Source organism: Achromobacter sp. SIMBA_011 (assembly GCF_046535435.1).
GTDB lineage: Bacteria > Pseudomonadota > Gammaproteobacteria > Burkholderiales > Burkholderiaceae_B > Achromobacter > Achromobacter dolens.
In genome coordinates this window covers 1420172-1476506 of sequence record NZ_JAWRWN010000001.1, presented here as the reverse complement: position 1 = coordinate 1476506, position 56335 = coordinate 1420172, and the positions used below count along the sequence as shown (strand labels likewise).

Here is a 56335-nt window from a genome sequence, read left to right as displayed (position 1 = left end):
CGCCGCCCTGCTCCGCCAGCGCGTAGCCGGAGCCCGACAGCAGCCGCGCGAAGCCCTCGCGCACCGTGTAGACGCCGTTCAGGCCGTCACTGTGCTGGCCCGCCAGCAGGGCCGGGTCGAAGGACAGCGGCACCCCGGACGCGGCGGCGAAGCGAGCCAGCGTGTCGCCCAGCGGGCCGGCGGGAATCGCATAGGGCTTGCCGCTCGCCGCGCTGACGGCATCGGCGGCGCGCGCCGCCGGCGAGACCGCCGAGGCCAATGCCAGCGCCACGCCCAGGCCTAGGACGCGCACCGCCGCGCGCGCGGACGACGAGGGCGTCCGCGCGCGGCGGACGGACAGGGAACGGGAGTGACGGCTGGCCATGAGGGATCCTTCGTGGGCGGGGCATCGCGGTCGCGCCGCGACGATTCACCCGGTACACCGGACGAAGGCGGAAAAAGTGTCAGGGATTCGACGATTATTTTGTAACGGGCGCGGCGGTTCAGCGCGCCGCCACGGTGACCCAGTACGGCGTGATGCGGTGGATCCGCACAGGCAGCGTCTTCTCCAGCAGGCGCAGGCCGGCGTCGGTATCGTTCACGGGGAAGGCGCCCGACACGCGCAGCTCGGCCACCGCCGGATCGCAGCGCAGGAAGCCACGGCGGTAGCGCGCCAGTTCCGCCACCAGGTCGGCCAGGCGCCAGTTGCGCGCGGCCAGCATGCCGTCCTCCCAGGACGCCAGCGCGGCGTCGGCGGCCGACTCGGGGCCGATCCGCTGCGCGTCGAACACGGTCTGCTGTCCCGCTTGCAACACGCGCCGCGCGTCGCTGGCGGCCGGCCGGATCGCCACCGCGCCGTCGAACACGGCGACGCGGATGCCGTTGCCCTCGTCCCGCACCATGAAGCGCGTGCCCAGCGCCTGCACCGAGCCCTGCGCGGTGCGCACGATGAACGGCCGATGGACCGGCGCCGGGTCCTTGCCGGTGGTTAGCAGGATCTCGCCCGCGCGCAGCCAGATCACGCGCTGCTCGGCGGTGTACTGGATGTCAACGGCGCTGGCGGTGTTCAGCAGCAGGCGGGTGCCATCGGCCAGTTGCATGCGGCGCTGCTCGCCTGCGGCGGTGCGCGCGTCGGCGCTCCATTCGCGCCACGGCAGTTCGCGCCAGGCCAGCCAGGCGGCCGGTCCCAATAGCGCCAGGCCCGCCACGGTGCGCAGCGCCTGGCGCCGTCCGGGCCGCTCCAGGCGCCGCAACGTGCGCGCCCCCAGCTCGGGCGGCACCTGTCCGAAGCTGCGCAGCATGTCCTCCAACCGGGCCCAGGCGGCGGCATGCGCGGCGCTGCGGCCGCGCCAGCGCTCGAAGGCGGCGCGGTCCGCGGCCGACAGGGTTTCCGACTGGAAGCGCACCAGCCAGCCGGCGGCCTCTTCCAGGACCGCCGTATCGGAGGTGGCGCTCACGCGGCGCCCCCCTGGTAGGCGATGAGGCAGGCCGTCAGCGCTTTCTGCATGTGGCGCTTGACCGTGGCCAGGGACGCGCGCTGCGCGCGGGCGATCTCGGCATAGGTCACGCCGTCGAATTGCGAGGCCAGGAAGATGGCGCGGGTTTTGGCGGGCAGCGTGCGCAAGGTCGCGTCGATGGCGTACAGCGTTTCCAGGATCAGCGCCCGCACTTCCGGCGACGGCACCTCGCGCGGCGGCAACTGCGCGGCCGCGCATTGGTAGGCGTCTTCCAGCGCGCGGCGGCGCCAATGGTCCACCACCAGGCCCTTCGCGATATGGGTGAGCAATGCGCGAGGCTCGTCGCCGCCGCCGGCGCGCACCCGCGCCGCCATCAGGCGCACGAAGGTGTCGTGCGCCAGGTCGGCGGCATCGAACGAGTTGCCGAGCTTCTTGCGCAGCCAGACGGACAACCAGCCGTGATGCTCTTGGTAGATCCGCGTAACGGCGTCGGTGGGCAGGGATTCGGTCGAGGACACGGCGCGGCTCGCGGTGAAATCTAAATGGGAATTGTTACTATTTTATCCCATTCCGCCGGCATCCTATCCGCCGGCGGCGCCGCGCAACTGTTCCGCCAGCAAGGCCAGCGCCGGCTTGTCCAGCGCCTGCGCCGCATAGCACAGGCCGACGCGGCGCGACAGCGCCAGGCCATCGAGGTCCTGGGCCGCGACGCCCGGCTGCTGCGCGATCAGCGAGCGCGGGGCGATGCAGGCGCCGACGCCGGCCGCGGCCAGTTCCAGCGCCAGGCGCAAGGACCCGGCCTGCGCGGCGGGCGCGCCGGCGGCCGCGCCGTAATACGGCAGCAGGCGTTGATGGCTCGGGTGATCGGGACAGACGATCCACTGCGGCGCGGCGGTCTCGGCGGCGTCGACCGGCAGCGCGATGGCGTAGAGGTCGTCCCACAGCGGCACGAACAGTTCGTCCTCGCAACGCTCGTCCTCGGTCGCCAGGCGGGCGTCGCCGACGCAGCCTTCCAGCAAATGCAGCAACAGATTGGGCACCGCCTGCCGCGCCCGCGCCACGAACGCGCGGACGTGCGCGCCCGCGATCTCGCCCTCGACGCCGATGCGCAGCTCGGCCAGGCGGGCATCCTGGCGGAACTGGCGCGCCATCGACTCGGTCTGCGCCACCAGGCGGCGCGCCTGCGGATACAGGATGCGGGCCTCGTCCGTGACCGCCACGCCGCGCGCCTGGCGCTCGAACAACTGCGCGCCCAACAGGCTCTCCAGGCTCTTGATGGTGCCCGACAGGGCCGGCTGGCTCAGGTGCAGCCGCTGCGCGGCGGCGGTGATGTTGCGTTCCTCGAAGACCGCGATGAAGGCATTGAGCTGGCGGCTATCCATAAGTTTTTCCGATTGATGCGAGAAGAATAAACCATTTTTCAAGCGTGAAAGCCGGTCCTAGAATCGTTTTCAGCCCCTCCGGCATATAAATAACCGATACCTGGAGTCTTCACCATGACTACCCCCCAACGCCCCCTCGTCGTCGTCACCGGCGCCAGTTCCGGCATCGGCCTGGCCACCGCCCGCCTGTTCTCGTCGCACGGCCACCCGCTGCTGCTGCTGGCGCGCCGCCTGGCGCCGATGCAGGCCCTGAACCTGCCCAATGCGCTGGCCCGCCAGGTCGACGTGACCGACCGCGCCGCGCTGGCCGCCGCCCTGCGCGAAGCCGAGGCCCAATATGGCCCGGCAGACGCCATCGTCAACAATGCCGGCGTCATGCTGCTGGGCGACATCACGCGCCAGGATCCGGCGCAGTGGGACCGCATGCTGGACGTGAACGTCAAGGGCCTGCTCAACGGCGTGCACGCCGTCGCCGCCGGCATGGTCGAGCGCGGCCACGGCACCATCATCAACATCAGCTCGGTGGCGGGCCGCAAGACCTTCCCCAACCACGTCGCCTACGTCGGCACCAAGTTCGCCGTGCACGGCCTGTCGGAAAACCTGCGCGAGGAACTGTCGCCGCACAATGTGCGCGTGGTCACCATCGCCCCCGGCGCGGTCGAGACCGAGCTGCTCAGCCACACCACCGACGAAGGCATCAAGAGCGGCTACCAGGACTGGAAGGCCGACATGGGCGGCAAGGTGCTGGCCGCCGAGGACGTGGCCAACGCGGTGTACTACGCCTACTCGCAACCGCCCGGCGTGTGCATCCGCGAAATCGTGCTGGCGGCGACCCGCCAGCAGGCCTGAGTCCGCGCTAGCGGGCCTTGAGATCGATCGCCCCGTCGGCGGCGGGCGCCAGCGTCACCGGCGCCGCGGCGGCCAGCGCCTGCAGCATGGCCTCGGGGGGATCCAGATCGAACGAAGCCGACAGGCGCAAGCGCCCCGCCCGGCTGTCGGCCAGACGCAACGGCGCGGCCAGATAGCGATTCATCTCACGCACCACCTCGGCCATCGGCGTGTCGCGGAAGACCAGGCGGCCTGTCTGCCAGGCCAGCAGCGCGTCGACGTCGGCGGGCGCCGGCACCCCGATCGCGCCGCTCGCAGGCACGCGGATGCGGTGCCCGTCGCGCAGCACCGCGAGGCCCAGGTTCCACCAATGGCCGCCCGTCACATCCGCCGTGCCCGCACGCACCAGCACCGTCACGTCGTCCTCATCGCGACGGACATCGAAGACGGCGCCGGCCGCGCGCACGTCGGCGCTGCCGGCGCGCACGATGAATGGCCGCTGCGCCTCGGCGTTCACGGTGAAGAGGATTTCCCCGCCCTGCAGTTCGACCTCGCGCCGCGCGCCGTAGAACTTGACCTCGGCCAGGGCGTTGCCATTGAGTTCGAGGACCGAGCCATCGGGCAGCGTGACCTGCTTGCGTTCGCCCCGATCGGCGCTAATGGTGGTCGCAAACGACGGCGCCTCGGCGGGCAGGCTCCACCACGCCAGCAGCGCCACGGCCGCCAGGACAACGCAGGCCAGCCCCGCGCGCGTCAGCAGTCGCCGTCCCGGGCCGCCCGCAGGCCAACGCCAGGCCAGGAATGCGGGCCGGCGCCGGCTGTCGGAATCTCGCGAAAAGGAATCTGTCATGGATGCGTGCCGCCCGCAAGGGGAGCGCGGGCCAGGAATGAACGGAAACAGCGTCGGGCACAACCGCCGGTAACCGTTCGATCGCCCACGCGGCCTTGCGTTCCCATCATATCGCCTGGACCGCGGCGGCCCCGGCGAGGTACCCGCCGGTCAATAATCCATCGGCACGTGGCTCTGCGCCGCGCGCAACTCCTGGATGTGCCGCTCGGCCTCTTCACGCTCGACCGCCGGCGGCAATGCGCGCCAGCTCACCATGTTGCCGGGCGCCTTGGCCGGCATCCAGCCCAGCACGCTGTACAGCGTGATCGCGGTGCCGCCCGTATCGAACCGCGTTTCGTAGTAGCCCTGCCGTTCCGGCGTCGTGTCGCCGGACACCCATTCCAACTGCGACATCCTGTCTCCCTCTTGATCCAGCCTGTATTGAAGCCGCGGCTCCCGCCAAACCCAAGGGTTTGCGCCTGATGGTAGCGCGCCGCCCTGCTCCCGATACGTGCACGATGCGCCCGCTTTTCAATTCTTGACAGAGGGGAATCCCTAAGATTTTTCGGCGGCGCGATTGCTAAGTCGGGAACTGAGGCGCTAGGATGCGGCAAAGGATTCTTACAAACCGGGTCCGGCGAGGCGGCCGCGCCCCGGGCCAGCCCGCCCTCGGTAGCGGGCTTCATAGGGCGACCGGTATGCCGACATCGAGCTTCATGCGCTATCCGAAAGATCGGTTGGCGGCCCTGGCCAGCGCGAGCGCACTGCGCGCCATCCGCGAGGGACTGCTCTGGACGATGCCGTGCCTGCTCGTGTCGGCGCTGTTCCTGGTGCTGTCGGTGGTGGCCGGCCAGCTCGGTCTGTCCGCGGCGCTGGTGCAGGAGCTGGCCGCCGTGCACAACCGGCTCAACATGGTCATGCCCATGCTGGTCAGCACCTCGGTTGGCTACATGCTGTCGATCCGCCACCGCGTGCCCAATCTGCCGGCCGCCTTCCTGTGCCTGTCGTACGTCGTGATCGCCGAGGGTCTGCTGGCGCCCTACCCGCATGCCGCCGCCACCCTGATCCTGAGCATCGCCATCCTGCTGCCGTTGGGCAGCGTGCCCCTGCTGGCCTGGCTGCACCGGCGCCGCTGGACGCGGCTGGCGCCCGACGGGCTCATCGGCGAGAACGTGCGGGGCACCCTCAACATGGTGATTCCAGGCCTGCTGACCGCCGGCGCGGTGGCGCTCGCGGTCAGCCTGCTGCTGCGCATTCCGGGCGTGGCGCAGTTCGACATTCCGGTCGACCTGGCCTCGCTCGACAGCCCCTTCACCACCGGTCCGATGACGGCGGCGCTGAACTCGATCTTCTGGTTCTTCGGCATCCACGGCTATCACGCGATGGCGCCCGTGATAGACGTGCTGGACCAGGCCACGGCGCTCAACGCCGCCAGCGCCGCGGCCGGCCACGAAGGCCTGTACGCGCTGAACGGCAGCCTGCTGGGCGCCTTCGTCTTCATCGGCGGCGCCGGCGCGACGCTGTCGCTCGTGGTCGCCATCCTGCTGTTCTCGCGCAGCGAATCGCTGCGGCTGCTGGCGCTGGCCAGCATTCCGGTGTCGCTGCTGAACGTCAACGAGATCCTGCTGTTCGGCCTGCCCCTGATTCTCAACCCGCGCCTGCTGATCCCGTTCGTGCTGGCGCCGGTGTGCAACGCGCTGGTGGCGCTGGCGGTGGTGCAACTGGGCTGGATTCCGGCCGCCTCGGTCTCGTTGCCGCTGACCTCGCCGGTCCTGCTCAATGCCTATCTCAGCGCCGGTGGCCACCTGGGCGGGGTGGCGCTGCAAGTGACGCTGATCGCATTGGGCGCCTGCCTCTATGCGCCGTTCGTGGTCGCGCTGGAACGCCAGCGCAAGGCCGACGCCACCGTCTACTTCAAGTCGCTCGACACCACCTTTCCGCGATTGCAGGAGGAATCGCTGCTGTTCGCGCACGATCCGGTGGTCTCGACCTACGCCAACCGCGCCCGCCGCAGCGCCGAGATCTCGCGGATCCGCGCCATCAGCGAATACGACTTCTATCTCGAATACCAGCCGCAGGTGTCGCTGCGCAGCGGCCGCTGCACGGGCTGCGAGGCGCTGCTGCGCGCCACCGGCCCGGAAGGCACGCAACAGGCGCCGCTGGAATTCCTGCGCTGGCTGGCGCAGGCCGACCTGATGCGCGAAGTGGATCTGTGGGTGGCCAAGCAGGCGGTGCTGCAATGTCTTGCGTGGCGCAAGGCCGGTTTCACCCTGCCCCTGACCGTCAACGTCACCAGCGGCACACTGACCTCGGCTTCGTATCTGGACAAGCTCGTCAAGGTGCTGGAGCAGGCCCAGGGCCAGGTATCGGTGGAACTGACCGAGGATGCGCTGGTGGAAGACGCGCAGGCGCTGCACACGGCGTTCGACCGCCTGCATGGCATCGGTTGCAAGGTCTATATCGATGACTTCGGCACCGGCTACTCGGCCCTCAGCTACCTGCACCAGTTCGAGATCGACGCGGTCAAGATCGACCGCAGTTTCGTGCTCGCCCAGAGCAGCGCGCGCGGCGCCCAGGTCATGAGCGGCCTGCTGCGCTTCTGCGAGGCGCTGGACCTGCAGATCATCGTCGAAGGCGTGGAGACCCAGGAGCAGCTCGCCGCCCTCGAATCCAGCGCCGAGATCATCGTGCAAGGCTGGTTCTACAGCAAGGCGCTGTCAGGCGAGCACCTGGTGGAATTCGCGCGGCGGCGCATGCCGGCCGCCGCGCACAGCGGCAGCGCCGCCGCTATTTGATGCCGATGAACGGCAGCGCCGCGCCCGGCACCTGCGTGGAGGGCAGCACGCCATCCCATTTCTCGACCGCGTTCAGGCTGACCAGGTTGGTGTTGGCGGCCAGCGCCTCGGCCTTGGCGCGGATCGACGCGGCCTCGGCTTCGCCGCGCATGCGGATGCCGTCGGCCTCGGCGGTGAACTGCTGGCGGCGCGCGTCGGCTTCGGCCTTGGCCTTGACCACCTGGATCTCGGCGTTGATCATCGCCGTTTCCTTCTGCTGGCGGGTGGTCTCGATCTGCACCTGCGCCAGCATGCGCTGTTCGATCGAGTGCTCGTAGGCCTGCGAGAAACCGACTTCCTCGATCTGCACGCCCACCACCTGCACCGGCGCGCCTTCCATGGTCTTGAGCACGGCGTTGTTCACGTCCAGGCCCAGCTTCTGGCGTTCCTGGATGGCGCGCACCGCGGTGTACTGGCCGAACACGTTCTTGACCGCGTCGGGCGTCTTGCGTTCGAGCACGCGCATCTGCAGGTTGCTGATGGTGCCGTACTCGGAATACAGCTCGGCCACGTGCTCGGGCGGCACGCGGTAGGTGACCGACACGCGCAGCGTGGCCGGTTGCTGGTCATAGCTATAGGCTTCGAGCTTCTCGAACACGAAAGTGTGGTCGCGCACCGACACCGTCATCACGTTGTCGATGAAGGGCGTCTTGAAATCCAGGCCCGGCTCGGACACGCGCACCAGCTTGCCGTTGCGCAGCACCACGCCGCGTTCGCCCTGGTCCACCTGGAACCACGAACCGAACGCCAGGCACAGGATCAGCACGAACAGCACGCCCGTGATGATGGCCACCTTCAGGCTGCGCGGTTTGACGGACTTGACGATCTGGAGGTCGGTCGGCTTCACTTTCAGTCCCTTTCTGATTTGTTGCGTTTACGATCCGAGAGCACGGCGGCGATGCCGCGCGCAAGTAAATAGGCGACCACGGCCGCCCCCACCAAGATCAGGAAATATCGCATCTGGCATTCCCCCCCGGAATAGAAGCGAGCGATTCTAGCCCGAGTCAGCGGCGTGAAAGGTTACGGTTGTTGCAATAGGAAAAACCGCTTGCCAATGGAGATGGCGCGCGTTCCAGCATTGCGGTACGCTGCATGGGCCTTAACTCCGGGTGCCCATCATGCGCCGCTCGATCGCCATTCTCGTGACCGCCTTGGCCTGTTCCACCCTCCTCGCCCCCGCCTGGTCGGCGCCGCCTGAAAACCGCGGCAAGCCCGATCACGCCGGCAACGGCAACGGCAATGGCAACAACAAGGGCAATGGCAACAGCGGCGGCAAGAACAAGGGCAACGGCAAGGATGCCGACACCAACGTCAGCGTCACCCTGAGCACCGCGGGCATCAGCATCTCGACCGCGCGCGGCTACGCGGTGCAGGCTGGCGCCACCGGCTATGGCTCCCTGCCGCCCGGCATCCGCAAGAACCTGGCGCGCGGCAAACCGCTGCCCCCGGGCATCGCCAAGAAGATGGTGCCCGGCCCGATGTTGGCCCGGCTGCCGGTGCATCCCGGTTACGAGTGGCGCGTGGCCGGCAATGACCTCATCCTGATCGCCATCGCCACCGGCATCGTCGCGGACGTGCTGGCGGGCGTGTTCGACTGAAGCGTATCGACTGGCCGCCTGGCTAGTCGTAGTAGGCCAGGCCCAGCCGCGCCAGGTCGTCCGGATAGTCGAAGTAGGCTTCGTCCAGCGCATGCAGGCGCGCCTGCTCGGCCTCGGTCATGGCGCCGTAGATATCGTTCAGTTCGATCACTTCGGGCGCGGCCTCGAAACGATCGACCAGGCCGCGCATCTCCGCCAGGATGGCGCGCGTGCGCGCCGCGCCGATCTTGCCCAGCGCCAGCAGCGCCAACTGGCAGGTCGGATCGCCCCAATTGCACAGGAACTGCATGAAGCCGCCGTTGTTGATGTCGGCTTCCATGCGCCACAGCGCAACCAGCTCCTGCTCACGCTGCGGCAGGCTTTCCAGCTTCCACTCCACCGCCCGCAACGCCGCCAGCGCGCCTTCGTAATGCGCGTCCCACAACAGGTCGCGCACGTTCAGCATGCCCGCGGCCGAAGGCGCCAGCAAGTCCGGCCACACCACGCCATGGTCGTCGTCCACCAGTTGCCACTGTTCGCGCTCGGCCGGGCTGGCCTTTTCCAGCCGGATATGCCGCCGGATCGGCTCGCGCAACGTGCGGCCGTCGGCCAGCGTCAGCAGGATGTGGGTCTCGGTCAGGGCGAGATGGCGGATGCGGTAGTCGGCGGACATGCGATGTCTCGAAGCGTAAGCAGAAATCCGGAACGCGCAGAAGATAACGGATCGCGCCTCGGCCGTCGAGGCGCGGCGCGCCCGTTTATCGTTCCTCGCATCAGGCCGCACACTGTTACGCCCGCGCATGGCCTATCTGCTACCGTAAAGCCTGCCCCGGGCCCGGCCCGCGCGCCGCGTCCGCCATGTCTTCACCGGGAGATCGACAATGCCGCGCCCCTCCGCGTCCACGCCCCTGATCGGCGTGATTCCGCCCTATGTCCTGGACCGCCTGGCACAGCACGCCGACGCGCGTGTCAGCATGCCGGCCGTCAAGACACTCATCATCGACCAGCAGCAGCGCGGATTGCGTGAAATGGCGGCGCGGCCGTCGCGGGCCCAGGTGGCGGCTCCTCGCGCTTCGGATGCCGGCGGCACGCCGCAACGCGCGGTGCACGACGCGGCCAACACCACCGCCCTGCCCGGCAAGCTGGTGCGCGCCGAAGGCGCCAAGGCCAGCGGCGACGCGGCGGTGGATGAAGCCTACGATCACCTGGGCGCGACCTACAGGCTGTTCCACGATGTCTACCAGCGCGACTCGATCGATGGCGCGGGCCTGCCGCTGGTGGGCAGCGTGCATTACGGCGAAGACTACGACAACGCCTTCTGGAATGGCTCGCAGATGGTGTTCGGCGACGGCGACGGCGAAGTGTTCAACCGCTTCACCGTGGCGGTCGACATCATCGGCCATGAACTGACGCACGGCGTCATCGACAGCGAAGCGGCGCTGGCCTACCAGGGCCAGTCGGGCGCGCTCAACGAATCGCTGTGCGACGTGTTCGGCGCGCTGGTCAAGCAATACGCCCTGGGCCAGGACGCGCGCGAAGCCGACTGGCTGGTGGGCCAGGGCCTGTTCCTGCCGAAAGTGCAGGCGCGCGCCCTGCGCTCGATGGCCGAGCCCGGCAGCGCCTACGACGATCCGGTGCTGGGCAAGGATCCGCAGCCGGCGCACATGAGCGGCTACGTCGATACGCCGCATGACAATGGCGGCGTGCACATCAACTCCGGCATTCCGAACCGCGCCTTCTACCTGGCCGCGACCGCCCTGAAGGGACCGGCCTGGGAAATAGCCGGCCGCATCTGGTACGACACGCTGCGCGACAAGCGCCTGCGCCACGACGCCGACTTCGCCGCGTTCGCGCGCCTGACGCTGGACGTGGCGCGCGGGGCGCACGGCGAGGCCGCGCACAAGGCCGTCGCCGGCGCCTGGGCGGCGGTGGGCATACAGCCATGATCGACCTGCCTCCGCTCGAATTCGCGCTGCGCGTCAGCCTGACGCGCGAAGGCGGGCTGGCCTACCTGCCCGGCTTGGCGCGCACCCGCAGCATCGACCTGACCTCCTGCCCGCCCGGGCTGCGGCAGGAGGTCGGCGAAGCCCTGCGGCGCACCGCCCCGCTGGCCACGCCTGACTGCGCCGCCCAGGGCGGCGACCAGCGGTACTTCCATGTGGAACTGGCGTTCCGCGATCCGGCCAGCGGCGATACGGCCAGCCTCACCTTCGACGTGCCGGAAGCGCAGGCGCCCGACATCCTGGTGCGTCTGTGGCGCGCCCAGGCCGGCGGCTAGAAAACGCCGCTTGCGGCGTGCGCCGGCGTCACTGCGCCGCGCGTTGCGGCGCCTGGGCCGGATGCGCGCGGAACGCGCCAATCTGGATCGCGCGGCCCGCCAGCAGTCCGCAGCCCGCCATCGCCAGGCACAATGCGGCGCACAGACCGAGCGCCGCCGACCAGCCCCCCAGCCGGTCGTGCAGGGCGCCGACCAGCGCCGGTCCGCTGGCCGCGAACAGGTAGCCCACGCACTGCGCCATGCCCGACAGCGCCGCCGCCTGCTGCGCGTGGCTGGCGCGCAGGCCCACGAACATCAGGCCCAGGATGATGCCGCCGCCCGTGCCCAGGCCGAGCAGCACGATCCACAACGTGGCCCAGCCCGGCGCCGCGATCAAGCCGACGAACGCCACCAGCGAGGACAGCGCCGAGCAGAACGCGGCCGCGCGCTGGTCCTTCATGCGGCGCACCACCGGCGCCAGGAACAGCGCGGGCCCGGCCGACATCAACTGCAGCAGCCCGTGCAGCGAGCCGGCGCGCTCGGCCGAGTAGCCCGCGTCGCGCAGGATCGCCGGCAGCCAGCTCACGCCCACGTAGAACACGAAGGAATTGATGCCCAGGTAAAGCGTCACCTGCCAGGCCAGCGCGGAATGCCACAACCGGCCGCCGTGCGGCGCGTGCGCGGTGGACGCGGCCGGCGGCGTATGGTTGGCCAGTTGCGGCAGCCACAGCAGCACCCCGGCCACCGGAATCGCCAGCAGGCACAGCGCCGAGAAGCGCCAACTGCCGCCCGCCAGGCTGGCCAGCGGCACCGCCAGGGCAGAGGCGGCGCCGGCCGCGATGCTCATGGTCAACACATAAGCCGAGGTCAGGCCCGCCACGCGCTGCGGGAAATCGCGCTTGAGCAGGCTGGGCAGCAGCACGTTGCCGACGGCGATGCCCGAGCCGATGACCGCCGTGCCGGCATACAGCGCCCAGGCCTGGCCCTGGCTGCGCAGCACGATGCCGACGCCGATCAGCAGCAGCGCGGCGAACAGCGTGCGCTCCAGGCCATGGCGACGCGCCATGCCGGCCGACACCAGCGAAACGATGGCGAACGCCAGCAGCGGCAGCGTGATCAGCATGCCCGCGGCGGTGTTGGACAGCCCGAGCTGCTCGCGGATCAGGCCGACCAGGGGCGGCATGCCCGTGACCGGCGCACGCAGCGCCATGGCGATGAAGAGGATGCCCACGATCAGCAGAACGGGGCGTCGGGAAGCGGGGGAGGAAGCGGAAGGAATCATGCCGTCAGCTTAGGCAAAGCCGTCTCTGCTGAATTTCGAGATAATGACAAAATATCCCTGAATCCAGCCAAGGCAGCGCCGCGCCATGTATCCGCCGCACGCCCACAGCCCCTATTTCGATCCCGACACGCCCACGCAATGGACCTACGCCATGCGCGTGGAGGCGGCCCGCAACGAACACGAATCGCCCACCCATCGCCACCGCATGGGCCAGTTGGTGCTGTCGCTGCAGGGCGGGGTGACCAGCTTCGTGCCGCAGGGCCTGTGGATGGTGCCGCCGCGCTGCGGCGTGTGGATCCCCGGCGGCGTGCCGCACCGCAACCGCGTCACCGACAACGGCCGGGTCTGCTTCCTGTTCGTGCCGGCGGACACGCCGGGCCTGCCGACGCAATGCTGCACGCTGGCGATCACGCCGCTGGTGCGGGAAATGGTGGCGCACCTGGCCGACCTGGCGCCGGCCGACACCGCCCTGCCCGCCAACCGCCGTCTGGCCGCCGTGCTGGTCGAGCAATTGACGCGGATGCCGACCGAGCAGTTGCACCTGCCGCTGTCCGACCATCCGCGCCTGCGCGAGATTGCCGCGTCGCTGCGGGCCAATCCCGCCGACCGCAGCACCGCGGCCGAATGGGGCCGGCGCCTGGCCATGAGCGAACGCACGCTGGCGCGCCTGGTGCGGCAGGAGGTCGGCATGAGCTTCGGCCGCTGGCGCCAGCAGATGCACATCGTCATGGCGCTGCAGCGGTTGTCGTCGGGCGTGTCGGTGCAGCGCACCGCCGAAGACCTGGGCTACGAATCGGTCAGCGCCTTCATCACCATGTTCCGCAAGGCGCTGGGACAGACGCCGGCGCGCTACTTCGCCGACAAGGCCTAGGGCCGCGGTTCCCGCGCAAGGGCGCGGCGGCGCGGCGGACCGGGCGCGCCGCTTCAGTCCTTGGGACCCGCCACCAGGAACAGCCGCGGGAACGGCAGCAGCACGGTGCCATCGGCCAACGCGGGATAGGCGCGCGCAATCTCGTCCCGATAGCGCGCCAGGAAGGCCGCCTGTTCGTCAGCGTCCAGCTTGTTCAGATAAGGCCGCAGCGCCGTGCCCTTGAACCATTCCACCACCGCCTGCGCGCCTGCCAGCGGGTGCATGTAGGTCGTGCGCCAGACGTCCAGTCGGCCGCAATGCGGCTTGAGCAGTTCGTAGTACCAGGCGGCGCTGTGACGCGGCGGATGCTTGACGCCGCCGATCTTGCCGGCCCAGGGGCCGTCGGCGGCGACCTGGCGCGCCAGCTTGTGGGCCGGCTCTTCCAGGTTGTCCGGCGTCTGCACCGCCAGGCTGCCGCCCGGCGCCAGCTTGCCCACCAGGCGCGGATAGAGGGTCGCGTGGTCCGGCACCCACTGCAGCGCGGCGTTGGCCAGGATCACGTCGTACTGGCGCGGCGGATTCCAGGTTTCGATGTCGGCCAGTTCGAACGCGATCGACGGCAGGCGCTTGCGCGCCGCCTGCACCATGTCGTCGGAGCTGTCCATGCCGGTCACGTCGGCCTGCGGGTAGCGGGCGGCCAGCACCTCGGTGGAGTTGCCGGGGCCGCAGCCCAGATCCACCGCGTGGCCGACCTGTTCGTTCGGCAGGGCGGCAACCAGGTCGCGCACCGGGCGGGTGCGTTCGTTTTCAAAGGCGGAATACTGTTTGGCGGACCAGGTCATGGCGGCTCCTTGCGTGGGTCTGGGTACGTTCCGCACTCTACGCCGCGTCATTCCATATGACAAATATATATAGGGCTACACATTCATATTTACTGGATATGCCGACACCCTGTCAGAATGCGACCACTCCCCATTCGGAACTTGATGAATGCCTCCGCAACTGGTCCTGTTGCCCGGCATGGACGGCACCGGCGATCTGTTTGATCCGCTGCTGTCCGCGCTGCCCCCCGCGCCGCCGCCCATGGTGCTGCGCTATCCCGCCCGCGAGCCGCTCGGTTACCCCGCGCTCGAACAGCGCGTGCGCCAGGCCCTGCCCGCGCAGGCGCCCTTCGTGCTGCTGGCCGAATCCTTCTCGGGACCGCTGGGCGCCGCCATCGCCGCCGCGCCGCCGCCAAACCTGCGCGGCCTGATCCTGTGCGCCTCGTTCGTGCGCGCGCCGCATCCCCGGCTGGGCCTGGCGCGGCCGCTGGCCAACTGGCTGCCGGTCACACTGCTGCCGCGCGCGGTCCTGCATCACCTGTTGCTGGGCGCCCATGGCACGCCGGCGCTGCGCGCCGCGCTGGACCGGGCCGTCGCGCAGGTGGCGCCCGCCGTCATGCGAGCCCGCCTCCAGGCCGTGATGGCCGCCGACCAACGCGCGGCATGTGCCGGCGTGCGCCTGCCGCTGCTATACCTGCAGGCGCGCCACGACCGCGTGGTGCCGCCCGCCGCCGCCACGCTGGTCAGGCAATTGGCGCCGCAGACCCTCCTGGTCGACATCGACGCGCCGCACTGCCTGTTGCAGGCCGCGCCCGAGGCCGCCGCCGCGGCCATCGCCGACTTCCTGCGCACGCTCGACCCCGCCCCCCCCGAGGGGGCTTTTTCATCTTGAGGCGGCTCGGCGATGAAAAAGGGCCCGCCATGGGCGGGCCCTCTGCTCTTGCCGGGTTACTCGGTCTTCAGCTCAGGCTGCGACGCCCCCGAGCGGGTCTTCCACAGCGAGAACAGCACGCCGCCGCCGATCAGGCCGAAGGTCACCGACAGCGACACCACGGCGGGAATCTTGCCGATGAAGCCGACCAGGAAGATCTTCGTGCCGATGAACACCAGTACCAGCGACAGCGCGTACTTCAGGTAGTGGAAGCGGTGGATCATCGCCGCCAGCGCGAAGTACAGCGCGCGCAGGCCCAGGATCGCGAAGATGTTGCTGGTGTACACGATGAACGGGTCGGTGGTGATGGCGAAGATCGCCGGCACCGAGTCCACCGCGAACAACAGGTCCACGAACTCGATCAGCACCAGGGCCAGGAACAGCGGCGTGGCCCAGCGCACCGTCTTGCCCGTGGCCGCATCCGGCTCGCGCACCCAGAAGGCGTTGCCGCGCAGGCCATCGGTCACGCGCATGCGGCGCTTGAGGAACTTCAGGATCGGGTTGGTGGCGATATCCGGCTCCTGGTCGGCGATCATCCACATCTTGATGCCGGTGAACACCAGGAACGCGCCGAACAGATACATCAACCAGCCGAAGTTGCTGACCAGCGCGGCGCCCAGGCCGATCATGATGGCGCGCAGCACGATCACTCCCAGGATGCCCCAGAACAGCACGCGGTGCTGGAACTGGCGCGGGATGGCGAAGAAACTGAAGATCAGCGCGATCACGAACACATTGTCCAGCGACAGCGATTTCTCGATCAGGAAGCCCGTGTAGTAGGCCATGCCGCTGGCCGGGCCCATCTGCCACCAGACCCAGCCGCCGAACAGCAACGCGGCCGAAATGTAACCCGCCGACAGCAGCAGGCTTTCGCGCACGCCGATCTCGCGGTCTTCCTTGTGCAGCACGCCCAGGTCGAAGACCAGCAGGGAGATGACGATGCCGATGAACAGCAGCCAGCTCCAGGCCGGCGTGCCGGCGAAGTCGGCTTGTAGAAATGAGAGCAAGGCTTCCATGATGTTCCCGCTTGTGTGTGAAGGCCCTCATGATCCGGATCCCGGGCCGATGGAGAAATCAGCCTGAAAGTGAGTTATGGTTCGAAAAAACCGAAGTGAACATCGCCATGCTCAATTACCGCCACCTGTATTACTTCTGGATGGTCGCCAAGGAAGGCGGCTTCTCGCGCGCCGCCGAGCGCCTCGACATGGCCATCCAGACCATCAGCGCCCAGGTGCGCGAACTGGAAAAGAACCTGGGCCACCAGTTGCTGCGTCCGGCCGGGCGTGGGGTGGCCCTGACCGACGCCGGCCAGGCCGCCTTCGCCCGCGCCGAGGAGATCTTCCAGATCGGCCAGGAACTGCCGCAGGAAGTCCGCGCCGCCGCCACCAAGCCGGTGATCCGCCTGTCGGTGGGCCTGTCGGACGGCATCTCCAAGCTCGCCGCCCACGCGCTGCTGGGGCCGGTGCTGGACACCCCGGACCTGCGCCTGACCTGCCACGAGGGCGAGGTCGAGGAACTGCTGGGCGAACTGGCGCGCCACCACCTGGACCTGGTGCTGGCTGGCCAGGGCGCGCCGGCCAACCCCAACCTGCGCCTGACCAGCGACCGGCTGGTGTCCTCGCCGGTCGATTGGTACGGCCCGGCGCGGCTGGTGCGCAAGGCCGACACGCAGGACTTCCCCCGCTGCCTGGAGCGCCTGCCGGTGTTGCTGCCGACCGGCCATTCGGTGCTGCGCCAGACGCTGGACCGGTGGTTCAATGAACAGGGCCTGCGGCCCAACGTGGTCGGCGAGTTCGAGGACAGCGCGCTGATGTCGGTGTTCGCCGCGCGCGGCCTGGGCGTGTTCCCGCTCAGCCGCCTGGGCGGCGACGACGTCGGCCTGCTGCGCGGCCTGCGGCCGCTGGCGCGCTGCGACAGCGTGCACGAGGAAATCCACGGCATCCGCAATCGGCGCGGGCAGCACCACCCGCTGGTGCAGCAGATACTGGCGCATGCCAAGACTTCGGTTTTTTCTTAATGATTGTCACAAAGACGCTGGTTTTTCAGAATCCGTTTCCGCTCTATCGTGGCGTTTCTTTCCTGAATCACCGGAGTACCGCAACAATGAAGAAAATCATCTGGATCGCTTTCGCCGTACTGGCCGCGCTATGGACCGGCCTGGTGGCGCTGACGCTACAGTTGGCGGACTGGGTGCTGGCGGCCATCGCCTCGACCCAGGTGCCGGGCGCCGCCGCGATCGGCTCGGCGCAATGGCAGGCGCCCGCGTGGGCGGCCCCCTGGGTCGACGCCGGCCTGATCCAGTCGCTGCAGTCGGGGCTGGTGTGGCTGGTGGACCTGCTGAACCAGGTCCTGCCCGCGGCCGGCAGCCTGGGCACCTGGATCGCGGTGCTGGGCTGGCTGTTCTGGGGCTTCATCATGGCAGCCCTGCTGGTGCTGGCGCTGATCCTGCACTGGCTGGCCGGCAAGCGCCCGCAGGGCGACGGCCCCGGCCGCCAGGTGGTGTAATAAGGCAGGCAACGCGGCGTCCCGGCGCGCTGCCTCCTCTTATAGGAGCGTACCGTGCCGTCCCGACTATTCCGCGCCGCCATCCTGCCCGCCGCCGTCCTGGCGGCGTCCACGCACGCGAACACACCGCCCCACGGCATCGAGGTGTGTACGCTGACCGGCACGTCGGGGCAGTACAGCGTGCGGGTTCGCAACACCGGGTCAGCCCCGTTGGCGCGGGCCGACGTGACCGGCGTGCGGCTGGACGGCGGCGGCCAGCCGCAGGGCAACATCAGCGTCAGCCTCACGGCCATTCCCCCCGGCCGCTACGAAACCGCGATCCTGGCGCGGCACGGCGAATCTGCCGCGCTGGTCAGCATCGCCACCTACCAGTCCGTCAACGGCCTCGAGACCCGGCAACAGGAACTGTTCGCCGGCAAGGTGGCTCACGTGTCGCCCGGTTCGGCCCTGCAATACACGCTGGCGCCGCTGGCGGTGCGCGGCTGGACCGTGGCCTACGGCGGCCCCAACGCGCCCACGCTGGCCCCCGGCAGCGCCGTGCTGCTGGTCTATCCCGCACGCAGCGGCAAGAAGATGGATACCCGGCCCGAAGCGGGCCGCACGCCCGCCGACGTGGTGCCGCTGGCGCCCTGCCCCGTGCCGCGCGGCAGGTAGGGACGCAGCGGGCGCCGACCGCCACGGCGTCCATGGCATGACGGCGCTACGTGCCGTTCAGCAGGTCGCGCTCGTTCAGCAGCGCGTAGACGATCTCGGGCCTGTTGTCGAAGCCGCGGCGGATGGCGGCCGGAATCGACGTGCGCGTCTTGCGGCACAGGCCGGGCTGCTCGTCGAGCTGGATGGCAATGCCGCGCGAGGTGCGCACTTCGTTGTCGCTGGGGATGATGCGCACCACGATGCCCAATTGCGCCTGCATGCGGCCCTGCATGGCGCGCAGGTCTTCCAGGCTGGCAATGTTCTCCAGCCGCGCCACCAGGCGCTTTTCCTCTTCCTTGGTGAGCCGCAGGATGCGCACGTCCGCCGCCGGATCGGCCAGCAGCCGGTCGCGGTCGCACATACAGGCGCCCGGCGGGCATTCTTGACGGATGGGGAACGGGAGGTTCATGGCGCGCGCGTCGCAAGCTATCCGATGATTCTACCCAGGAACCCGCGGCCGCCGCGACCCTCGACGCGTCCCCCGCAGGCACGGCGCGCGGCGCGACGGCTCGGGCATAATGCGCCGAGAAGAAATCCGGGAGGCGCTGCCTTGAAAATGTTCCTGCTTGCGGCCATGCTGGCCGGCGCCGGCGTCAGCGCCGACGCATTCGCGCGCGACCATGCCTACGACATCAAGCCGGGCCTGCGGGCGGTGGTAACCGTCGACGGGGCCACGCAGCAGCGCGTCAGCGTTCGCGTCGGCAAGGGCGCGCCGCAGGAAATCGCCCGCCTGGACGACGAAGCGGTCGACGTCTTCGAGACGCCCGACATCGACCACGACGGTTACCGCGACCTGGTCATCGGCCAGAGCGGCGGCGGCGGCCAGGTCCAGGCCCGGCTGTTCCTGTACCGGCCCAAGGAAGGCAGGTTCCGCGAGATCGCGCATCCCGCGCCGCTGGCCAGCCCGTGCCACCAGTTCGTCAACCCCGTGTTCGATGCCGCCAAGGCCGCCTTCTCGGTGGGCTGCCGCTACGGCGCCGACAGCAACGGCACCGAGGACTACGCGCTGCGCCCCGATGGCACCGCGCGCCCGGTGCGGTGGACCGCCCAGGCGCTGTTCGACCTGGAGGACAGCGCCTTCGAGCTGACATACGGATTCAATGAAGACGGCACGGTGGCGCGCATCCAGATCGACGGCGACGACTCGCCGCTGGATGGCGACAGCAGCGTGCCCTTCGACCGGCTCGACCTGTACGACGCCCCCGATGTAAAGGCGCTGTCGACGCGGACAGCCAAGGCCGGGGAGCGCCTCGACGTGATCGCGCTGCGTCCGCAGTGGCTGCAGGTGCGCGAGGCCGGCGCGAGCGCGGATGCGCCGCCGGCATGGGTGCGCTACGCCGACCTGAAGATCGACAAACACCGCTATGCCCCGGCGCCGCGCACGCCCACGAGCGGCCTGATGCTGTCCGTCTATGGCCACCTGGGCACCACGCTGTACGAGGCCGGCGGCCGCTTCACGCTGCACGTGACCAACCTCGGCCCCGAGTCGGCGCGACTGCAATCGCCACGCATCTGGCTGCTGTTCATCGACGCGCAGGATCGGCGCACGCTGCAGCCGCTCTACCAACGCCCGCCGGTGACGCTGGCCGCGCCCGCCGTTGCGGCCGCCGCCGCGCAGGCCTCCCCCGCCTATGCCGACAACGCCGACCGGCCTGCGGCGCCCACGGGCCCGCGCCACGTGGCCGACTGGGCCGACGACCCGGTGCTGTGGCGTCCGGACGGAAACGGCGGGTTCGAGTATCAGGTAAGCGCCGGCAACGGCCAGTACGTGCCCTTCTTCCCCGACCTGGCCCCCGGCCGCTACCGGCTGGTCGTGGCGCTGACGGACCCGGCCGCCGCAACCAGCCCGGTCTACTCGAACGCCATCGAAGTCGACCTGCCCTTCCCCAAACGGCAATGAGCGCGCCCCGCTGGCCCCGCCGCGCCCTTGTTGCCCTCGCCAGCCTGGGCGTGGCCGTGGCGCTGGCCGCCGCCGCCCTGGTCGCGGCGGGCCTGCAGGCCGACGCCCCGCAGGCCGACGTCGCGGTGGTGCTGGGCAACACGGTCGCGCCCGACGGTAAGCCCTCGCCGCGCCTGGCCGCCCGGCTCGACCGCGCCTACGACTGCTACGCCGCCGCGCGCTGCCGCGTGCTGTTCGTCAGCGGCGGCGTCGATCCGGCCGGCCATGACGAAGCGGCGGTGATGCGCGACTACCTGATCGCGCGCGGCGTGCCGGCCGACCGGGTGGTCGCGGACAGTCTCGGCAACGACTCCTGGGCCACCGCCCGCCACGCCAGCGCCTACATGCGCGAGCACGGCTACGCCAGCGCCACGGCCATCACACAGTACTTCCACGTACCGCGCACCATGCTGGCGCTTAGGCGCCATGGCGTGCCGCAGGTCGGCGGCGCCTCGCCCCGCTATGCCGAGGCGCGCGACCTGTATTCGATCCTGCGCGAGCTGCCGGCCATCGCCTGGTACGCACTGCGGCCGCTATAGTTTCCCTTCCTCTCTTTCCACAGACGCTACCGTGCTTATCTTCCACAATCCCGTCCACGGCAAACACGATGGCCGCCAGGAAATGTTCCGCGGCAGGCTGGTGCCCTGTCACGAGACCCCGGCCCGGCTCGAATACGTGCTGGACGCCCTGCGCGAGCGCGGCATCGGCACGCTGCGGGCGCCGGCCGCGCCCGACCTGGACCTGATCCGCCGCGTGCACAGCGCGCGCTACGTCGACTTCCTGCAACGCGCCTGGGCCGACTGGATCGCGCTGGACCCGGCCAACGCCGAGCTCGACATCCTGCCGTCGGTATGGCCGGTGCGCGGCTTCCGCCACGACATCGCGCCCAGCAATTTCGCCGCGCGCGTCGGCCTGTTCTCGTTCGACAGTGGCAGCCCCCTGACGGCGGGCACCTGGGAAGCCGCGGCCGCCGGCGCGGCCTGCGCCATCGACGCCGCGCGCGCGGTCGCGGGCGGCCACGGTCCGCGCGCCGCCATGGCGCTGACGCGCCCGCCCGGCCATCACGCCGGCGCCGACTTCTTCGGCGGCTACTGCTTCCTGAACAACGCCGCCCTGGCGGCGCAGGCGCTGCGCGAGGCCGGCGCCGAGCGCGTCGCGGTGCTGGACATCGACTACCACCACGGCAACGGCACGCAGAGCATCTTCTACGAGCGCGGCGACGTGCTGACCGTGTCGGTGCATGGCGACCCGACCACCGAATATCCCTTCTTCCTGGGCTATGCCGACGAACCCGGCCAGGGCGCCGGCCTGGGCGCCAACCTGAACCTGCCGCTGGCGGCGGGCACCGACTTCGCCGGCTGGACCGAGGCGCTGGAACAGGGCCTGGCCGCCATCGGCCGCTTCAAGCCGGACGCGCTGGTGATCGCGCTGGGCGTGGACACCTACGAAGGCGATCCGATCTCGAAGTTCAAGCTGCGCAGCGCCGACTACCTGCGGGTGGGCGCGCGGCTGGCCCGGCTGGGCCTGCCCGCGGTGTTCACCATGGAAGGCGGCTACGCGGTGGCCGAGGTCGGCGTCAACGTCGCCAACGTGCTGGAAGGCTACGCCGGCTGAGTGGACGCAGCCAGATGGCAGGATCGCCGGCGCTGACCCGCGCGACGCGGGCGGACAGCCCGGACCGGCGGTTCCGCGCCACGCCTGCCGCGCCCTCGGGCGCGGCGATCTTTTCCGGGATCAGGCGCCGCGCGTCCCGCGCCGCCACCACAGCGCCTCGCACAGCCACAGCAAAGGCCAGGCGAGCAACAGTCCGACCAGCAAGGTCGGCAGCCACGGCGCGGCCGCGGGCGGCGTACCACCTTGCAGCCAGGCCGGGCTGTAGAGCAGGAAACCGGAGACGAAGCCGCGCGACCAGATATCGCGAAAGCCCGCGCCACGGCCCAGCGCCGCGGCCAGCATGCATACGATGACAAAGAACGCGTCGCCCGCGGCGCGATACCAGGCCGGAATGACCTGCGGATCCAGCGGCCGATACATGGCGATGGCGATCAGCAACGCGCCCAGCACCAGGGCGCGCGCCCAATTGAACGAAGTCCCCGTGTCGCTGCCGCGTACTGGCGCCATCTTCCCGTCAGTCACGCGTTTCCAGCGCTTTGTTGATGCGCAGCGCCAGCAGCGTGCAGGCGGTGCCCGACAGCAGGTAGATGCTGACCGCCACCAGTCCGAAACGCGCCGACAGGCCCAGCGCCACCAGCGGCGCGAAGGCCGCGCCAACCAGCCAGGCCATGTCGGTGGTCAATGCGGCGCCGGTATAGCGAAAGCGCTTGGTGAAGTTGGCCGTGACGGTGCCCGACGCCTGGCCGTACGACAGCCCCAGCAGCGCGAAGCCGATCAGGATGAACGCGTCCTGCGCCTTGGGGCTGCCGCCCAGCAGCCATGGCGTGAACAGCGCGAACACGCCGATCAGCGCGGCCAGCAGGCCCAGCGTGGTGCGCCGGCCGATGCGGTCGGCGATCCAGCCCGAGGCGATGGTGCCCAGGATGCCCACGCCCGCGCCGATGATCTGCACGATCAGCACATCGGAGATCTGCTGCGTGGCGCTGACCGCGATCCACGACAGCGGGAACACCGTCACCAGGTGGAACAGCGCATAGCTGGCCAGCGCCGCGAACGCGCCCAGGAACAGGTTGTAACCCTGCTCGCGCACCATCTGCGTGGTGCTGATGGGTTCCAGTTCGCCTTCTTCGAGAAGTTGCGTGTATTCCTCGGTCAGCACCAGCCGCAGCCGCGCGAACAGCGCCACCACGTTGATGGCGAAGGCGACGAAGAACGGATAGCGCCAGCCCCAGTCGAGAAAGTCCGCCTCGGTCAGCGTCAGGTGCAGGAACAGGAACAGCGCGCTGGCGATCATGAAGCCGATAGGCGCGCCCAACTGGCCCAGCATCGCGTACCAGCCGCGGCGCTGGGGCGGCGCGTTCAGGGCCAGCAAGGACGGCAGCCCGTCCCAGGAGCCGCCGAAGGCCAGCCCCTGCAGGCAGCGGAACACCGCCAGCAGCACGATGGCGTGCGAGCCGATGACGTTGTAGCCCGGCAGGAAGGCCATGCCGACCGTGGCGGTGCCCAGCAGGAACAGCGCGATGGTGAGCTTGGTGCCGCGCCCCCAGCGCCGCTGGATCGCCATCGACACCGCCGTGCCGATGGGACGCGCAATGAACGCGAACGAGAAGATGACGAAGGCCCACAGCGTGCCTTCGAGCTGCGGTTCGAACGGGAAGAACACCCGTGGAAACACCAGCACGCAGGCGATGCCGAAGACGAAGAAGTCGAAGTATTCGGAGGCGCGTCCGATGACGACCCCCACGGCGATTTCGCCCGGCGCCACCTTGGCGTGGCTGGCCGCACCCCCTGGCGCGCCCGGACCGGGCAAGGCAGAGGCATGACCGGGATACTGCGTGGTGGTCGCCATGTGAGTGCTCGCTGAAAGGAGGTTTTGAAAAACGCCTTGTCTACGCTTTTTGCAACACACTCGTACACACATGCGCCAAGGCCCCGTGGACCGCGGCGCGATCTCGCCCGGCCCTGCCCCGCACGCCTTTCCGTGCATACTTTTGCTCTTTTTACCCTAGATTTTTCGCGGCTTCCAGCGTAGTGTTGCGTTTACCTCCCACGGTTACGTTTCGGGGTATGGCCATGCCGTCTTTCCCAAGGTTCCGCGGATTGTTGCTGTTAGCCGCCCTGCCATTGCTCTCCGGATGCAATGCGGTGTTGCTCTCGCCATCAGGCGACATCGCGGTGCAGCAGCGCAACCTGATCATCATCTCCACCGGCCTGATGCTGCTGATCATCGTGCCGGTGATCTTCCTGACCTTCCTGTTCGCGTGGCGCTATCGCGCCAGCAACCGCGACGCGCACTACGACCCCGACTGGAACCACTCCACCATGCTGGAGCTGCTGATCTGGGCCGCGCCGCTGCTGATCATCATCGCGCTGGGCGCGCTCACCTGGGTCAGCACCCACCAGCTCGATCCCTACCGCCCGCTGGCGCGCCTGTCCGAAGGCCGCGAAGTGCCGGCCGGCACCAAGCCGCTGGTGGTCGAAGTGGTGGCGCTGGACTGGAAGTGGCTGTTCCTCTACCCCGAACAGGGCGTGGCCGCGGTCAATGAAATGGCCGCGCCGGTCGACCGCCCGATCCAGTTCAAGATCACCTCGTCCACGGTGATGAACTCCTTCTTCATCCCGGCGCTGGCCGGCCAGATCTACGCCATGCCGGGCATGCAGACGACGCTGCACGCGGTCATCAACCACCCCGGCGAATACGAAGGCCTGTCGGCCAACTACAGCGGCGCGGGCTTTTCCGGCATGCGCTTCCGCTTCCACGGCCTGGACCAGCAGGGCTTCGACAAGTGGATCGCCGACGCCCGCGCCTCCGGCGCCACGCTCGGCCGCGACACCTACCTGAAACTGGAACAACCCAGCGAACGCAACCCGGTGCAGCGCTACGCCAGCGTCGCGCCCGGCCTGTTCGACGCCATCGTCAATCGCTGCGTGGAACCGAACCGCATGTGCATGAAGGACGCCATGGCGATCGACGCCGGCGGCGGCATGGGCATCCCCGGCGCGCGCAACATCGCCAGCCTGGACGAGGCCACGCGCGAACGCCTGGGCCTGGCCGATGCGCCGCCGCGCAAGTATGTCGGCGCCATGTGCACCTCGGCGGCGGAACTGGCGCTGTAGCGTCCGCGCCGCCGCCACGGCGCATCGCGTGAAATCAAGGTATTCCCCCTGGAAACCGAGCCCTGGAAACCGAGATGACTGATCAACCAGACCTCACCAAGCTGATCTTCGGTCGCCTGACCTGGGACGCCATCCCCTTCCACGAGCCGATCCTGCTGGCCACCTTCGCCATGGTGGCGATCGGCGGCATCGTGGTGCTGGGCGGCATCACCTACTACCGCAAGTGGGGCTACCTGTGGCGCGAGTGGTTCACCAGCATCGACCACAAGAAGATCGGCATCATGTACATGATCCTGGGCCTGGTGATGCTGCTGCGCGGCTTCGCCGACGCCATCATGATGCGGCTGCAGCAGGCCGTGGCCTTCGGCGATTCCACCGGCTACCTGCCACCGCACCACTACGACCAGATCTTCACGGCGCACGGCGTCATCATGATCTTCTTCGTGGCCATGCCGCTGGTCACGGGGTTGATGAACTACGTGGTGCCACTGCAGATCGGCGCGCGCGACGTGGCCTTTCCGTTCCTGAACAACTTCAGCTTCTGGATGACCACCGGCGGCGTGGTACTGGTGATGATGTCGCTGTTCGTGGGCGAGTTCGCCCGCACCGGCTGGCTGGCGTATCCGCCTTTATCGGGCATCGCGCAGAGTCCGGACGTGGGGGTCGACTACTACATATGGGCCTTGCAGATCGCGGGGGTCGGCACATTGCTGTCCGGGGTGAACCTGCTAGTCACCATCGTCAAGATGCGCGCGCCCGGCATGTCGCTGATGCGCATGCCGATCTTCACCTGGACCGCGCTGTGCACCAACGTGCTGATCGTGGCGGCGTTCCCGGTGCTGACCGCGGTGCTGGCGCTGCTGTCGATGGACCGCTACGTCGGCACCAACTTCTTCACGGCCGACTTCGGCGGCAACGCCATGATGTACGTGAACCTGATCTGGATCTGGGGCCACCCGGAGGTCTACATCCTGATCCTGCCGGCCTTCGGCATCTTCTCGGAGGTGGTCGCCACCTTCTGCCGCAAGCGCCTGTTCGGCTACGCATCAATGGTGTACGCCACGGTCGTGATCACGGTGCTGTCGTACCTGGTGTGGCTGCACCACTTCTTCACCATGGGGTCCGGGGCCAGCGTGAACTCGTTCTTCGGGATCACCACCATGATCATCTCGATCCCGACCGGCGCCAAGATCTTCAACTGGCTGTTCACCATGTACCGCGGCCGCATCCGCTTCGAGGTGCCGATGCTGTGGACGCTGGGCTTCATGGTCACCTTCGTGATCGGCGGCATGACGGGCGTGCTGCTGGCGGTGCCGCCGGCCGACTTCGCGCTGCACAACAGCCTGTTCCTGATCGCCCACTTCCACAACGTCATCATCGGCGGCGTGCTGTTCGGGCTGATGGCCGGCATCACCTACTGGTTCCCCAAGGCCTTCGGCTACAAGCTCGATCCGTTCTGGGGCAAGTGCTCGTTCTGGTTCTGGCTGGTGGGCTTCTACTTCGCCTTCATGCCGCTGTACGTGCTGGGCCTGATGGGCGTGACGCGCCGCGTCAACCATTTCGAGGACATGTCGCTGCAGATCTGGTTCCAGGTGGCCGCGTTCGGCGCCTTCCTGATCGCCATCGGCATCGCCTGCTTCCTGATCCAGTTGGTGGTGAGCTACCGGCGCCGCGAATCGCTGCGCGACTTCACCGGCGACCCGTGGGACGGCCGCACGCTGGAATGGTCCACCTCCTCGCCGCCGCCCAATTACAACTTCGCCTTCACGCCGCGCGTGCATGACCAGGATGCCTGGTGGCAGATGAAGCAGCACGGCTACCAGCGCCCGCAGGCCGGCTTCATCCCCATCCACATGCCCAAGAACACCTGGGCCGGCATCGTGCTGGCGGCCATCAGCGTGGTGATGGGCTTCGCGCTGATCTGGCACATGTGGCCGCTGGCGGTGCTGTCGTTCGCCGCGCTGATCGTCGTGTCCATCGTCCATACCTTCAACTACAAGCGCGAGTACTACGTGCCGGCCGACGAGGTCGTGCGCACGGAGGACGCCCGCACCCACCTGTTGGCGAAACATGTCTGATACCCTGGCTCCCCCCCTGCATGGCGGCGCCGCGCCGCCCGCCGAGCCCGTGTTCCACGTGGCCGGCGAACACCACCCGAAGAACGGCACGCTGCTGGGCTTCTGGGTGTACCTGATGAGCGACTGCCTCATCTTCGCCTGCCTGTTCGCCACCTACGGCGTGCTGGGGCGCAACTACGCCGCCGGCCCGTCCGGCGCCGACCTGTTCGACCTGCCGCTGGTGGCGGTCAACACCTCGCTGCTGCTGCTGTCGTCCATCACCTACGGCTTCGCCATGCTGGAGATGCGGCGCAACCGGGTCGGCGCCACGCAAGGCTGGCTGGCGGTCACCGGCCTGCTGGGGCTGGGCTTCCTGTCGCTGGAACTGTATGAGTTCGCGCATCTGATCCACATCGGCGCCGGGCCGCAGCGCAGCGCCTTCCTGTCGTCGTTCTTCACCCTGGTGGGCACGCACGGGCTGCACGTCACGTTCGGCATCGTCTGGCTGGTGACGATGATGGTGCAGGTGCGCATGCACGGCCTGATCCCCGAGAACCGCCGCCGGCTGATGTGCCTGTCGATGTTCTGGCACTTCCTGGACCTGATCTGGGTCGGCGTGTTCACCTTTGTCTACCTGATGGGAGTGCTGCCATGAACGCCCATGCCGACCACGCCGGCCACGGCCACGATCACGGCCATCACGACGATGACGACGGCGCCGCCCATGGCACCCTGAAAAGCTACGTCACCGGCTTCATCCTGGCGGCCATCCTGACCGCCATCCCGTTCTGGCTGGTGATGGACCGCGTGTTCGAAAGCTCGCGCACCACGGCGCTGATCATCCTGGCGTTCGCGGCGGTGCAGATCGTGGTGCACATCATCTATTTCCTGCACATGGATGCCAAGTCCGAAAGCGGCTGGAACATGTTGGCGTTAATATTCACGCTGGTGCTGGTCGTGATCACGCTCAGCGGATCCATCTGGATCATGTACCACTTGAACTCCAACATGATGCCCATGTCGATCCACGACATGCGGAATATGCCCTGACGTGATGGCGGCAACAAAAGACTCTACGCATTCCGGCGACCCCCCCCGCAATCCCCGCAGCGCAACCACCCTGGTCATCCTGGGCGTGGTTGCGGCCGCGCTGTTCGCGGGCCTGTGCGCCCTTGGCACCTGGCAGGTGCATCGCCTGGCCTGGAAGCAGAACCTGATCGCGCAGGTGGAGCAGCGGGCGCACGCGCCCGCCACGCCCGCCCCCGCGCGCGCCGACTGGCCGGCCCTGACCTCCGACAACGCCGAATACCGCCGCGTGTCGGCCAGCGGCGCCTACCAGTACGACAAGCAGACGCTGGTGCAGGCCGCCACCGAATTGGGCAGCGGCTACTGGGTCATGACGCCGCTGCAACTGGCTGATGGCGGCGGCACGGTGCTGGTCAACCGCGGCTTCGTGCTGCCCGAATGGCGCAAGCGCCAGGCGGCCGGCGGCCAGGCCGAGGCCGACGCCGGCCCGGTCAAGGTCGACGGCCTGCTGCGCATGGGCGAGCCGGGCAACGGCTTCCTGCGCAACAACGATCCGGCCGCCAACCTCTGGTATTCGCGTGACCTGCCCGCCATCGCCCAGGCGCGCGGGCTGGGCGAGGTGGCGCCCTACTTCATCGACGCCGACGCCGCCCCCGGCGCCGGCCGCGATCCGACGCAGGCGCCGGTCGGCGGCCTGACGACGCTGACCTTTCCCAACAACCACCTGGTCTACGCCATCACCTGGTACGCCCTGGCCGCGATGATCATCGTCGGCGCCGGCATCGTGGTGCGCGAGGAACGGCGGCTGCGCGCGCGCCGCTGACTGGCCCCTGTTGCGAAAGCGCCTCACCAGAGAGGGACGAGCCCCCGTCAATCAGTCCGACAATCGACGCAGATGACCGGAAATACGTGACGGTTGGCCGAGAATGCTTGAGTGCAATCTACACAGGCAATCGGGAACAGGGCGGGCCGCAAGCCCGCCGCTTCGTTCCCCTTGCCATCCCCACTCAAGGAGTTCTCCGGATGAAAAAATCGCTGCTCGCAGCCGCCATGCTGACCGCCTTTGCTGGCATTGCCCAGGCGGAAACGTCGGTCACGCTCTATGGTGTCATCGACACCGGCATCGGCTACAACAAGGTTTCTGGCACCGTCGACGCCGGCAACAACGCTGCCGGCCAGCCTCTGCGTAAAGACGTCGGCGCCAGCCGCATCGGCATGATCAACGGGGTCCAGGCCGGCTCGCGCTGGGGCCTGCGCGGCTCGGAAGACCTGGGCGACGGCCTGCGCGCCATGTTCACGGTCGAAAGCGGCTTCGACTCGGGCAACGGCACGGCGCAACAAGGCCGCCTGTTCAATCGCCAGGCCACCGTCGGCCTGGCCAACGACAGTTGGGGCTCGCTGGAGTTCGGCCGCCAGACCACCGTCGGCGGCACCTTCCTGGCTGAAATCGACCCCTTCTACACCAGCTTCACCCAGGCCAACATCGGCACGTCCTTCAGCGCCGCCAACACCATGCGCTGGGACAACATGGTCATGTACCGCAGCGCCTGGACTGACGGCTTCCAGTTCGCACTGGGCTACTCCTTCAACGCCGACAGCAGCGACGACAACCAGAGCGGCTTCGCCACCGCGGACAACGCGCGCGGCATCACCGCCGGCCTGCGCTACGTCCAAGGCCCGCTGAACGTCTCGCTGACCTATGACCAGCTCAACAGCTCGAACTCGGCGCGCAAGCTCGATGCCGAGGGCGCCCCTGTCATGGTCGACGGCGAGCGGGTGGAATTCGACCATTCGGTCAAGCCGCGCCAGTACGCCGTGGCGGCCTCGTACGACCTCGAAGTGCTGAAACTGGCCGCCGCCTACGGCCGCACCACCGACGGCTGGTTCGTCGGCCAGGACCTGGCGGCCAACCCGGCGCTCAACGACAAGCTCGGCACCATGCACTACGCGGGCGGCTTCAAGGCCAATTCGTACATGCTGGGCGCGACCCTCCCGCTGGGCGGCACGAGCAACCTGTTCAGCTCGTGGCAGCACGTCTCCCCGTCCAACGACAAGCTGACTGGCGACGACGCCACCATGAACATCTGGAGCGTGGGCTACACCTACGACCTGTCCAAGCGCACCATGGTTTACGCCTACGGTTCGTACGGCAAGAACTATGCCTTCATCGAAGGCATGAAGAGCAGCGCCGGCGGCATCGGCCTGCGCCACCTGTTCTAAGCATCCGCGCCAAGCCGGCCCTGCCGGCCTCATGCGCAAGACACCGCCACGGACCCGCTCCGTGGCGGTTTTTTTTGCCTTGGCCTATGGCGATACGCAGCGCCCTGGCCCGTTTGCCCGGCTTTGGGGGAAGAACGGACCCATGATTCCGATACAAATAGACAGAAAATCACGGTTTTTGGCAGGAAATAGGACTTTTTGACCTACACTAGGGTTTGGGAACCGCGTTGGGCGTCATGCTCAACGTGTTGTTCCCTTTATTTTTTCCCCTCTACAGCAAGGAGTTCCACGGATGAAAAAGACGCTGCTCGCAGCCGCAATGTTGACCACTTTTGCAGGCGTCGCTCAGGCAGAAACGTCAGTCACTCTCTATGGTGTCATCGACACCGGCATTGGCTACAACAAGATCAAGGGCAATGGCTATGACGGCAGCAAGCTCGGCATGATCAACGGCATCCAGGCCGGCTCCCGCTGGGGCCTGCGCGGATCCGAAGACCTGGGCGATGGCCTGCGCGCCGTGTTCACGCTGGAAAGCGGTTTCGATTCGGGCAACGGCACCCGCGGCCAGAGCGGTCGCCTGTTTGGTCGCCAGGCCACCCTCGGGCTGGCCAACGACGCCTGGGGCACCATCGAATTCGGCCGCCAGGCCACGGTCGGCTCGAACTACCTGGCCGACATCGACCCCTTCTACACCAGCTACACCCAATCGAACCTGGGCCTGGGTTTCAGCGCGGCCAACACCATGCGCTGGGACAACATGGTGATGTACCGCAGCCCCTCGATGAGCGGCTTCCAGTTCGCCGCGGGCTATTCGTTCAACGTCGACGATACCAACAGCGACGAGACCCATTTCCGCACCAACGACAACTCGCGCGGCATCACCGCCGGCCTGCGCTACGTTGAAGGTCCGGTCAACGTCACGCTGACCTACGACCAGCTCAACGGCTCGAACCGCGCCTCCATCGACCACGGCGCCACGCCGCGCCAGTACGCGATCGGCGCATCGTACGACCTGGAAGTGGTGAAGCTTGCCGCCGCCTATGGCCGCACCACCGACGGCTGGTTCGTCGGCCAGGACCTGCCGGCGGGCACGCCCTTCAGCGACGAGTTCGGCACCAACCGCTACGTGGACGGCTTCAAGGCCAACGCCTACATGCTGGGCGCGACGATGCCCGTGGGCGGCGCCAGCAGCCTGTTCGCATCATGGCAGCACGTCTCGCCGTCCAACGACCGCCTGACCGGCGGCGACGCCAACATGAACGTCTGGAGCGTGGGCTACACCTACGACCTGTCCAAGCGCACCAACCTGTACGCCTATGGTTCGTACGGCAAGGACTACGCGTTCATCGACGGCCTCAAGAGCACCGCCGCCGGCGTCGGCATCCGCCACGTGTTCTAAGGCAACGGGTCGCGCCGGCGCTGCCGGCGCCCCGGCGGCTCGCCGTAGGCGCGCCGGTACATGGCAATGAAGGCGCTGTCGCTGGCATAGCCCACGGCGTGCGCCACTTCCGTGACGGACGCGCCTTCGGCCAGCCGGGCCCGCGCCATCAGCAGGCGGCATTGCGTGCGCCAGCGCGTGAACGGCAGGCCGGTCTCCGCCAGGAATGCGCGCGCCAGGGTGCGGCCGCTGGCGCCCACCCGTCGGCCCCAGTCGTCGATTGACAACGCGCAGGCCGGGTTTGCCAGCAATTCGCGCGCGATCGGCGCCAGCCGCCGGTCGCGCGGCATGGGCAGGTGCAGCGGCGCCGCGGGCGCGGCGGCCAGTTCATCCAGCAATGCGCCCACCAGGCGCTGTCGCGGCCCATCCAGCGGCCGGTCGGATGGCCATTGCGTAACGCGCACGATCAGCTCGCGCAACAGCGGATTGACGTCGAGGATTTGCGGCTCGCGCGGCAGGCCGGGATAGACCGACACATCGAAATACAGGCTGCGATACGCAAATGTGCCCTGCATGGCCGTGCGATGCACGCAGCCGGCCGGCAGCCAGGCCGCCTGCAGCGGCGCCAGTTGCCCCACCCGGTCGGTGAGATACAGGGTCACCCCGCCTTCGGCCTGATACAGCAACTGCGCGCGCTGATGCGCATGCCAGTCGGACGCGTGCGCGCGGGTGTCGATCGCCATGCCCACCACGGGGCAGGCGACGAGGTCCGGATCTTCGACGGCGTCGGGGAGATAGGCGGGCATGTCCGATTGACGATGTTTTATGGCGAGATGTCGTGATTTTGCACACCCCCGCGCGCCTACGCTAGCGACTTTTCGCATCACGGTCGTCGCATGTCATCCCATCCTGCTTTCGCGCCCGCCCAAGGCGCCCTGCCCCCGCCCTGGCTCATCATCGCGCTGCTGGCCCTGCCGCAGATCGCCGAGACCATTCTCGCCCCCGCCCTGCCAGACCTGGCGCGCCATTGGCGCCTGGACGCCGCCGCCACGCAGCCGGTCATGGGCGTGTTCTTTATCGGTTTTGCCGCCGGGGTGTTGCTGTGGGGGCATCTGGCGGACATGTGGGGCCGCCGCCCCGCGATGCTGGCCGGCCTGGCCACCGGGCTGGCCGGTACGCTGGGCGCGTTGGCCGCGCCGCACTACGGCTGGCTGCTGGCCGGCCGCTTTGTCCAGGCGCTGGGTCTGGCAGCCTGCTCGGTGGTGACGCAGACTGCGCTGCGCGATTGCCTGAGCGGCCCGCGGCTGACGCGCTACTTCGTCACGCTGGGCACGGTGCTGGCGTGGTCGCCCGCCGTCGGGCCCCTGACGGGCCAATGGCTGGCCGACCGGCAAGGCTATGCCGGGGTGCTGGCGGCGCTCGCCGCGACGGTCACGTTGCTGCTGGGATCGGTCGCCTGGCGCTGGCACGAGACCCGGCCTGCCCCGGCAGGGCACACACCGCTGGCGGCGCTAGGCCGCGCCATGCTGGCCGACGGCGCGCTGCGCCTGGCGGTGCTGCGGGTCGCCGGCCTGAACCTGCTGGTGTTTTCCTTCTATGCCGCCGGGCCGTTCATGACGGGCCCGCTGCCCGGGCTGGGCTTTGGCTGGGTGGGCCTGGGCGTGGCGCTGGTCGGCAGCCTGGGCGCCGCCGCCAACCGCCGGCTGCCCGCCTCGGCCGATGCCGAGCGCCGGGTGCGCTACGGCCTGCGTTGCGTCGCGCTTGGCGCGGCGGCGCAGGCCGCCGCCATGGCCTGGCGTCCGGAACCGGGCTGGCTATGGGCCGCCACGGCGCTGCCGCTGTTCGCGGGCTATGGCCTGGCGATACCCAACCTGCTGGGACCGGCGCTGCGGCGCTACGGGCATTGCCTGGGACGCGCCGGCGCCCTGTTCGGCCTGGCCTACTACAGCCTGCTGGGCGTGGGCTTGGCGGCCACCTCATGGCTGCCTTTCGACACGCCCCGGCCGCTGTCGCTGGCATGGCTGGGACTGGCGCTCTGGCTGCTGCTGGCGCGCCAGTCGGGAAAGCCGGCGTCGAGCCGGCGGGCGCGCAGGCCGTGCGCGCGCAACGTGGCGACGGCATCGGAGGACAGCACGCAGAACGGGCCGCGGCAATAGGCCACGATCTCGTGCCCGGCCGGCAATTCGCCGAGCCGCTCGAGCAGTTCATCGGCGGGGATGTTGAGGGCCCCGGGCAGGTGGCCTTGCGCGAATTCGTCGGCCGGCCGCACGTCCAGCAGCGTCATGCCGCCTTCGCCCAGGCGGCTGAGCAGTTCGTCGCGCGAGATGGCCTCGAGGCCGTCGCGACGATCCTGGCTGTCGGCCACCAGGCGACGGATCTCGCTGCGGTTGTGCTGCGCCACGGCCCCGAGCGCATTGAGCAGCCCGGCGATAGGCGCGGTGCCGAGCCGGTAATACACATGCTTGCCATCGCGCCGGGTCGCAACGAAACCGGCGCGGCGCAATTGCTGCAGATGCTGCGAAGTGTTGGCGACCGACAGGCCTGACAATTCGGCCAGCCGTTCGACAGGGCGCTCGCCCTGCGCGATATGCTCGAGCAGCACCAGGCGGTGGGCGTTGCCCAGCGTGCGGGCGAGTTCGGCCAGTTCGGCCGCGAGAGGGGTCTGGAGCGGTGGCGCGGTCATTGGCGGCGATCTTAGCATTGGGTCCGGGCCCGTCGCGCGGCGCCTTGAACAACGCCTGGCGTGACAATGCAATGAACACGAAACACGTAGCTGTCATCATTGGATACTTCCCTGTCGAACCCGATACGCTCATCCATGCCCCGCACGCCCGACTCCGACCTTCCCCGCCCTTTCGCCGCGCGCTGGCGCCCCGCGCTGCGGATCCTCGCCCTGGCCGCGCTGCCGCTGCTGCTGGCAGCCTGCAACGGCAGCAAGGATGGTGACGACGACAGCCCCGTCGCGCAGAACCCGGCGCCACCGACCGACACGCGCAACCCGGCCTACCTGTCGGCGCGGCCGGGCGACGTGATCAAGGTGCGCATCGAGGAACTGCGCCCGACCCAGGCCGCGATCGGCTATGACCAGATCTACTACAAGCTGGGCCGCTGGCAGGGCGACTTCAACCGCCCCACCTGGGCGGCCGACGCGACCAAGCAACTGGACTACCTGAACCGCACGGTCGGCAAGAAGTTCAGCGATTATTGCGAGGACATGGGCGCCACCACGTCACAGGCGTTCACCTCCATCGCCCAACTGCAGGCCGCGCGCCTGGACCAGCCGACGACCTTCAGTTGCACGGCCGCGTTCGGGGCCAACCCCGCCAACCTGAAGACGGTGGTGGTGGGGTGGGACGGCAACCTGTACCTGACCGACGGCCATCACACGTTCTCGTCGCTGCGCGAGATCTTCGATGGCGGCCCCAAGCTGCCGGTGTGGGTCAAGGTCGACGCCAACTACAGCGGCGCCGGCACCGCCGCGGCCTTCTGGCAGCGCATGGTCGATGAGCGCAAGGCCTGGCTGCGCGACGGCCAGAACCAGCCCATCACCGTGGACCAGTTACCGACGCGCGTGGGCATCGCCAACGCGCAGGAACCCGGCGGCATGCAGGAAGACCGCTACCGCTCGCTGGTGTACTTCACCCGCGACATCGCCTACAGCAATGGCAGCCTGCCGGAATTCGCCGAATTCCTGTGGGGCGACTGGCTCCGCCGCCAGGTGGCCGCCAATCTGCTGCCCGGCCTGGACCAGTACGCGATGGTGGCGCCGGCCACGCCCGCGCAGATCCTGACGGTCAGCACGCTGAGCGCGGCGCTGGCGCCCACCGGCGCCAACGACGGCTATGCCGCCGCCGTGCGCAACGCCGCCCTGAAGATGACGGCGCTGGCCGAGACCGACATCGTTTTCCAGGACCGCACGGCCGCCAGCCTGGGCCGCATCCCGCTGGTGGCGGGCGCTCCCAGCGGCTCGCCCACCAAGACGGCGCGCGACACGCTGGAAGAATTGCCGCGCAACGACGTCAAGGCCGACGGCAGCCCGCGCGGCGCCGGCAAGCTGTGGTTCGCCGTCAACTATCGCGCCTGCGGCAAGCCGGCCGCGGGCACCTGCTGGGGCTGGTAGGCGCCGGGGCGGCAACGCCGCCTCAGCGGTCGATCTGCATGGCCGGCCGCGCCTGCACCTTGGCCAGCCAAGCCTGCACCTTCGGGTGCGCCGCCACCGGCGCCCCGAGCATCGTGCTGTAGCCGATCACCGAGCCCACCACCAGGTCGGCCAACGAGTATTCGTCGCCCAGCATCCAGGCCTGGCGCGTCAGGTGGCCATCCAACACCGCCAGCAAGACGTCCAGGTCGGCCCGCGCCCGCTCCGCGTGGCGCGGATCGCGTTGGCCTTCCTCGCCGTGGCCGACGTGGAACAGACGCCACAGCACCGCGCCGTACGATACATAAGCCCACGCGCTCCAGGACATCGCGGCGAGCCGTTGCGGCGTGCCCGCGGCGGGCCACAGGCCGCGCTCGACGCCCCATTGCTCGCCCAGCCACAACTGGATCGCCAACGCTTCGAACAGGGGCGCGCCGTCCACGGTCAGCGTCGGCACCTTGCCATTCGGATTGATCGCCAGGAATTCGGGACGGCGCTGTTCGCCGGCGCGGATGTCAACCTTTACACGCTCGTGAGGAACCTGCAGTTCGGCCAGGGCGGCGGCGATCGGGGAAGCGCTGGACTGGGGGTGCCAATAAAAGACGATGGACATGGGAAATACTCCGGTTTCGTGGATTCCCGCCGCGGCCCCATGGCCACCGGCGATGGCGTGAACTGTAGAATCGATTGCGGACAGATTCCGCCCTCGATTTGCTTTACCGTCACGCCATGCTCACCTCCAGCAACCGTCTCCTGCGCCTGCTGTCCCTCCTGCAGACCCGCCGCCACTGGGCCGGCGGCGAGCTGGCGCAGGCGCTCGCGGTGCACCCGCGCACCTTGCGGCGCGATATCGACCGGCTGCGTGAATTGGGCTACCCGATCCAGGCCAGCAGCGGTGTGGCCGGCGGCTACGCCTTTCGCGCCGGGCACGCGCTGCCGCCCCTGCTGCTGGATGACGACGAGGCCCTGACGGTGGCGATCACCCTGCGCACCGCCGCCACCGGCACGGTTGCCGGCATCGAGGAAGCCGCGCTGCGGGCGCTGGTCAAACTGGAACAGGTGATGCCGGCGCGGTTGCGGCACAAGGTGGATGCGTTGCGCTCGGCGCTGGTGCCGCTGGCGCGCCACACGCCGTCGGTGGATGCGGGCCTGCTGGCCGCGCTGGCGGCCGCCTGCCGCGACCAGTTGCGCGTGAGCTTCGACTACATCGACGGCCGTGGCCAGGCCAGCACGCGCCAGGTCGAGCCGCAGGGGCTGGCGCACACGGGCTGGCGCTGGTACCTGGTCGCCTGGGATCCGGCGCGCGACGACTGGCGCACGTTCCGGCTCGACCGCATCGCCGCCGGCGGCGTGACACCGGGCGCGCATTTCCGCCCACGGCCGCCGCCCGACGGCGGCGACCTGCGCGCGTATGTCGCGCGATCGGTGGGCCAGGCGCCGAATGCCGAAGACGCCCGCGTCATCCTGCACGCGCCGCGGGCGGCAATGGCGGCGCGCATTCCGCCATGGGCTGGCGATCTCGAAACGCTCGACCCCGGCCGCTGCCTGCTGCGCTGCGCGGGCCAGTCACCGGACGCGCTGGCCTACTGGCTGATGTCGCTGGACGTGGAGTTCGATGTATTGGCGCCCACGGCGCTGGCACAGCGCCTGCGGCAGGCGAGCGAACGCGTCGACCGCATGCTGCAGCGCCATGCCGCGCGCGAACAGGCGTCGACAACAGGCGGATTGACGCCGCCCGCGCCGTAACGCCGGCGGCGCCACGGCGCGCGCCGATCAGGCGCCGGAACGCGCCTGATCGGCCTGCTTGGCCTGTTCGGCCCTGGCCAATTGCTGCATGACCAGCGAGACCTTTTCGGCGATCTTGAGCTTGTCGGCCGCCGACATCGCGTCGTAGTCCTTCTTCGAGATCCCGAGGGAGGCCAGCGCCGCGTAGAACATCTTGTCCTGCAGCGACATGGAGGCATAGTCCATGAATTCCTGCTCGGACTCCGAGGCGGCGCCCGGCGAAGCGCCGCGCACGCCACCGCCCAGCGCCGAGGCGCCGCGCTGCTGCGCGTCCTGGAACGCGGCGCGGAAGGCCTCGCCGGCGCCCGCGGCGAACGACGAAGATTGGCGAGGATCGGCCGCGTCGGCGGCATTCCTGGAATTCACGGTGATCATGGTCAGCCTAGTCTGAGGAAAACACGATGGTTCGCAAGTTACTCTCCCGGCCGCCGGACCGATGCACCGGAATGACGCCCGATCCGGCTGTTTCTCCGCCGATTGCCCCGATGCGCGCCCGCCGCAGTTCGAGTATCTTGTGACTCCCTCGCACATTCCGGAGCCTGTGCCGTCATGAATTTCGAACCGACCCCCACCTCATCCCAGCCCGCCCCCGCCGTCGCCGCGCCGCCAGCCGACGTTTTCCTGCAGTTCCTGGTGAACCTGGTGAACAATGGCGGCCAGCTCAAGGGCATCGGCGTGACGCTGCAGATGGGCGGCATGCTGGTGTCCGGTTCGATCGTGTCGGGCGCCGAGTACTTCGACCGTTTCGCCGAAGCCTTCGCCGATTCGCTGTCGGACATGGACGACCAGGCGCGGGGATCGGTGCGCTCCTCGCTGTCGGAACTGGGCGACGTGTTCCGGCTGCCGCAACCGGCCGAACCCCTGCCCAACTACATCCACCTGGCCGACGCCCTGTTCTTCACCGCGGACGGCACGCCGATCGCGGGCCAGCCGACGCTGTGGCGCGGCCGCAGCAGCGCCGTGGACGGTTTCATCCTGGGCCGCCTGCAGGCCGCCTGAACGGGCTACGCTAGCCGGCGCCAGGGCCGGGCCGGTGGACGCAGGCGTTGAAGCTGCGCCAGGCCCCGCCGTCAGCCTGCAGCCAGACCGCCAGGCATTGCGCGCTGAGTGGCGCGGACAGCATGGCGCCGCGAAACAGCAGTCCGGGGTGCGCACGCAGCCAGACGAAATCGTGAATGTCTTCTATGTCGTCGGCGAGCACCTGCAGCTTGGCATCCTCGATGCACGCCATCACGGCGCAAAAGCGCTGCTGCAGCGAGCGGTCGGCGCCGAGCCCGCGCGGAATCTTCAGGGTCAGGCCGCAGACGCGCAGCGCGCCACAGGCCACCGGTTCGCCGCCGCAGGTGGCGGGCAGCAATTGCGCCCGCAAGCCGGGCTGGAATTCGGCATAGCTGGCCAGAACGGACGCCTGGGGCAACAGGCGCTGGAACAAGGGCAGGAGGAAAGTCAGGCGCCGGGTCGCCAGGTGCGCGCGCTTGCCGCCAGCGCGCGCACCCAGGCAGAGTTGGTCGCGTGTCAGGCCCATGTCGAGATCGGTGCACAGGCGCTGCGCCAGGTCGGCGTCGCCGGGCCCGGCCAGCGCGTGTTCGAAAGACAGGTCGATGAGCGCGCCGGACTGCTCGGCGAAGGCCGCCGCGGCGCGCAGGCGCGCGCGTTGCGGCGCAAGGTTGTCCGCGCCGCCGCTCCACGGCGTGAAGCCGTCCGCGACCGCGTACTCATGCACACGGCCTTGCGCGGTGAAGACCGGCTGGAACCGCAGGAACAGGGTTTCCTTTCGCGCAGGCCAGGCGGAAACGGGGTCACGCATGGCGGAAGCGGGCCACGGGCGCCGGCCAGGGGCGGCGCGTGGGGGAGAACATCATGGAACCTCATGAAGGCGTGGACACGCCGCAATGCCGGCCGCGTCGGACGGAAGACAGCAGATATGAGGACGATGGTGCCAAAGGCGGGGAAGCGATTGAACAGGAAAATTCTCAATCCTGGAATCCTCTCGCCTCGTCCGGCTTCGGCGCCATGCGTTCCGCGACCGGCCGCCGATGCGGAATAATTCGTCTGTCTCCCCGGCCAACCTGACCCCGCTTCGCATGCAACGACTCCGTATCGCCATCGCCGACGACCATCCGCTGGTCCTGATGGCCATGGCCGACCTGCTGAAAAAGCACCTGGGCTTCGAGGTCGTCGCCGCGCTCGACACGCCCACGGCGCTGGTCGAACAGCTTGCGCGCGACGCGCCGCAGGTGGTCATCACCGACTACGCCATGCCCGGCGACGACCTCTACGGCGATGGCATCCGCCTGGTCAAGTACCTGATCCGCCACTACCCCGGCGTCCGCGTGGTGGTGCTGACCATGGTTTCCAACCCCATGATCGTGTCGGCGCTGTACGACGCCGGCGTGGATGCGGTGGTCTTCAAGCACGACAGCCCGAACGAGATCGTCACCGCCCTGCAGGCGCTGCAACGCGGCCGCAAATACTATCCGCCCGGCCTGCCGCGGCGCCGCTCGCCGGCGGGACACGGCGCGCTCATCGGCGAGCGCATCAACAGCCTCTCGCCCAAGGAGTTCGAAGTGCTGCGGCATTTCGTGCGCGGCGAGTCGATGATGCAGGTGGCCGGCTGCCTCAAGCGCAGCGTCAAGACCGTCAGCGGCCAGAAGATGTCGGCCATGCGCAAGCTGGGCGTGCGCACCGACCAGGAACTGGTGGCGTTCTGTGTCGAGCACGGCATGTTCCAATGAGGCTCCGCGGGCGGCCGCCGCTCGCGCGGGAACACCCACAAGGCGCCCAGTCCCGCTACACTCCTGGCGACAGGCCGGTCATCGGCACCGGTCCGCGACCAGGGAACCGCCATGCTCGAAACAGACAGCATTCAAGCGCGCAGGTCCAACGGGCAAAAAGCCCGGGAGCACGTCAAGCGCTCGTCCCACGCCGCCCTCGGCAATGTCGACCGGGACCCGATCCGGTTGCTGCGGATCAATAGCGCCGGACGGGTACAGGCCCTGATCCCGTTGCGCTACGGCCGCATGGCGGCCTCGCCCTTCGCCTTCTTTCGCGGCGCCGCCATCCTGCAGGCGCACGACCTGGCCGGCACCCCGCATACCGGCATCTCCATCCCTATCTGCGGCGACGCCCACCTGCTCAATTTCGGCGGCTTCGCCACGCCCGAGCGGCAGTTGCTGTTCGACCTGAACGATTTCGACGAAACCGCCACCGGCCCGTGGGAATGGGATATCAAGCGGCTGACCGCCAGCCTTGCGGTGGCGGCGGCGCACATGGGCTACGGCCGCGGCGACAGCGCCGACATCGTCATGGCGGCCGCCTGCGAATACCAGTTGCGCATGAACGAGTACGCGCAGAACAGCACGCTCGACGTGTGGTACGAGGGCATCACCTTCGAACGCATGCTGCAGGACGCGGAAACCGCCGAGGGCCGCCGGCTGATCAGCCGCGCCATGGAAAAGGCCGCCGGCCGCACCAACGAGAGCATGCTGCACAAGATGGCGTACATGGAAGGCGGCCACTGGCGCATCCGCGACGCGCCGCCGGCCATGTTCCACCCCAGCGGTCCGGTGACACTGCTGGGCAAGGCCGAGCACTGGCCGGACACGCCGACCTGGAAGAAGAAGATGGCCAAATGCTACGCCGGCTATCTCGATAGCCTGGCGCCGGACCGGCGCGAACTGCTCAAGCACTTCGCGGCGCAGGACGTGGTCTTCAAGGTGGTGGGCGTGGGCAGCGTGGGCACGGTCTGCCTGGTGATGCTGATGGTGGACAGTTGGGGCAATCCGCTGTTCCTGCAGGCCAAGGAAGCGCGTGAATCCGTCATCGCCCGCTATGCCCGCGACAGGGCGCCCGCGCATGACGGATATCGCGTGGTGACGGGCCAGCGGCTGCTGCAGGCGGCCAGCGACATCTTCCTGGGTTGGGCCACCGGGCCGCGCGGCAAGCACTACTATTTCCGCCAGTTGCGCGACATGAAAGTCTCAGCCGACGTCGAGAGCTTCAACCAGAAGATCCTGACCGGCTACGCCCGCATGTGCGGCCGCGCGCTGGCGCGGGCCCATGCCAAGGCCAGCGGGCACTCGGTGGAGCTGGCCGCGTACATGGGACGCGCGGGCCCGTTCGCCGAGGCGCTGCTGGCGTACGCGCAGGGCTACGCGCGGCAGAACGAAAAGGACTACCGCCGCTTCCTCGAGGCCTGCCGCGCGGGCAAGCTGCCCATGCGCACGGACGAGGACATGGCGGCGGACTTCCGCGTCTGAGCGCGTCCGGCCCTCAGGCGCCGGCCACGCCCATGGCCGGATCGCTCACCGTGTGCGCGCCGGTCTCGACGCGGCCGGCGAAGCGGCGGTAGAACGCCGGATCGCTGGAACAGGTGACGGCAAAGTCATACCACTGGCCGCTGGCCGCCAGGCTCCAATTGCGCGTGGCCTTGCCCCCGCCCGCGACCTCCAGCGCCAACGGCGCGTCCTGCCGGTAGGCCTGCGGCGTCACGGTGAAGGTGCAGGCGTTGGCGCCGGTGTTGAGGAACTCGGCGTAGACCTCGCCATTGGCAATGTCGTAGCAGACCCGGATCTCGGGCAGCGAACCGCTGGCGGCGATGCGGTGGGTGTCGCCCTTGAAATGGCGGTGATAGCCGTTCGGGCCCAGCACCCACAGGTCGTACCTGCCCAGGTTGTCCAGCAACGCGTTCCAGGTGTCGGACAGGGTCTTGCCGGCCTCGACCGCGTAGCGGCGCGGCAGCCGGTCCAGGTGATAGCGGTCGTAGACGTGGAACACCGCGCCCTGCGTGCCCGTGTTGGCGAACACCAGTTCCACCGTGCCGGCCGCGGCGCAGCGCGCGCTGGTGTGCAGTTCGTAGGGCAGCGCGCGCGACGGGCGCGTGCCGCTGGCCTGCAGCGGCAATTGCATGTCGGTGGGCAGCGGCATCTGCGGCAGGGCTTCCTGCGCGCTGCGCAACTGGTCGGCGGCCGCGCGCGTGGCGCGCCCGGCCAGCGTCGGCAGCGCTTCGGCGTTGGGCGTCTTGAAGTTGAAGGCGCTGGTCAGGTCGCCGCAGACCGCGCGGCGAAACGGGCTGATGTTGGGCTCGGCCACACCGAAGCGCGCCTCCAGGAAACGCAACACCGAGGTGTGGTCGAACACCTGCGAGTTGACCCAGCCGCCGCGGCTCCAGGGCGAGATCACGAACATCGGCACGCGCGGGCCGGGGCCGTAGACGCGGCCGTCCTTGGTCGCCGGCTGGGTCGTGCTGCCGGCGGGCGAGGCGTGCGTGAAGTACTCGAACGCCATGTCGGCATCGGCCAGCGTGGTCTTGCCGGCCGGGTTGCCGCCGGCATCGCGCGACGGCGCGGACGGCGACGGCACATGGTCGAAGTAGCCATCGTTCTCGTCGAAATTCACCAGCAGCACCGTCTTGCTCCAGACCTCGGGCACGGCGGTCAGCGCATCCAGCACTTCCTGCAGGAACCAGGCGCCCTGCACGGGGCTGGACGGGCCCGGGTGTTCGCAATAGATGGACGGCGCATTCATCCAGCTCACCTGCGGCAAGCGGCCTTCGCGGATGTCGCGCCTGAAGGCGTCCAGGTAGTTCTCGGGCGCGGCGCCCGGCAGCGTGTTGGCCACGCCCTTGTAGAGCGGATTGGCGGCGTTGTCCGTGGCCGGATCGTAGGCCTTGTACGGCAGCGCCTGGCCGGTGTTGGCATAGGGCACGCCGGGCTCGCCGCCGCTGGACACCGGATAGCCGGAATTCACGTTGGCCTGGCGGAACGCGCGGAACGCGCCCAGCATGTTGTCGCCCCATTCATCGGGCATGTTCTGGTACGAGATCCAACTGACGCCCGCCTGTTCCAAGCGCTCGGCGTAGGTGGTCCAGGTGTAGCCCTTGTTGACGTTGGCCGGCAGGCCGTCGATCCAGTCCCACTCGTTGTTGACGAAGGCGGTGTTGGTGGGCACGGCGCCGTTGGTGCCGGTCAGGTGGAACGAACGGTTGGCGTCGGTGCCGGTGTGCATCGAACAATGGTAGGCGTCGCACAGGGTGAAGGCGTTGGCGAGCGCGAACTGGAACGGGATCTCGCTTTCCTTGAAGTAGCCCATGGAGATATCGTTCTTGTGCGTGGGCCATTGCGCCATGCGGCCGCCGTCCCAGGCCTTCTGGCTGTCGTCCCAACTGTGCGGCGTGCCGGCCGCGCGCTGCGCGTTGTGGCTGCTGCCGTCGATATGGAACGGCGTCAGCACGGCGCCGTTGGCGCGCTGCTGCTGCCAGACCTCGCGGCCGTTGGCCAGCGGGATGGTGAAGCGATCGCCGAAACCGCGCACGCCCTTGAGCGTGCCAAAGTAGTGATCGAACGAGCGGTTCTCCTGCATCAGGATGATCACATGCTCGACATCCTTGATGGTGCCGGTGGCGTTGTTGGCGGGAATGGCGAGGGCGCGGCGGATGCTGGGGGGAAATGCGGCGAGCGCGGCGGCGGCAAAGCCCGCGCCGGCGGCGGTCTGGAGAAAGTTGCGGCGGGAGGTCATCGGGTGGATTTGGAAAGAGGAGCACCAACCTTGCCGCGAAGCATCGGCAAGACCCCAGCGAGTCTAGGAATGCGAAGTGACAGCGCCGTGAAAGCGGACGCGTCGAAGCGGGCCGCGGCGCGTGCGCGCGGCCTCAGTGTGTGTCCAGATGCGTCAGCGCGAGGTCAGCGCGCCGCGCGGCTGAAGCGCTGTTCGACCACCACGCCGCCCCATTGCGTGCCCTCGGCTTCCTGTGTCAGCACGAAGCCGGCCGACTCATACAGGTGGCGCGCGGCGTCCAGGCCCTTGAAGGTCCACAGATACGTTTCGTCAATGTCGAGCGCGTCGACGAAGGCCATGGCGCGCGCCAGCAGGGCCCGCCCCACGCCCATGCCGCGCAGCGATTCATCGACAATGAACCAGCGCAGATGCGCCGTGCGCGCCGCGAGGTCACTGTCGATGGCGATGGAGGCCAGCGTGCGGTTGCCGTCGGTGTAGCGCCACAGGTTCTTGCCCGGCGCGGGCAGGCTCTCCGCGAAGGCCGCCAGCCCCGTCGCCACCAGGCGCTCGAACACCACGCCAAAGCCGGCGGCCTGGGCGTAGTAGCGCGCGTGCAGGCCGGCCACGTCGCCGATACAGCCGGGCGCGTAGCCTTCCTGGATCTGCGACTCGATCGCGTCGCTGGCCTGCGCGGCGCGGGTGTTGGGGTTTTCGCGCGACAAGGCGTCGGCGTACAACGACAGGTAGCGCACCAGGATCTCCTGGTCGGGCGGCGCCAGTTGCCGCAAGGCGCGCGACACCTGCTCGGTGGCGAACTGATCGATGCGGCTGCGCAGGTCCTGGCCGGCTGGCGTCAGCGACAGGCGCGAGGCGCGCGCGTCGCCGCTGTCGGTCTCTCTCGCCACCAGGCCGGCCGCCTCCAGCTTGGCGACCTGGCGGCTGGTGTTGGACTTGTCCAGCCGCAGCACCAGCGCCAGGTCGCGCGCCTGGATGCCCGGCTGCAGGCCGATCTCGATGATGGCGTGGACCGCCGACGGCGCCAGCTCGCTGCCGGCCAGCGATGGCCGCATGAAGCCCAGTTCTCGCACCAGCTTGCGCGAGAATTCCCGCAGGTCGCGGATGGTCTGTTCCCGGGAGCGGGTGGGAAAATCGATAAGATCCATGATGACGCGTCCTGAAGTTGCGGGTCGCAACCAATTTACTTGCGAATCGCAACCAAAACAAGCCCTGCCCCATGAAAATTCAATTGCTGTCCGATCTGCACCTGGAGTCCGACCCCACTTTCGTCGCACACCCGACGGCGGGCGCGGACCTGCTGGTGCTGGCGGGCGACATCGGCTCGTACCAACCGCGCTCCAGACTGACGGCGGACGATTTCGGCCTGGGCCGCTATTCGCCTCGCCACGGCTGGCCGACGCCGGTGGTCTATGTGCCGGGCAACCATGAATACGACAACCTCGATTTCGATGAAACCCACGACCGGCTGCGCACGCTGTGCGAGGCGCTGGGGATCCATTGGCTCGAGCGCGAGACCCTGGTGCTCGACGGCGTGCGGCTGGTGGGCACCACGCTGTGGACCGACTTCGACGCGCTGGCCGCGCCGGGCGACACGCTGACGCAGGCGCTGGCCAAGCGGGGCAAGGCCTTCCGCGCCGCCGATTTCTATCTGGAGAAAGCGCGGATGCGGCGCCACGGCGCCCCCTTCATGGCCGAGCAGATGCGCGAACAGGGCCTGGCCTGTCAGGCCTGGCTGGAGGCGGCGCTGCGCGCGCCGTTCGACGGCCCGACGGTGGCCATCACCCATTTCGCGCCAAGCCTGGCCAGCGCCGATCCACGCTACGGCGTGACGCCGGGCACCGCCGGATTCTGCAACGCGCTCGACCACCTGCTGCCGCTGGCCGACATGTGGCTGCACGGCCACCTGCACTGCCCGCTGGACTACGAGAAGGAAGGCTGCCGCGTGGTCGCCAATCCGCTGGGCTACGCCCGCAAGGGCGAGCAGGAGGGCTACCTGCCCGACGCGTTGTGGGAAGTGCGGGACAGGCGCGGCGCGTAGGCCGGGATCGCGGCGGCGTTCAGCCGGCCGCGGTATCGAGTTCGGCCAGCACCTGCCGGGCGACCTCGTCGAGCGAGCGCCGGCAGTCCATGGCAACGCGCTGCAATTGATCGTGCGCGGCCTGTTCGCTCAGGCCATGGCGGCTGACCAGCAGCCACTTGGCGCGCTCGACCCGCCGTCGCTCCTCCAGCGCGCGGCGTGCCAGCGCCAGCGCGTCGTCCGATTGCCGCAGGCGTTGCGCCTGATCGCGCATCAGGTCGAGGATGGAGCGTTCCATGGCCTCGCCCACGCCGTCCTGCGGCGGCACGTCGAGAATGCGGCCTTGCAACTGGAACAGCATCGCCGGCGTGTCGTCACTGGCGTGATCGGCGAAACGGCTGAGGAGCAGCCGATGGTTGTCCAGTTCGGCGCGGGTCTCGACGATGCGGCGATGGCATTGCAGGGTGAGTGCCTCGGCCAGCAGGCTTTCGACCGCGCGCATCGCGTCGATGCGTTCGGTGCATAGGCCGAACCACAGCTCGGCCAGGCCAGCATCAACGCGTTCGGCTTCGGAAGTCCGCAGCGCCATGTCGCGCATGCGCAGCACCGGGCCTGCGCCCTGCTCCACTCGCTCCCAGACGGCCAGCGCATCCGCGCCGGCGTATTGCGCGAAGCTGTCGAAGCAGCGCTTCTGCAGGTCCGCCAGCTCCAGCACGCGGGCCTTCTGCGCCTCGGTGAAGTAGCCGGTGGTGTAGCCCATGACGCCGTAGGCCCGTTCCTGGCCGCACAGTTCCTTGCCCTGCATGAAATTCAGCAACGCCACCAGCAGGCGCGTGACGCCCGCATCCAGCGACGAATCGGCGGCTTCGAACACCAGCGCGAACAGGCTGGCGATGAGCCGCGTGAATACCGCCCCGGCCTCTTGCGCCGCGACCCGGCGGTCGCGGATGGCGCGGCGCGTGCGCGGCAGTTCGTCGAGGCGGTACAGCGCGTACGCGATGCAGTTGAGCAGCCGCGCCTTGCCGGCGCTGCGGGTGGCATCCGGCTCCAGCCGGTCGAGGAAGCGGCGCACTTCCTCCTCCACCGCGCAGGCGTCGGAACTCAGGCCGGCCAGGGTCTGGCGCAGCGCGTCCTGGCCGCCGCACAGGTACAGGTTGGAAGAGCCGCGCTCCTTCTGCAGCACGTGCACCAGCTTGCTGACCAGGGTGGCCAGCTCGCAGGTGCTGGCCAGCGCCTCGAGCCCGTGCAACTCGCTGCGGCGGGCGGCCAGGAGAAAGCGCAGGGTCGAAGGCATGGCGTGCTGCGGCATGGCGGTCGCCCTCAAACCATTGCGGGCGGTTGGACTTCCACCGCATCGCCATTGAAACGCACGGGCCAGGCCCGCAGCGATTGATCGGGATACTCGACACAGGCGCCGTCGCGCAGACGGAAGTGCTGCTTGTAGAGCGGCGAGGCCACCACCAGTTCGCCGGCCAGGTGGCCGACGATGCCGCGGCCGATGACGTTGGCGCCGGATTTCGGGTCGCGGTTGTCGAGGGCGTAGAGCGTTTCGCCGGCAACGGCGGGCAAATAGAACAGGGCCACCTGGCGGCCGTCCACCAGCGCCACCACGCCGGAATCGGCTACCAGGTCGCGGCGGGTGCAGGCGGGGCGCCAAGACGCGGCGTCGGGCGTGGCGTCACGTGCGGTCTCCGGGCGCAGGGCAATCACGGCATTCGAGCGCATCAGGCAAGCTCCTCGGCGATGGGAATCACGCGCGCGGCCGGCGCGGGGCGCGGCTGGCCGCGCTCCTGCACGAAGCGGATATCCGGATCCGCCGCGGCGTCGTTGACGAAGGTGCGGAAACGCTTGAGCTTTTCCGGGTCGGACAAGGCATTGGCCCATTCGCATTCATAGCGGTCCACCACCAACTGCATCTGCGCCTCCAGTTCGGCGCCCAGCCCCAGACTGTCGTCGATGACCACGGCCTTCAGATAATCCAGGCCGCCTTCCAGCGACTCGCGCCAGACCGAGGTGCGCTGCAGCTTGTCGGCGGTGCGGATGTAGAACATCAGCAGGCGGTCGATGTAGCGGATCAGGGTGGCGTCATCCAGGTCCTGGGCGAACAGTTCGGCGTGGCGCGGCCGCATGCCGCCGTTGCCGCACACGTACAGATTCCAGCCGTTCTCGGTGGCGATGACGCCGATGTCCTTGCTTTGCGCCTCGGCGCATTCGCGGGTGCAGCCCGAGACCGCGAACTTGAGCTTGTGCGGCGCGCGCAGGCCCTTGTAGCGGTCTTCGATGCGCAGCGCCATGGCGACGCTGTCCTGCACGCCGTAGCGGCACCAGGTGCTGCCGACGCAGGACTTCACGGTGCGGGTGGACTTGCCGTAGGCGTGGCCGGTCTCGAAGCCGGCGGCGATCAGTTCGGCCCAGATGTCGGGCAGTTCGTGCAATTGCGCGCCGAACAGGTCGATGCGCTGGCCGCCGGTGATCTTGGTGTAGAGCTTGTATTTCTTGGCCACCGCGCCGATCGCGATCAGGCCGTCGGGCGTGACCTCGCCGCCCGGGATGCGCGGCACCACCGAATAGGTGCCGTTCTTCTGCATGTTGGCCATGAAGGTGTCGTTCGTGTCCTGCAGCGGCACCAGATGAGGATCCTGGATCGGGCGATTCCAGCACGAGGCCAGGATCGACGCCACGGTGGGCTTGCACAGGTCGCAGCCGACGTGGCCGCGGCCGTGGCGCGCCAGCAGTTCCTCGAATGATTCGATGCCCTGCACCCGCACGATGGCGTAGAGCTCCTGGCGGGTGTAGGCGAAGTGCTCGCACAGGCTCTTGTCCACCGCGACGCCGCGGCTCGCCAGTTCGTGTTCCACCACCTGCTTGAGCAGGGCCGCGCAGCCGCCGCAGCCGGTGGCGGCCTTGGTGCAGGCCTTGACGCCGGCGACGTCGGCGCAGCCGCCGTCCAGCGCGTCACAGATGGCGGCCTTGCTGACGTTGTGGCACGAACAGATGGTGGCGGTGGCCGGCAGCGCGGCCGCGCCCAGCATGGGCGCGGCCTGCCCGGCGGGCAGGATCAGGCTGGCCGGATCGGCCGGCGGCACGATGCCGTTCTGCGCGTATTGCAGCAGGGTGTCGTAGTAGCTGTTGTCGCCCACCAGCACCGCGCCCAATACGCGCTTGCCGTCGGCCGACACCACCAGGCGGCGGTACGAGGCGCCGGCCTCGTCAATGTAGCGATAGCTGCGCGCGCCCGGCGTGGCGCCGTGGGCATCGCCGATCGAGCCGACGTCCACGCCCAGCAGCTTGAGCTTGGTCGACATGTCGGCGCCGGCGAACGGCGCGCTGTCGTCGTCACAGAGGTCGGCGGCGGCCACGCGCGCCATCTGGTAGCCGGGCGCCACCAGGCCGAAGATGGCGCCGTCGAACGCGGCGCATTCGCCGATGGCGTAGATCGACGCATCGCTGCTGCGGCAATGGCCGTCGACGGCAATGCCGCCGCGTTCGGCCACGGTCAGTCCCGCCTGGCGCGCCAGGCCGTCGCGCGGCCGGATGCCGGCCGAGAACACGATCAGGTCGGTTTCCAGCGGCGCGCCTTCGGCGAACCGCATGCGGTAGCGGTATTGCGTGCCTTCCTTGATTTCCTGCGTGGCGCGCGACAGATGCACGCCCACGCCCAGCGCCTCGATGCGCGCCTTGAGCGCGGCGCCGCCGGCCTCGTCCAGTTGCACCGGCATCAGGCGCGGCGCGAACTCGACCACGTGCGCCTCCAGCCCGAGCGACTTGAGCGCGTTGGCGGCCTCCAGGCCCAGCAGGCCGCCGCCCACCACCACCCCGCGCCGGGCGCCATCGGCCGCCGCGCGGATCTGGTCCAGGTCATCGAGCGTGCGGTACACCAGGCGCGAGGCTCCTTCGGCGCCGGCGATCGGCGGCACGAAGGGATAGGAGCCGGTGGCCAGCACCAGCTTGTCGTAGCCATGGCTGCCCTCGGCCGTCACCACCTGCCGCGCGTGGCGGTCGATGCGCAGCACCGGCGTGCCCAGCCGCAGCGACAGGCCCGGCCGTTCATAGAACGCGGCGTCGCTCATGGCCATCGATTCGGCATCGCGCCCGCCGATGTATTCGGACAGGTGCACGCGATCGTAGGCGCGCCGGGTCTCTTCGCCGAACACCAGGATGCGGTAGCGCGCCAGCGCGCCACGCTCGATCAGTTGCTCGACGCAGTGATGGCCGACCATGCCGTTGCCGATGACGATCAGGGTCTGCATGGGGGTCGTGGAGGTCGCTGTGCTCATAGGCTATCCAGGCTGGGCCGTTCGGGTTTCAAAAGACAAACGGCGCCCGGGACTGGTGGGTCCGGGCGCCGTTGCCTGCAATGCTCGCGTTGTCTGGCCGGACACGGGCCCGGTATGGCAAACAAAGCAATAAGCATGCCATCGCGCTGGCGCCCGCGCGGCAGCGCGCCGGCGCGTCCACCGCGCACCCAAACGGTTCGAAGGCGCACCAATGCGGTGCGGCCGCGCACCACCGCGCGCGCCGCCTGTCGGCGCGGGGCGAGGTCCGACAGCGGCGGCCGACTGGCATGGAACTTGCATCGACAGGACATCGACCCGGCCACGCCGGGAACCAGGGCAATGGCGCCCTGCCCGCCCGGCCACTGGCCGCGCAGGCAGGGCGCCTTCTTTTTTTGGAGCCGAGCATGAACGGCAACGCGCGCACCGTGGACACCGTCTGCCCCTACTGTGGCGTGGGCTGCGGCATGACCCTGCATGTGGAGCGCGAGCAGGTGGTGAAGATCACCGGCAACCGCGAGCATCCCAGCAACTTCGGCCGCCTCTGCACCAAGGGCTCCTCGGCCCACATCGCCCTGCGCCAATCCGGCCGGCTGGAGCACGCCTATGCGCGCGACCGGCGCGGCCAGGACCTGGCGCCAAGGCCGATGGCGCAGGCCCTGCGCGAGACCGCCCGCCGGCTGCGCGCCGTCATCGATGCGCACGGGCCGGACGCGGTGTCGCTGTACGTGTCCGGACAGATGTCGATCGAGGCCCAGTACCTGGCCAACAAGCTGGCCAAAGGCTTCATCGGCACCAACAACATCGAGTCGAATTCGCGGCTGTGCATGGCCAGCGCCGGCAGCGGCTACAAGTTGTCGCTGGGCGCCGACGGCCCGCCCGGCTCGTACCAGGACATCGACCGCGCCGACCTGTTCCTGGTGATCGGCGCCAACATGGCCGACTGCCATCCGATCCTGTACCTGCGCATGATGGATAGGGTCAGGGCCGGCGCCCGTTTGATCGTGGTCGATCCGCGCCGCACCACCACCGCCGAGAAGGCGCACCTGCACCTGAAGATCAAGCCGGGCACCGACCTGGCGCTGCTCAACGGCCTGCTGCATCTGCTGCATGAGGCCGGCAAGACCGACGCCGCCTTCATCGCCGCGCACACCGACGGCTGGGAGGCGATGCCGGACTTCCTGCGCGACTACGCGCCCGAGCGCGTCGAGGCGCTGACCGGCATCGCCGCCGCGCAACTGCGCCAGGCCGCCGACTGGATCGGCGCGGCGCCGGAATGGATGAGCTGCTGGACCATGGGGTTGAACCAGAGCACCCATGGCACCTGGAACACCAACGCGCTGTGCAATCTGCACCTGGCCACCGGCCGCATCTGCCGGCCGGGCAGCGGGCCGTTCTCGCTGACCGGCCAGCCCAATGCCATGGGCGGGCGCGAGATGGGCTACATGGGCCCCGGCCTGCCGGGCCAGCGCAGTGTGCTGTCGGCCGCCGACCGCGCCTTTGTCGAGACGCGCTGGGGCGTGCCGGCCGGCACGCTGCATGCGCGGCTGGGGCAAGGCACCATCGACCTGTTCCAGCGCATGGCGGCGGGCGAGATCAAGGCCTGCTGGATCATCTGCACCAATCCGGTGGCCAGCGTCGCCAACCGCGCCAACGTGCTGGCCGGGCTGCGCGCCGCGGAACTGGTGATCGCGCAGGACGCCTACCTGGACACCGAGACCAATCGCCATGCCGACATCCTCCTGCCCGGCGCGCTGTGGGCCGAGGCCGACGGCGTGATGATCAATTCCGAGCGCACCCTGACGCTGATGCCGCGCGCCGTGCCGCCGCCCGGCGACGCGCTGCCCGACTGGCGCATCATCGCCGCCGTGGCCGGCGAGATGGGCTACGGCCACGCGTTCCAGTACGCCAGCGCGGCCGAGGTGTTCGACGAGATCGCCGGCTTTTCCAACCCCGCCACCGGCTACGACCTGCGCGGCGCCAGCCATGCGCGATTGCGCGAGACGCCGCTGCAATGGCCCTGTGCGCGCGCCGACGGTCCGGACCGCAATCCGATCCGCTATCTCAACGACGGCGTCAGCCAGCCGTGGCGCGAAGAGGAGAATGGCGCGCGGCCGCGCCTGGCGTTCGCCACCGCCAATGGCCGCGCGCAATTCCACGCGCGGCCGCATGTCGATCCGGCCGAGCTGCCCGACGCCGACTATCCCATGGTGCTCAACACCGGACGCCTGCAGCACCAATGGCATACGCTGACCAAGACCGGCAAGGTGCCGATGCTGAACAAGCTCAATCCCGCGCCGTTCGTGGAGATCCATCCCGATGACGCGACTGCGCTCGGCATCGCCGCCGGCGACAGCGTCGAGATCCGTTCGCGGCGCGGGCGCGCGGTGCTGCCCGCCGTCGTCACCGACCGTGTCCGGCCCGGCAACTGCTTCGCCCCCATGCACTGGAACGACGTGTATGGCGAGGCGTTGTGCATCAACGCTGTCACCAGCGACGCCATCGATCCATTGTCGCAGCAGCCTGAACTGAAGTTCTGCGCGGTGGCGCTGTGCCGCGTGTCAGCGCCTGCCGACAGGACGACGGCCGCCGAACCACCCGCCGTGTCGGCAGGCCGCGCCGCGCTGGCCGAGGCCATGGCTGCGCCGCTGGGGCTGGCAAGCGGCGCCGGCGAAGCCGCCATCCGCGTCATCGGCCCGCGTCCGCGCGTGACGCTGCTGTGGGCCTCGCAGACCGGCAATGCCGAATCGCTGGTGGAACGCAGCGCCGCCGCGCTGGCCGCCGCCGGTTTCGCGCTGCGCACCGCCTGCATGGCGGACTGCGCGGTCGACGCCCTGGCGCGCGCCCCGTACCTGTTGCTGATCACCAGCACCTTCGGCGACGGCGAGGCGCCGGACAACGGCCAGGACCTGTGGCGCGCGCTGTCCGCCGCCGACGCGCCGCAACTGGCGTCGCTGCGCCACGCGGTGCTGGCCCTGGGCGACAGCAACTACGAGGCCTTTTGCGGCCACGGTCGCCGGCTCGACCGGCGGCTGGCGCAATTGGGCGCGCGGCCCTTGCTGGCGCGGGTCGATTGCGACACGGACTTCGAGGCGCCGGCCCAGGCCTGGCTGGAAAGCGCCATCGCCGCCATCCACGCCGCCGAGGCCGAACGACACGGCCATCCAGCGGGCGGCCTGATGCCGGATGACATCGCCGCGGCCCTCATGGCCGAGGCCTCGCCGGCCCAGGCGGCGCGACTCGCGCCCGCCATCGTGCCGACCATTGCGCCGCCGACGCCCGCCGACTCGCCGCCCGGCATGCGTCGCGCGCCGCCCTCCCGCAAGAGCCCGGCGCGCGCGCGCCTGGTGGGCAACCAGCGCCTGAACGCCCACGGCGACAAGGACACCCGCGCGCTGGCGCTGGACACCTCGGGCTCGGGGCTGGCCTACCAGGCCGGCGACGCGCTGGGCGTGTGGCCGGTGAACTGTCCCGAGCTGGTGGAGGAGCTGCTGGCGCAGACGGGCCTGTCGGGCGACGCCGTGGCCAGCGTGCCGGGCGTCGGCGACATGCCGCTGGCCCAAGCGCTGTCCGCGCATTACGAAATCGCGCGCCCCGCGCCCGCCACGCTGGCGCTGATCGCGGAACACAGCCGCGACCCCGGGCTGCGGCAATTGCTGGCCGAGGAGCGCCGGGCCGACCTGCGCCAATGGCTATGGGGCAAGCAACTGGCCGACGTGCTGCACGCGTACCCAGTCAGGCTGCCGGCGCAGGCGTGGCTGGGCGCGCTCAAGCGCCTGCAACCGCGGCTGTACTCCATCGCGTCCAGCCCCAAGGCGCACCCCGGCGAGGTCCACCTGACGGTGTCCGCCGTGCGCTATGACAACGGCCGGCGCCAGCGCAAGGGCGTCTCGTCGACCTTCCTGGCCGACCGCGCGGGCGCCGCCGACGTGCCGGTCTTCGTGCAGGAGGCCAGCCACTTCCGGCCGCCACGGCAGGGCGACACGCCGATGATCATGGTCGGCCCCGGGACCGGCGTGGCGCCGTTCCGCGCCTTCCTGCAGGAACGGCGGGCGCGCGGCGATGGCGGCCGCAACTGGTTGTTTTTCGGCGAGCGGCACGCGGCCAGCGATTTCTACTATCGCGACGAATTGCAGGCGCTGCGCGATGACGGCCTGCTGACACGGCTGGACCTGGCGTTCTCGCGCGACCAGGCGGCCAAGGTCTACGTGCAGGACCGCATGCGCGAGCACGGCGCGCAGCTCTGGGCGTGGCTGCAGGAGGGCGCGCATTTCTATGTCTGCGGCGATGCCGAACGCATGGCCAAGGACGTGGACGCCATGCTCCGGCAGGTGGTGGCGGAACATGGCGGCCTGGACGCCGACGCGGCGGCAGCCTATGTGGCGCGGATGACGGCCGACAAGCGCTACCTGCGCGACGTGTATTGAGAAACAGGGGCCGGGCAGTCCGGTTGGGCGGCCCGGGCCGCGCCTGCGCGCAGGCGCGGCGGGCGGGGATCAGGGCGCCGGGTTGGGATGGCGCACGTGGATCTGGTCGATGGCCTGCAGCACCTCGGACGACAGTTCGACGTCGACGCTGTCGATGTTCTCCTTCAATTGCTGCAGGTTGGTCGCGCCGATCAGGTTGCTGGTGACGAACGGGCGCTGGTTGACCCAGGCCAGCGCCAGGTGCGTCGGCGAGATGCCGTGCTGGCGCGCCAGTTCGACGTACGCGCGGGTGGCGGCCTCGGCCTGCGGATTGCTGTAGCGCGTGAAGCGCGTGTACAGCGTCAGGCGCGCATTGGCGGGACGGGCGCCGTCCAGGTACTTGCCGCAGAGCATGCCCATGGCCAGCGGCGAATAGGCCAGCAGGCCCACGCCTTCGTGGTGGCTGAATTCGGACAGGCCGATCTCGTAGACGCGGTTGAGCAGGCTGTAGGCGTTCTGGATCGAGGCGATGCGCGGCAGGCCGAGATTGTCGGAGGCCTTCAGGAACTGCGACACGCCCCACGGCGTTTCGTTGGAGACGCCCACGTGGCGCACCTTGCCGGCGCGAACGAAGTCCTGCAGCACCGACAGGGTCTCCTCGATCGGCACGGTATGGTCGTCCTTGACCCACGGATACGACAACTGGCCGAAGGTGGCGGTGGTGCGGTCGGGCCAGTGCAACTGGTACAGGTCCAGGTAGTCCGTCTGCAGGCGCTTGAGGCTGGCGTCCAGCGCCTCGGTCAGGTTCTTGCGGTCCAGGAAGGTCTTGCCGTCGCGAATGTGGCCGGGACGCTTGGGATCGCGCACCGGGCCGGCCACCTTGCTGGCCAGCACGATGTCCTGGCGGCGCTTGCTGCGCGCCAGCCAGGTGCCGATGTAGGTTTCGGTCAGGCCCTGGGTTTCGGGCTTGGGCGGCACCGGGTACATTTCAGCCACGTCGACCAGGTTGACGCCGCGCTCGAGCGCGTAGTCCAGTTGCTGGTGGGCCTCGGCTTCGGTGTTCTGCTCGCCCCAGGTCATGGTGCCCAGGCCGATGAGGCTGACGTCCAGGTCGGTACGGCCGAGTTTGCGGTATTTCAAGTTCTGCTCCGTGCGGAATCTCTGAAGGGAACGATTACCTTACCGCAACTCGGTTGGCGTTTTGCTGACGAGGCCGCGCCGTTGGCCCACCCTGTGGACGCCGCCCCCCGCCGCCGCCCGCGTCAGGCGATGGCCTGGCGCACCCAGGCGATCACGTCGCCATGGACCGGCGCCCAGCCCAGCTCGCGGCGCGCCTTGCCCGCCCGCACCCGGCTGTTGGAACCGAGCGCGTAGGCGCCCAGGTCCTTGCCCCAGTAGGCCACCGCCTGCGCCGGATCCCAGGCCTGGGCCGGCCCCAATCCCAGCGCCTGGCCGATGGCGCCAACCAGGTCGACGAAGGCCGCCTCGCCGTTCTCGACGAAATAGAAACTGCCGGCCGGCGCCTTGTCCAGAGCCAGCCGGTACAGCGCCGCCACGTCGGCGACGTGCACGTTGGACCAGCGGTTCAGGCCGCGGCCGACGTGGCGCGCGACGCCGCTTTCGCGG

54 protein-coding genes and 1 pseudogene (2 of these 55 cut by a window edge) are annotated in these 56335 nt (G+C 69.1%); 28 read left to right on the top strand and 27 right to left on the bottom strand.

The genetic code is table 11. The features are described 5' to 3' along the window. From SB816_RS06825 to SB816_RS06810, 4 genes are all read right to left on the bottom strand, one after another. Positions 1-364: the beginning of a TonB-dependent siderophore receptor gene (locus SB816_RS06825; RefSeq protein ID WP_410546681.1), read on the bottom strand. 2096 nt of this gene lie to the left of the window's left edge; only the first 364 of its 2460 coding nucleotides appear in the window; it begins with the start codon at positions 362-364; the stop codon falls past the left edge of the window. A gap of 118 nt (positions 365-482) precedes the next feature. Continuing rightward, positions 483-1436 (bottom strand): FecR domain-containing protein, encoded by a 954-nt coding sequence (locus SB816_RS06820; protein ID WP_410546680.1) that lies wholly within the window; start codon positions 1434-1436, stop codon positions 483-485. Further along, positions 1433-1954, bottom strand: a complete 522-nt coding sequence (locus SB816_RS06815; protein ID WP_175188946.1) for a sigma-70 family RNA polymerase sigma factor — start codon at positions 1952-1954, stop codon at positions 1433-1435. Before SB816_RS06815 ends, SB816_RS06820 begins: the two co-directional genes overlap by 4 nt. A 63-nt stretch (positions 1955-2017) precedes the next feature. Next, positions 2018-2818, bottom strand: a complete 801-nt coding sequence (locus tag SB816_RS06810) for a LysR family transcriptional regulator (RefSeq protein WP_410546679.1) — start codon at positions 2816-2818, stop codon at positions 2018-2020. Positions 2819-2932: 114 nt separating this feature from the next. Between SB816_RS06810 and SB816_RS06805 the strand changes: the two genes are divergently transcribed. Then, positions 2933-3667, top strand: a complete 735-nt coding sequence (locus tag SB816_RS06805) for an SDR family oxidoreductase (RefSeq protein ID WP_054428684.1) — start codon at positions 2933-2935, stop codon at positions 3665-3667. A gap of 7 nt (positions 3668-3674) precedes the next feature. On the opposite strand, the gene SB816_RS06800 is transcribed toward SB816_RS06805, so the two are convergent. Together SB816_RS06800 and SB816_RS06795 are read right to left on the bottom strand one after the other, a co-directional pair. After that, positions 3675-4496: a FecR family protein gene (locus tag SB816_RS06800; RefSeq protein WP_064527026.1), complete on the bottom strand. Its 822-nt coding sequence runs from the start codon at positions 4494-4496 to the stop codon at positions 3675-3677. Between the two features lie 150 nt (positions 4497-4646). Then, entirely contained in the window at positions 4647-4889 is a 243-nt protein-coding gene (locus SB816_RS06795) for a hypothetical protein (protein ID WP_049075832.1), read from the bottom strand. A gap of 284 nt (positions 4890-5173) precedes the next feature. On the opposite strand from SB816_RS06795, the gene SB816_RS06790 reads away from it, so the two are divergent. Next, positions 5174-7270: a PTS sugar transporter subunit IIC/EAL domain-containing protein gene (locus SB816_RS06790; protein WP_054500872.1), complete on the top strand. Its 2097-nt coding sequence runs from the start codon at positions 5174-5176 to the stop codon at positions 7268-7270. On the opposite strand, the gene SB816_RS06785 is transcribed toward SB816_RS06790, so the two are convergent. After that, complete coding sequence (locus SB816_RS06785; protein WP_049075835.1) at positions 7263-8156, bottom strand: prohibitin family protein; 894 nt, start codon at positions 8154-8156, stop codon at positions 7263-7265. The two genes, SB816_RS06790 and SB816_RS06785, sit on opposite strands and share 8 nt — an antisense overlap. Positions 8157-8313: 157 nt before the next feature. Beyond that, complete coding sequence (locus tag SB816_RS06780; protein WP_367648698.1) at positions 8314-8568, bottom strand: hypothetical protein; 255 nt, start codon at positions 8566-8568, stop codon at positions 8314-8316. Between SB816_RS06780 and SB816_RS06775 the strand changes: the two genes are divergently transcribed. After that, the gene (locus SB816_RS06775) at positions 8452-8907 is read left to right on the top strand and encodes an anti-virulence regulator CigR family protein (RefSeq protein ID WP_410546714.1); all 456 of its coding nucleotides are present in this window, start codon (positions 8452-8454) and stop codon (positions 8905-8907) included. The genes SB816_RS06780 and SB816_RS06775 overlap by 117 nt on opposite strands. 22 nt (positions 8908-8929) lie before the next feature. Here the strand turns inward: SB816_RS06775 and SB816_RS06770 are convergent, their stop codons facing one another. Beyond that, complete coding sequence (locus tag SB816_RS06770; protein WP_144655412.1) at positions 8930-9559, bottom strand: DUF4375 domain-containing protein; 630 nt, start codon at positions 9557-9559, stop codon at positions 8930-8932. A 208-nt stretch (positions 9560-9767) separates the two neighbouring features. On the opposite strand from SB816_RS06770, the gene SB816_RS06765 reads away from it, so the two are divergent. Together SB816_RS06765 and SB816_RS06760 are read left to right on the top strand one after the other, a co-directional pair. Then, entirely contained in the window at positions 9768-10832 is a 1065-nt protein-coding gene (locus SB816_RS06765; protein ID WP_054500869.1) for a M4 family metallopeptidase, read from the top strand. Then, positions 10829-11164, top strand: a complete 336-nt coding sequence (locus SB816_RS06760) for a protealysin inhibitor emfourin (RefSeq protein WP_054500868.1) — start codon at positions 10829-10831, stop codon at positions 11162-11164. The genes SB816_RS06765 and SB816_RS06760 overlap by 4 nt, the downstream gene beginning before the upstream one ends. A gap of 28 nt (positions 11165-11192) precedes the next feature. Here the strand turns inward: SB816_RS06760 and SB816_RS06755 are convergent, their stop codons facing one another. After that, a complete protein-coding gene (locus SB816_RS06755; RefSeq protein WP_410546678.1) occupies positions 11193-12425 on the bottom strand; it encodes an MFS transporter in 1233 nt (410 codons plus the stop codon). An 85-nt stretch (positions 12426-12510) separates the two neighbouring features. On the opposite strand from SB816_RS06755, the gene SB816_RS06750 reads away from it, so the two are divergent. Continuing rightward, positions 12511-13296 (top strand): AraC family transcriptional regulator, encoded by a 786-nt coding sequence (locus SB816_RS06750; RefSeq protein ID WP_006387387.1) that lies wholly within the window; start codon positions 12511-12513, stop codon positions 13294-13296. Between the two features lie 53 nt (positions 13297-13349). On the opposite strand, the gene tam is transcribed toward SB816_RS06750, so the two are convergent. Further along, positions 13350-14117 carry a trans-aconitate 2-methyltransferase gene (gene tam, locus SB816_RS06745; protein ID WP_054415298.1) on the bottom strand — a complete coding sequence of 256 codons (768 nt, stop codon included), beginning with the start codon at positions 14115-14117 and terminating at the stop codon, positions 13350-13352. 148 nt (positions 14118-14265) lie between these two features. Here tam and SB816_RS06740 point away from each other — a divergent pair, with 148 nt between their 5' ends. Continuing rightward, on the top strand, positions 14266-14988 hold the full coding sequence (locus SB816_RS06740) for a serine aminopeptidase domain-containing protein (protein WP_410546677.1): 723 nt from the start codon (positions 14266-14268) through the stop codon (positions 14986-14988). Between the two features lie 56 nt (positions 14989-15044). Here SB816_RS06740 and SB816_RS06735 read toward each other — a convergent pair whose 3' ends face one another. Next, the gene (locus SB816_RS06735; protein WP_006387384.1) at positions 15045-16043 is read right to left on the bottom strand and encodes a TerC family protein; all 999 of its coding nucleotides are present in this window, start codon (positions 16041-16043) and stop codon (positions 15045-15047) included. A 107-nt stretch (positions 16044-16150) separates the two neighbouring features. On the opposite strand from SB816_RS06735, the gene SB816_RS06730 reads away from it, so the two are divergent. The 3 genes from SB816_RS06730 to SB816_RS06720 all read left to right on the top strand — a co-directional run bounded on the left by SB816_RS06730 (position 16151) and on the right by SB816_RS06720 (position 18186). Further along, positions 16151-17044, top strand: a complete 894-nt coding sequence (locus SB816_RS06730; protein ID WP_054501216.1) for a LysR family transcriptional regulator — start codon at positions 16151-16153, stop codon at positions 17042-17044. A gap of 86 nt (positions 17045-17130) precedes the next feature. Continuing rightward, positions 17131-17532 carry a hypothetical protein gene (locus SB816_RS06725; RefSeq protein WP_054500865.1) on the top strand — a complete coding sequence of 134 codons (402 nt, stop codon included), beginning with the start codon at positions 17131-17133 and terminating at the stop codon, positions 17530-17532. A 54-nt stretch (positions 17533-17586) separates the two neighbouring features. Next, positions 17587-18186 (top strand): hypothetical protein, encoded by a 600-nt coding sequence (locus tag SB816_RS06720; RefSeq protein WP_410546676.1) that lies wholly within the window; start codon positions 17587-17589, stop codon positions 18184-18186. Positions 18187-18232: 46 nt separating this feature from the next. Here the strand turns inward: SB816_RS06720 and SB816_RS06715 are convergent, their stop codons facing one another. Continuing rightward, positions 18233-18634, bottom strand: coding sequence for a hypothetical protein (locus SB816_RS06715; protein ID WP_064527014.1), 402 nt, complete (start codon positions 18632-18634; stop codon positions 18233-18235). Between the two features lie 147 nt (positions 18635-18781). Between SB816_RS06715 and SB816_RS06710 the strand changes: the two genes are divergently transcribed. From SB816_RS06710 to SB816_RS06700, 3 genes are read left to right on the top strand one after another with little or no spacing between them, the layout of a single operon-like run. Beyond that, entirely contained in the window at positions 18782-20125 is a 1344-nt protein-coding gene (locus tag SB816_RS06710) for a hypothetical protein (protein WP_410546675.1), read from the top strand. After that, entirely contained in the window at positions 20122-20703 is a 582-nt protein-coding gene (locus SB816_RS06705; protein ID WP_054500861.1) for a vancomycin high temperature exclusion protein, read from the top strand. Before SB816_RS06710 ends, SB816_RS06705 begins: the two co-directional genes overlap by 4 nt. A gap of 31 nt (positions 20704-20734) precedes the next feature. After that, on the top strand, positions 20735-21778 hold the full coding sequence (locus SB816_RS06700; RefSeq protein ID WP_410546674.1) for a histone deacetylase family protein: 1044 nt from the start codon (positions 20735-20737) through the stop codon (positions 21776-21778). A 120-nt stretch (positions 21779-21898) separates the two neighbouring features. Here SB816_RS06700 and SB816_RS06695 read toward each other — a convergent pair whose 3' ends face one another. Next, on the bottom strand, positions 21899-22300 hold the full coding sequence (locus SB816_RS06695) for a hypothetical protein (RefSeq protein ID WP_410546673.1): 402 nt from the start codon (positions 22298-22300) through the stop codon (positions 21899-21901). Beyond that, a complete protein-coding gene (locus SB816_RS06690) occupies positions 22293-23627 on the bottom strand; it encodes an MFS transporter (RefSeq protein WP_410546672.1) in 1335 nt (444 codons plus the stop codon). Before SB816_RS06690 ends, SB816_RS06695 begins: the two co-directional genes overlap by 8 nt. A 224-nt stretch (positions 23628-23851) precedes the next feature. Here SB816_RS06690 and cyoA point away from each other — a divergent pair, with 224 nt between their 5' ends. From cyoA to SB816_RS06655, 7 genes are all read left to right on the top strand, one after another. Next, entirely contained in the window at positions 23852-24895 is a 1044-nt protein-coding gene (cyoA, locus tag SB816_RS06685) for a ubiquinol oxidase subunit II (RefSeq protein ID WP_064527038.1), read from the top strand. Between the two features lie 74 nt (positions 24896-24969). Then, a complete protein-coding gene (gene cyoB, locus SB816_RS06680) occupies positions 24970-26973 on the top strand; it encodes a cytochrome o ubiquinol oxidase subunit I (protein WP_054415286.1) in 2004 nt (667 codons plus the stop codon). After that, the gene (gene cyoC, locus SB816_RS06675) at positions 26966-27607 is read left to right on the top strand and encodes a cytochrome o ubiquinol oxidase subunit III (protein ID WP_049075869.1); all 642 of its coding nucleotides are present in this window, start codon (positions 26966-26968) and stop codon (positions 27605-27607) included. Before cyoB ends, cyoC begins: the two co-directional genes overlap by 8 nt. Beyond that, a complete protein-coding gene (cyoD, locus tag SB816_RS06670; protein ID WP_054415283.1) occupies positions 27604-28002 on the top strand; it encodes a cytochrome o ubiquinol oxidase subunit IV in 399 nt (132 codons plus the stop codon). Before cyoC ends, cyoD begins: the two co-directional genes overlap by 4 nt. A 4-nt stretch (positions 28003-28006) precedes the next feature. Further along, positions 28007-28801: an SURF1 family protein gene (locus SB816_RS06665; protein ID WP_410546713.1), complete on the top strand. Its 795-nt coding sequence runs from the start codon at positions 28007-28009 to the stop codon at positions 28799-28801. A gap of 200 nt (positions 28802-29001) precedes the next feature. Then, on the top strand, positions 29002-30198 hold the full coding sequence (locus tag SB816_RS06660; protein ID WP_116792936.1) for a porin: 1197 nt from the start codon (positions 29002-29004) through the stop codon (positions 30196-30198). Positions 30199-30490: 292 nt separating this feature from the next. Further along, the gene (locus tag SB816_RS06655) at positions 30491-31597 is read left to right on the top strand and encodes a porin (protein ID WP_064526996.1); all 1107 of its coding nucleotides are present in this window, start codon (positions 30491-30493) and stop codon (positions 31595-31597) included. Here SB816_RS06655 and SB816_RS06650 read toward each other — a convergent pair. Next, positions 31594-32382 carry an AraC family transcriptional regulator gene (locus SB816_RS06650; protein ID WP_054500853.1) on the bottom strand — a complete coding sequence of 263 codons (789 nt, stop codon included), beginning with the start codon at positions 32380-32382 and terminating at the stop codon, positions 31594-31596. The two genes, SB816_RS06655 and SB816_RS06650, sit on opposite strands and share 4 nt — an antisense overlap. 90 nt (positions 32383-32472) lie before the next feature. Between SB816_RS06650 and SB816_RS06645 the strand changes: the two are divergent. After that, a pseudogene (locus SB816_RS06645) lies at positions 32473-33468 on the top strand (MFS transporter); the annotation flags it as partial. Between the two features lie 50 nt (positions 33469-33518). On the opposite strand, the gene SB816_RS06640 reads toward SB816_RS06645, so the two are convergent. Further along, positions 33519-34259, bottom strand: a complete 741-nt coding sequence (locus SB816_RS06640) for an ArsR/SmtB family transcription factor (protein ID WP_231133021.1) — start codon at positions 34257-34259, stop codon at positions 33519-33521. A 135-nt stretch (positions 34260-34394) separates the two neighbouring features. Here SB816_RS06640 and SB816_RS06635 point away from each other — a divergent pair, with 135 nt between their 5' ends. Then, positions 34395-35696 carry a ParB/Srx family N-terminal domain-containing protein gene (locus tag SB816_RS06635; protein WP_410546671.1) on the top strand — a complete coding sequence of 434 codons (1302 nt, stop codon included), beginning with the start codon at positions 34395-34397 and terminating at the stop codon, positions 35694-35696. A gap of 22 nt (positions 35697-35718) precedes the next feature. On the opposite strand, the gene SB816_RS06630 is transcribed toward SB816_RS06635, so the two are convergent. Continuing rightward, a complete protein-coding gene (locus SB816_RS06630; protein ID WP_054500851.1) occupies positions 35719-36327 on the bottom strand; it encodes a glutathione S-transferase family protein in 609 nt (202 codons plus the stop codon). 116 nt (positions 36328-36443) lie between these two features. Here SB816_RS06630 and SB816_RS06625 point away from each other — a divergent pair, with 116 nt between their 5' ends. Then, the gene (locus SB816_RS06625) at positions 36444-37460 is read left to right on the top strand and encodes a helix-turn-helix transcriptional regulator (protein WP_410546670.1); all 1017 of its coding nucleotides are present in this window, start codon (positions 36444-36446) and stop codon (positions 37458-37460) included. A gap of 27 nt (positions 37461-37487) precedes the next feature. Here SB816_RS06625 and SB816_RS06620 read toward each other — a convergent pair whose 3' ends face one another. Then, positions 37488-37874 (bottom strand): hypothetical protein, encoded by a 387-nt coding sequence (locus tag SB816_RS06620; RefSeq protein WP_064526990.1) that lies wholly within the window; start codon positions 37872-37874, stop codon positions 37488-37490. 174 nt (positions 37875-38048) lie between these two features. Between SB816_RS06620 and gvpU the strand changes: the two genes are divergently transcribed. Then, positions 38049-38498: a gas vesicle accessory protein GvpU gene (gvpU, locus tag SB816_RS06615; RefSeq protein ID WP_175142623.1), complete on the top strand. Its 450-nt coding sequence runs from the start codon at positions 38049-38051 to the stop codon at positions 38496-38498. 10 nt (positions 38499-38508) lie between these two features. On the opposite strand, the gene SB816_RS06610 is transcribed toward gvpU, so the two are convergent. Then, a complete protein-coding gene (locus tag SB816_RS06610; protein ID WP_410546669.1) occupies positions 38509-39306 on the bottom strand; it encodes a hypothetical protein in 798 nt (265 codons plus the stop codon). A gap of 277 nt (positions 39307-39583) precedes the next feature. On the opposite strand from SB816_RS06610, the gene SB816_RS06605 reads away from it, so the two are divergent. After that, the gene (locus SB816_RS06605) at positions 39584-40234 is read left to right on the top strand and encodes a response regulator (RefSeq protein WP_054500847.1); all 651 of its coding nucleotides are present in this window, start codon (positions 39584-39586) and stop codon (positions 40232-40234) included. Positions 40235-40345: 111 nt separating this feature from the next. Further along, positions 40346-41758, top strand: coding sequence for a DUF2252 domain-containing protein (locus tag SB816_RS06600; protein ID WP_054500846.1), 1413 nt, complete (start codon positions 40346-40348; stop codon positions 41756-41758). Positions 41759-41771: 13 nt separating this feature from the next. Here the strand turns inward: SB816_RS06600 and SB816_RS06595 are convergent, their stop codons facing one another. Both SB816_RS06595 and SB816_RS06590 read right to left on the bottom strand, forming a co-directional pair. Further along, positions 41772-44015, bottom strand: coding sequence for a phosphocholine-specific phospholipase C (locus SB816_RS06595; protein WP_410546668.1), 2244 nt, complete (start codon positions 44013-44015; stop codon positions 41772-41774). A gap of 164 nt (positions 44016-44179) precedes the next feature. Continuing rightward, entirely contained in the window at positions 44180-45157 is a 978-nt protein-coding gene (locus SB816_RS06590; protein WP_054500844.1) for a GNAT family N-acetyltransferase, read from the bottom strand. A gap of 71 nt (positions 45158-45228) precedes the next feature. On the opposite strand from SB816_RS06590, the gene SB816_RS06585 reads away from it, so the two are divergent. Beyond that, positions 45229-46050: a metallophosphoesterase gene (locus SB816_RS06585; RefSeq protein WP_269872216.1), complete on the top strand. Its 822-nt coding sequence runs from the start codon at positions 45229-45231 to the stop codon at positions 46048-46050. Positions 46051-46069: 19 nt separating this feature from the next. Here the strand turns inward: SB816_RS06585 and SB816_RS06580 are convergent, their stop codons facing one another. The 3 genes from SB816_RS06580 to nirB are packed head-to-tail and all read right to left on the bottom strand — an operon-like array spanning position 46070 to position 50306. Continuing rightward, on the bottom strand, positions 46070-47323 hold the full coding sequence (locus SB816_RS06580) for a nitrate regulatory protein (protein ID WP_343719100.1): 1254 nt from the start codon (positions 47321-47323) through the stop codon (positions 46070-46072). A gap of 26 nt (positions 47324-47349) precedes the next feature. Then, positions 47350-47754 carry a nitrite reductase small subunit NirD gene (gene nirD / locus SB816_RS06575; RefSeq protein ID WP_410546667.1) on the bottom strand — a complete coding sequence of 135 codons (405 nt, stop codon included), beginning with the start codon at positions 47752-47754 and terminating at the stop codon, positions 47350-47352. Further along, positions 47754-50306: a nitrite reductase large subunit NirB gene (gene nirB / locus SB816_RS06570; protein ID WP_410546666.1), complete on the bottom strand. Its 2553-nt coding sequence runs from the start codon at positions 50304-50306 to the stop codon at positions 47754-47756. The genes nirD and nirB overlap by 1 nt, the downstream gene beginning before the upstream one ends. A gap of 404 nt (positions 50307-50710) precedes the next feature. Between nirB and SB816_RS06565 the strand changes: the two genes are divergently transcribed. Continuing rightward, positions 50711-54730 carry a molybdopterin-dependent oxidoreductase gene (locus SB816_RS06565; RefSeq protein ID WP_410546665.1) on the top strand — a complete coding sequence of 1340 codons (4020 nt, stop codon included), beginning with the start codon at positions 50711-50713 and terminating at the stop codon, positions 54728-54730. A 69-nt stretch (positions 54731-54799) separates the two neighbouring features. Here the strand turns inward: SB816_RS06565 and SB816_RS06560 are convergent, their stop codons facing one another. Then, complete coding sequence (locus tag SB816_RS06560; protein WP_410546664.1) at positions 54800-55849, bottom strand: NADP(H)-dependent aldo-keto reductase; 1050 nt, start codon at positions 55847-55849, stop codon at positions 54800-54802. A gap of 122 nt (positions 55850-55971) precedes the next feature. Next, on the bottom strand, positions 55972-56335 hold the final stretch of the coding sequence (locus tag SB816_RS06555; protein ID WP_410546663.1) for an NAD-dependent epimerase/dehydratase family protein. It continues 527 nt past the right edge of the window; 364 of the gene's 891 nt are visible here — the last part of the coding sequence; its start codon lies off the right edge, out of view — the gene reads right to left on this strand; its stop codon occupies positions 55972-55974.

Bases quoted from the DNA above. Each gene is read 5' to 3' on its own strand.
- SB816_RS06795 (WP_049075832.1), bottom strand. From the start codon at position 4,889: ATGTCGCAGTTGGAATGGGTGTCCGGCGACACGACGCCGGAACGGCAG.
- gvpU (WP_175142623.1), top strand. From the start codon at position 38,049: ATGAATTTCGAACCGACCCCCACCTCATCCCAGCCCGCCCCCGCCGTC.
- SB816_RS06740 (WP_410546677.1), top strand. From the start codon at position 14,266: ATGCCTCCGCAACTGGTCCTGTTGCCCGGCATGGACGGCACCGGCGAT.
- SB816_RS06705 (WP_054500861.1), top strand. From the start codon at position 20,122: ATGAGCGCGCCCCGCTGGCCCCGCCGCGCCCTTGTTGCCCTCGCCAGC.
- SB816_RS06750 (WP_006387387.1), top strand. From the start codon at position 12,511: ATGTATCCGCCGCACGCCCACAGCCCCTATTTCGATCCCGACACGCCC.
- SB816_RS06725 (WP_054500865.1), top strand. From the start codon at position 17,131: ATGAAGAAAATCATCTGGATCGCTTTCGCCGTACTGGCCGCGCTATGG.
- SB816_RS06755 (WP_410546678.1), bottom strand. From the start codon at position 12,425: ATGATTCCTTCCGCTTCCTCCCCCGCTTCCCGACGCCCCGTTCTGCTG.
- SB816_RS06590 (WP_054500844.1), bottom strand. From the start codon at position 45,157: ATGGATCTTATCGATTTTCCCACCCGCTCCCGGGAACAGACCATCCGC.
- SB816_RS06600 (WP_054500846.1), top strand. From the start codon at position 40,346: ATGCTCGAAACAGACAGCATTCAAGCGCGCAGGTCCAACGGGCAAAAA.
- SB816_RS06640 (WP_231133021.1), bottom strand. From the start codon at position 34,259: ATGACCGCGCCACCGCTCCAGACCCCTCTCGCGGCCGAACTGGCCGAA.
- SB816_RS06800 (WP_064527026.1), bottom strand. From the start codon at position 4,496: ATGACAGATTCCTTTTCGCGAGATTCCGACAGCCGGCGCCGGCCCGCA.
- SB816_RS06690 (WP_410546672.1), bottom strand. From the start codon at position 23,627: ATGGCGACCACCACGCAGTATCCCGGTCATGCCTCTGCCTTGCCCGGT.
- SB816_RS06790 (WP_054500872.1), top strand. From the start codon at position 5,174: ATGCCGACATCGAGCTTCATGCGCTATCCGAAAGATCGGTTGGCGGCC.
- SB816_RS06630 (WP_054500851.1), bottom strand. From the start codon at position 36,327: ATGTCCATCGTCTTTTATTGGCACCCCCAGTCCAGCGCTTCCCCGATC.
- SB816_RS06605 (WP_054500847.1), top strand. From the start codon at position 39,584: ATGCAACGACTCCGTATCGCCATCGCCGACGACCATCCGCTGGTCCTG.
- SB816_RS06625 (WP_410546670.1), top strand. From the start codon at position 36,444: ATGCTCACCTCCAGCAACCGTCTCCTGCGCCTGCTGTCCCTCCTGCAG.
- SB816_RS06620 (WP_064526990.1), bottom strand. From the start codon at position 37,874: ATGATCACCGTGAATTCCAGGAATGCCGCCGACGCGGCCGATCCTCGC.
- SB816_RS06715 (WP_064527014.1), bottom strand. From the start codon at position 18,634: ATGAACCTCCCGTTCCCCATCCGTCAAGAATGCCCGCCGGGCGCCTGT.
- SB816_RS06655 (WP_064526996.1), top strand. From the start codon at position 30,491: ATGAAAAAGACGCTGCTCGCAGCCGCAATGTTGACCACTTTTGCAGGC.
- SB816_RS06650 (WP_054500853.1), bottom strand. From the start codon at position 32,382: ATGCCCGCCTATCTCCCCGACGCCGTCGAAGATCCGGACCTCGTCGCC.
- SB816_RS06765 (WP_054500869.1), top strand. From the start codon at position 9,768: ATGCCGCGCCCCTCCGCGTCCACGCCCCTGATCGGCGTGATTCCGCCC.
- SB816_RS06610 (WP_410546669.1), bottom strand. From the start codon at position 39,306: ATGCGTGACCCCGTTTCCGCCTGGCCTGCGCGAAAGGAAACCCTGTTC.
- SB816_RS06770 (WP_144655412.1), bottom strand. From the start codon at position 9,559: ATGTCCGCCGACTACCGCATCCGCCATCTCGCCCTGACCGAGACCCAC.
- SB816_RS06810 (WP_410546679.1), bottom strand. From the start codon at position 2,818: ATGGATAGCCGCCAGCTCAATGCCTTCATCGCGGTCTTCGAGGAACGC.
- SB816_RS06585 (WP_269872216.1), top strand. From the start codon at position 45,229: ATGAAAATTCAATTGCTGTCCGATCTGCACCTGGAGTCCGACCCCACT.
- SB816_RS06735 (WP_006387384.1), bottom strand. From the start codon at position 16,043: ATGGAAGCCTTGCTCTCATTTCTACAAGCCGACTTCGCCGGCACGCCG.
- SB816_RS06665 (WP_410546713.1), top strand. From the start codon at position 28,007: ATGGCGGCAACAAAAGACTCTACGCATTCCGGCGACCCCCCCCGCAAT.
- cyoB (WP_054415286.1), top strand. From the start codon at position 24,970: ATGACTGATCAACCAGACCTCACCAAGCTGATCTTCGGTCGCCTGACC.
- SB816_RS06635 (WP_410546671.1), top strand. From the start codon at position 34,395: ATGCCCCGCACGCCCGACTCCGACCTTCCCCGCCCTTTCGCCGCGCGC.
- SB816_RS06595 (WP_410546668.1), bottom strand. From the start codon at position 44,015: ATGACCTCCCGCCGCAACTTTCTCCAGACCGCCGCCGGCGCGGGCTTT.
- cyoA (WP_064527038.1), top strand. From the start codon at position 23,852: ATGCCGTCTTTCCCAAGGTTCCGCGGATTGTTGCTGTTAGCCGCCCTG.
- SB816_RS06580 (WP_343719100.1), bottom strand. From the start codon at position 47,323: ATGCCTTCGACCCTGCGCTTTCTCCTGGCCGCCCGCCGCAGCGAGTTG.
- cyoC (WP_049075869.1), top strand. From the start codon at position 26,966: ATGTCTGATACCCTGGCTCCCCCCCTGCATGGCGGCGCCGCGCCGCCC.
- SB816_RS06710 (WP_410546675.1), top strand. From the start codon at position 18,782: ATGTTCCTGCTTGCGGCCATGCTGGCCGGCGCCGGCGTCAGCGCCGAC.
- SB816_RS06805 (WP_054428684.1), top strand. From the start codon at position 2,933: ATGACTACCCCCCAACGCCCCCTCGTCGTCGTCACCGGCGCCAGTTCC.
- SB816_RS06760 (WP_054500868.1), top strand. From the start codon at position 10,829: ATGATCGACCTGCCTCCGCTCGAATTCGCGCTGCGCGTCAGCCTGACG.
- SB816_RS06565 (WP_410546665.1), top strand. From the start codon at position 50,711: ATGAACGGCAACGCGCGCACCGTGGACACCGTCTGCCCCTACTGTGGC.
- cyoD (WP_054415283.1), top strand. From the start codon at position 27,604: ATGAACGCCCATGCCGACCACGCCGGCCACGGCCACGATCACGGCCAT.
- SB816_RS06660 (WP_116792936.1), top strand. From the start codon at position 29,002: ATGAAAAAATCGCTGCTCGCAGCCGCCATGCTGACCGCCTTTGCTGGC.
- tam (WP_054415298.1), bottom strand. From the start codon at position 14,117: ATGACCTGGTCCGCCAAACAGTATTCCGCCTTTGAAAACGAACGCACC.
- nirD (WP_410546667.1), bottom strand. From the start codon at position 47,754: ATGCGCTCGAATGCCGTGATTGCCCTGCGCCCGGAGACCGCACGTGAC.
- nirB (WP_410546666.1), bottom strand. From the start codon at position 50,306: ATGAGCACAGCGACCTCCACGACCCCCATGCAGACCCTGATCGTCATC.
- SB816_RS06730 (WP_054501216.1), top strand. From the start codon at position 16,151: ATGCTCAATTACCGCCACCTGTATTACTTCTGGATGGTCGCCAAGGAA.